The 56,922-nt window shown below is 73.7% G+C and carries 53 protein-coding genes and 1 pseudogene (2 of these 54 cut by a window edge); 20 read left to right on the forward strand and 34 right to left on the reverse strand.

Annotation, left to right across the window (positions count from 1 at the left end; all coding sequences use genetic code 11):
• The 4 genes in view from ABD901_RS23185 to ABD901_RS23200 are tightly spaced (each overlapping or abutting the next) and all read left to right on the forward strand, a layout consistent with a single transcriptional unit that may run on beyond the window.
• On the forward strand, positions 1–1,596 hold the 3' portion of the coding sequence (locus tag ABD901_RS23185; RefSeq protein WP_345129219.1) for an ABC transporter substrate-binding protein. 153 nt of this gene lie to the left of the window's left edge; only the last 1,596 of its 1,749 coding nucleotides appear in the window; the start codon falls outside the window, past its left edge; its stop codon occupies positions 1,594–1,596.
• Positions 1,593–2,372, forward strand: coding sequence for a serine hydrolase (locus ABD901_RS23190; RefSeq protein WP_345129220.1), 780 nt, complete (start codon positions 1,593–1,595; stop codon positions 2,370–2,372). The genes ABD901_RS23185 and ABD901_RS23190 overlap by 4 nt, the downstream gene beginning before the upstream one ends.
• A complete protein-coding gene (locus ABD901_RS23195; protein WP_345129221.1) occupies positions 2,369–3,424 on the forward strand; it encodes a mandelate racemase/muconate lactonizing enzyme family protein in 1,056 nt (351 codons plus the stop codon). The genes ABD901_RS23190 and ABD901_RS23195 overlap by 4 nt, the downstream gene beginning before the upstream one ends.
• Positions 3,421–4,221: a C40 family peptidase gene (locus ABD901_RS23200; protein ID WP_345129222.1), complete on the forward strand. Its 801-nt coding sequence runs from the start codon at positions 3,421–3,423 to the stop codon at positions 4,219–4,221. Before ABD901_RS23195 ends, ABD901_RS23200 begins: the two co-directional genes overlap by 4 nt.
• A 216-nt stretch (positions 4,222–4,437) precedes the next feature.
• Here ABD901_RS23200 and ABD901_RS23205 read toward each other — a convergent pair whose 3' ends face one another.
• The 6 genes from ABD901_RS23205 to ABD901_RS23230 form a co-directional block, all read right to left on the reverse strand.
• Positions 4,438–6,369: an N-acetylmuramoyl-L-alanine amidase gene (locus ABD901_RS23205; RefSeq protein WP_345129223.1), complete on the reverse strand. Its 1,932-nt coding sequence runs from the start codon at positions 6,367–6,369 to the stop codon at positions 4,438–4,440.
• Positions 6,370–6,380: 11 nt separating this feature from the next.
• Positions 6,381–7,709 carry a C39 family peptidase gene (locus tag ABD901_RS23210; protein WP_380135626.1) on the reverse strand — a complete coding sequence of 443 codons (1,329 nt, stop codon included), beginning with the start codon at positions 7,707–7,709 and terminating at the stop codon, positions 6,381–6,383.
• A 113-nt stretch (positions 7,710–7,822) separates the two neighbouring features.
• The gene (locus tag ABD901_RS23215) at positions 7,823–8,989 is read right to left on the reverse strand and encodes an endonuclease/exonuclease/phosphatase family protein (protein ID WP_345129224.1); all 1,167 of its coding nucleotides are present in this window, start codon (positions 8,987–8,989) and stop codon (positions 7,823–7,825) included.
• A gap of 61 nt (positions 8,990–9,050) precedes the next feature.
• A complete protein-coding gene (locus ABD901_RS23220) occupies positions 9,051–12,458 on the reverse strand; it encodes a phosphodiester glycosidase family protein (RefSeq protein ID WP_345129225.1) in 3,408 nt (1,135 codons plus the stop codon).
• Between the two features lie 44 nt (positions 12,459–12,502).
• Positions 12,503–13,396, reverse strand: coding sequence for an N-acetylmuramic acid 6-phosphate etherase (locus ABD901_RS23225; protein ID WP_345129226.1), 894 nt, complete (start codon positions 13,394–13,396; stop codon positions 12,503–12,505).
• Positions 13,393–14,304 carry a MurR/RpiR family transcriptional regulator gene (locus ABD901_RS23230; RefSeq protein WP_345129227.1) on the reverse strand — a complete coding sequence of 304 codons (912 nt, stop codon included), beginning with the start codon at positions 14,302–14,304 and terminating at the stop codon, positions 13,393–13,395. The genes ABD901_RS23225 and ABD901_RS23230 overlap by 4 nt, the downstream gene beginning before the upstream one ends.
• A gap of 54 nt (positions 14,305–14,358) precedes the next feature.
• On the opposite strand from ABD901_RS23230, the gene ABD901_RS23235 reads away from it, so the two are divergent.
• The 5 genes from ABD901_RS23235 (at position 14,359) to ABD901_RS23255 (ending at position 18,632) form a co-directional block, all read left to right on the forward strand.
• Positions 14,359–14,628: a BadF/BadG/BcrA/BcrD ATPase family protein gene (locus tag ABD901_RS23235; protein WP_345129228.1), complete on the forward strand. Its 270-nt coding sequence runs from the start codon at positions 14,359–14,361 to the stop codon at positions 14,626–14,628.
• Complete coding sequence (locus ABD901_RS23240; protein WP_345129229.1) at positions 14,625–15,311, forward strand: BadF/BadG/BcrA/BcrD ATPase family protein; 687 nt, start codon at positions 14,625–14,627, stop codon at positions 15,309–15,311. The genes ABD901_RS23235 and ABD901_RS23240 overlap by 4 nt, the downstream gene beginning before the upstream one ends.
• 117 nt (positions 15,312–15,428) lie before the next feature.
• Positions 15,429–16,847: an N-acetylglucosamine/diacetylchitobiose ABC transporter substrate-binding protein gene (ngcE, locus tag ABD901_RS23245; RefSeq protein WP_345129230.1), complete on the forward strand. Its 1,419-nt coding sequence runs from the start codon at positions 15,429–15,431 to the stop codon at positions 16,845–16,847.
• Between the two features lie 4 nt (positions 16,848–16,851).
• On the forward strand, positions 16,852–17,760 hold the full coding sequence (locus ABD901_RS23250) for a carbohydrate ABC transporter permease (protein WP_345129231.1): 909 nt from the start codon (positions 16,852–16,854) through the stop codon (positions 17,758–17,760).
• A 20-nt stretch (positions 17,761–17,780) separates the two neighbouring features.
• A complete protein-coding gene (locus tag ABD901_RS23255) occupies positions 17,781–18,632 on the forward strand; it encodes a carbohydrate ABC transporter permease (protein ID WP_345129232.1) in 852 nt (283 codons plus the stop codon).
• A gap of 7 nt (positions 18,633–18,639) precedes the next feature.
• Here ABD901_RS23255 and ABD901_RS23260 read toward each other — a convergent pair whose 3' ends face one another.
• From ABD901_RS23260 to ABD901_RS23270, 3 genes are read right to left on the reverse strand one after another with little or no spacing between them, the layout of a single operon-like run.
• Positions 18,640–19,842: an NAD(P)/FAD-dependent oxidoreductase gene (locus tag ABD901_RS23260; protein WP_345129233.1), complete on the reverse strand. Its 1,203-nt coding sequence runs from the start codon at positions 19,840–19,842 to the stop codon at positions 18,640–18,642.
• Between the two features lie 10 nt (positions 19,843–19,852).
• Positions 19,853–21,154, reverse strand: coding sequence for a glycoside hydrolase family 16 protein (locus ABD901_RS23265; protein ID WP_345129234.1), 1,302 nt, complete (start codon positions 21,152–21,154; stop codon positions 19,853–19,855).
• 11 nt (positions 21,155–21,165) lie between these two features.
• Positions 21,166–22,080, reverse strand: a complete 915-nt coding sequence (locus ABD901_RS23270; protein ID WP_345129235.1) for an EamA family transporter — start codon at positions 22,078–22,080, stop codon at positions 21,166–21,168.
• 56 nt (positions 22,081–22,136) lie between these two features.
• On the opposite strand from ABD901_RS23270, the gene ABD901_RS23275 reads away from it, so the two are divergent.
• Positions 22,137–22,619 carry a MarR family winged helix-turn-helix transcriptional regulator gene (locus ABD901_RS23275; RefSeq protein WP_345129236.1) on the forward strand — a complete coding sequence of 161 codons (483 nt, stop codon included), beginning with the start codon at positions 22,137–22,139 and terminating at the stop codon, positions 22,617–22,619.
• A 126-nt stretch (positions 22,620–22,745) separates the two neighbouring features.
• Here ABD901_RS23275 and ABD901_RS23280 read toward each other — a convergent pair whose 3' ends face one another.
• From ABD901_RS23280 to ABD901_RS23300, 5 genes are all read right to left on the reverse strand, one after another.
• Positions 22,746–23,456 carry a methyltransferase domain-containing protein gene (locus ABD901_RS23280; RefSeq protein ID WP_345129237.1) on the reverse strand — a complete coding sequence of 237 codons (711 nt, stop codon included), beginning with the start codon at positions 23,454–23,456 and terminating at the stop codon, positions 22,746–22,748.
• Positions 23,457–23,507: 51 nt separating this feature from the next.
• Positions 23,508–24,071 carry a phosphonate degradation HD-domain oxygenase gene (locus ABD901_RS23285; protein ID WP_345129238.1) on the reverse strand — a complete coding sequence of 188 codons (564 nt, stop codon included), beginning with the start codon at positions 24,069–24,071 and terminating at the stop codon, positions 23,508–23,510.
• A 92-nt stretch (positions 24,072–24,163) separates the two neighbouring features.
• A complete protein-coding gene (locus ABD901_RS23290; RefSeq protein WP_345129239.1) occupies positions 24,164–25,153 on the reverse strand; it encodes a hypothetical protein in 990 nt (329 codons plus the stop codon).
• A 68-nt stretch (positions 25,154–25,221) separates the two neighbouring features.
• Positions 25,222–26,040: a polysaccharide deacetylase family protein gene (locus ABD901_RS23295; protein ID WP_345129240.1), complete on the reverse strand. Its 819-nt coding sequence runs from the start codon at positions 26,038–26,040 to the stop codon at positions 25,222–25,224.
• Between the two features lie 386 nt (positions 26,041–26,426).
• Positions 26,427–26,975: a hypothetical protein gene (locus ABD901_RS23300; protein WP_345129241.1), complete on the reverse strand. Its 549-nt coding sequence runs from the start codon at positions 26,973–26,975 to the stop codon at positions 26,427–26,429.
• 4 nt (positions 26,976–26,979) lie between these two features.
• On the opposite strand from ABD901_RS23300, the gene ABD901_RS23305 reads away from it, so the two are divergent.
• Positions 26,980–28,569 carry a hypothetical protein gene (locus tag ABD901_RS23305; RefSeq protein WP_345129242.1) on the forward strand — a complete coding sequence of 530 codons (1,590 nt, stop codon included), beginning with the start codon at positions 26,980–26,982 and terminating at the stop codon, positions 28,567–28,569.
• Here the strand turns inward: ABD901_RS23305 and ABD901_RS23310 are convergent.
• Genes ABD901_RS23310 through ABD901_RS23320 form a run of 3 tightly spaced genes read right to left on the reverse strand, consistent with a single transcriptional unit; the run spans position 28,536 to position 31,912 of the window.
• Positions 28,536–30,305, reverse strand: a complete 1,770-nt coding sequence (locus tag ABD901_RS23310; RefSeq protein ID WP_345129243.1) for an ABC transporter ATP-binding protein — start codon at positions 30,303–30,305, stop codon at positions 28,536–28,538. The genes ABD901_RS23305 and ABD901_RS23310 overlap by 34 nt on opposite strands.
• The gene (locus tag ABD901_RS23315) at positions 30,302–31,237 is read right to left on the reverse strand and encodes an alpha/beta hydrolase (RefSeq protein WP_425556712.1); all 936 of its coding nucleotides are present in this window, start codon (positions 31,235–31,237) and stop codon (positions 30,302–30,304) included. The genes ABD901_RS23310 and ABD901_RS23315 overlap by 4 nt, the downstream gene beginning before the upstream one ends.
• Before the next feature lie 3 nt (positions 31,238–31,240).
• Positions 31,241–31,912: a GDSL-type esterase/lipase family protein gene (locus ABD901_RS23320; RefSeq protein ID WP_345129245.1), complete on the reverse strand. Its 672-nt coding sequence runs from the start codon at positions 31,910–31,912 to the stop codon at positions 31,241–31,243.
• Positions 31,913–31,961: 49 nt separating this feature from the next.
• Between ABD901_RS23320 and ABD901_RS23325 the strand changes: the two genes are divergently transcribed.
• The 3 genes from ABD901_RS23325 to ABD901_RS23335 are packed head-to-tail and all read left to right on the forward strand — an operon-like array spanning position 31,962 to position 34,968.
• A complete protein-coding gene (locus ABD901_RS23325) occupies positions 31,962–33,083 on the forward strand; it encodes an alpha-hydroxy acid oxidase (protein WP_345129246.1) in 1,122 nt (373 codons plus the stop codon).
• Positions 33,083–34,354 carry an aminotransferase-like domain-containing protein gene (locus ABD901_RS23330; RefSeq protein WP_345129247.1) on the forward strand — a complete coding sequence of 424 codons (1,272 nt, stop codon included), beginning with the start codon at positions 33,083–33,085 and terminating at the stop codon, positions 34,352–34,354. The genes ABD901_RS23325 and ABD901_RS23330 overlap by 1 nt, the downstream gene beginning before the upstream one ends.
• Positions 34,351–34,968, forward strand: a complete 618-nt coding sequence (locus tag ABD901_RS23335) for a 4'-phosphopantetheinyl transferase family protein (protein WP_345129248.1) — start codon at positions 34,351–34,353, stop codon at positions 34,966–34,968. Before ABD901_RS23330 ends, ABD901_RS23335 begins: the two co-directional genes overlap by 4 nt.
• Here ABD901_RS23335 and ABD901_RS23340 read toward each other — a convergent pair.
• From ABD901_RS23340 to ABD901_RS23415, 16 genes and pseudogenes are all read right to left on the reverse strand, one after another.
• Positions 34,952–35,704 carry a 2-hydroxy-acid oxidase gene (locus ABD901_RS23340; RefSeq protein WP_345129249.1) on the reverse strand — a complete coding sequence of 251 codons (753 nt, stop codon included), beginning with the start codon at positions 35,702–35,704 and terminating at the stop codon, positions 34,952–34,954. The genes ABD901_RS23335 and ABD901_RS23340 overlap by 17 nt on opposite strands.
• A gap of 2 nt (positions 35,705–35,706) precedes the next feature.
• Positions 35,707–35,991 carry an acyl carrier protein gene (locus tag ABD901_RS23345; RefSeq protein WP_345129250.1) on the reverse strand — a complete coding sequence of 95 codons (285 nt, stop codon included), beginning with the start codon at positions 35,989–35,991 and terminating at the stop codon, positions 35,707–35,709.
• Between the two features lie 24 nt (positions 35,992–36,015).
• Positions 36,016–36,939, reverse strand: a complete 924-nt coding sequence (locus ABD901_RS23350; protein ID WP_345129251.1) for a 3-oxoacyl-[acyl-carrier-protein] synthase III C-terminal domain-containing protein — start codon at positions 36,937–36,939, stop codon at positions 36,016–36,018.
• Positions 36,936–38,330, reverse strand: a complete 1,395-nt coding sequence (locus tag ABD901_RS23355; RefSeq protein ID WP_345129252.1) for a hypothetical protein — start codon at positions 38,328–38,330, stop codon at positions 36,936–36,938. The genes ABD901_RS23350 and ABD901_RS23355 overlap by 4 nt, the downstream gene beginning before the upstream one ends.
• Entirely contained in the window at positions 38,323–39,954 is a 1,632-nt protein-coding gene (locus ABD901_RS23360; protein ID WP_345129253.1) for a class I adenylate-forming enzyme family protein, read from the reverse strand. Before ABD901_RS23360 ends, ABD901_RS23355 begins: the two co-directional genes overlap by 8 nt.
• Before the next feature lie 161 nt (positions 39,955–40,115).
• A pseudogene (locus ABD901_RS23365) lies at positions 40,116–41,078 on the reverse strand (alpha-ketoacid dehydrogenase subunit beta); the annotation flags it as partial.
• 3 nt (positions 41,079–41,081) lie between these two features.
• Entirely contained in the window at positions 41,082–42,044 is a 963-nt protein-coding gene (locus ABD901_RS23370) for a thiamine pyrophosphate-dependent dehydrogenase E1 component subunit alpha (RefSeq protein WP_345129254.1), read from the reverse strand.
• A gap of 10 nt (positions 42,045–42,054) precedes the next feature.
• Positions 42,055–42,855, reverse strand: a complete 801-nt coding sequence (locus ABD901_RS23375; protein WP_345129255.1) for a DUF3050 domain-containing protein — start codon at positions 42,853–42,855, stop codon at positions 42,055–42,057.
• Between the two features lie 16 nt (positions 42,856–42,871).
• The gene (locus tag ABD901_RS23380; protein WP_345129353.1) at positions 42,872–43,783 is read right to left on the reverse strand and encodes a phytanoyl-CoA dioxygenase family protein; all 912 of its coding nucleotides are present in this window, start codon (positions 43,781–43,783) and stop codon (positions 42,872–42,874) included.
• 2 nt (positions 43,784–43,785) lie between these two features.
• Positions 43,786–44,892 carry a 4-hydroxyphenylpyruvate dioxygenase gene (hppD, locus tag ABD901_RS23385; RefSeq protein ID WP_345129256.1) on the reverse strand — a complete coding sequence of 369 codons (1,107 nt, stop codon included), beginning with the start codon at positions 44,890–44,892 and terminating at the stop codon, positions 43,786–43,788.
• Between the two features lie 48 nt (positions 44,893–44,940).
• Entirely contained in the window at positions 44,941–46,170 is a 1,230-nt protein-coding gene (locus ABD901_RS23390) for a beta-ketoacyl-[acyl-carrier-protein] synthase family protein (protein ID WP_345129257.1), read from the reverse strand.
• On the reverse strand, positions 46,167–46,664 hold the full coding sequence (locus ABD901_RS23395; RefSeq protein ID WP_345129258.1) for a hypothetical protein: 498 nt from the start codon (positions 46,662–46,664) through the stop codon (positions 46,167–46,169). The genes ABD901_RS23390 and ABD901_RS23395 overlap by 4 nt, the downstream gene beginning before the upstream one ends.
• Positions 46,665–46,749: 85 nt before the next feature.
• Positions 46,750–47,820: a beta-ketoacyl synthase N-terminal-like domain-containing protein gene (locus tag ABD901_RS23400; protein ID WP_345129354.1), complete on the reverse strand. Its 1,071-nt coding sequence runs from the start codon at positions 47,818–47,820 to the stop codon at positions 46,750–46,752.
• Positions 47,821–47,893: 73 nt separating this feature from the next.
• Positions 47,894–48,097, reverse strand: coding sequence for a hypothetical protein (locus tag ABD901_RS23405; RefSeq protein ID WP_345129355.1), 204 nt, complete (start codon positions 48,095–48,097; stop codon positions 47,894–47,896).
• 38 nt (positions 48,098–48,135) lie between these two features.
• Positions 48,136–48,414: an acyl carrier protein gene (locus ABD901_RS23410; protein ID WP_345129259.1), complete on the reverse strand. Its 279-nt coding sequence runs from the start codon at positions 48,412–48,414 to the stop codon at positions 48,136–48,138.
• On the reverse strand, positions 48,411–49,832 hold the full coding sequence (locus tag ABD901_RS23415) for a class I adenylate-forming enzyme family protein (protein ID WP_425556713.1): 1,422 nt from the start codon (positions 49,830–49,832) through the stop codon (positions 48,411–48,413). The genes ABD901_RS23410 and ABD901_RS23415 overlap by 4 nt, the downstream gene beginning before the upstream one ends.
• A 754-nt stretch (positions 49,833–50,586) precedes the next feature.
• On the opposite strand from ABD901_RS23415, the gene ABD901_RS23420 reads away from it, so the two are divergent.
• The 6 genes from ABD901_RS23420 to ABD901_RS23445 all read left to right on the forward strand — a co-directional run bounded on the left by ABD901_RS23420 (position 50,587) and on the right by ABD901_RS23445 (position 55,885).
• Positions 50,587–51,504: a methyltransferase domain-containing protein gene (locus ABD901_RS23420; protein WP_345129260.1), complete on the forward strand. Its 918-nt coding sequence runs from the start codon at positions 50,587–50,589 to the stop codon at positions 51,502–51,504.
• Position 51,505: 1 nt separating this feature from the next.
• Positions 51,506–51,775 (forward strand): phosphopantetheine-binding protein, encoded by a 270-nt coding sequence (locus ABD901_RS23425; RefSeq protein WP_345129261.1) that lies wholly within the window; start codon positions 51,506–51,508, stop codon positions 51,773–51,775.
• On the forward strand, positions 51,772–52,926 hold the full coding sequence (locus tag ABD901_RS23430) for a glycosyltransferase (protein WP_345129262.1): 1,155 nt from the start codon (positions 51,772–51,774) through the stop codon (positions 52,924–52,926). Before ABD901_RS23425 ends, ABD901_RS23430 begins: the two co-directional genes overlap by 4 nt.
• Positions 52,927–52,936: 10 nt before the next feature.
• Positions 52,937–53,701, forward strand: coding sequence for an ABC transporter permease (locus ABD901_RS23435; protein ID WP_345129263.1), 765 nt, complete (start codon positions 52,937–52,939; stop codon positions 53,699–53,701).
• Between the two features lie 15 nt (positions 53,702–53,716).
• Positions 53,717–54,670: an ATP-binding cassette domain-containing protein gene (locus tag ABD901_RS23440; RefSeq protein ID WP_345129264.1), complete on the forward strand. Its 954-nt coding sequence runs from the start codon at positions 53,717–53,719 to the stop codon at positions 54,668–54,670.
• Positions 54,671–54,745: 75 nt separating this feature from the next.
• Complete coding sequence (locus ABD901_RS23445) at positions 54,746–55,885, forward strand: serine hydrolase domain-containing protein (protein WP_345129265.1); 1,140 nt, start codon at positions 54,746–54,748, stop codon at positions 55,883–55,885.
• 438 nt (positions 55,886–56,323) lie between these two features.
• Here ABD901_RS23445 and ABD901_RS23450 read toward each other — a convergent pair whose 3' ends face one another.
• Positions 56,324–56,922, reverse strand: the final stretch of a protein-coding gene (locus tag ABD901_RS23450) for an FAD-binding oxidoreductase (protein WP_345129266.1). 802 nt of this gene lie beyond the right edge of the window; 599 of the gene's 1,401 nt are visible here — the last part of the coding sequence; the start codon falls outside the window, past its right edge; the stop codon is at positions 56,324–56,326.

Consider the following 56,922-nt stretch of genomic DNA (forward strand, 5'->3'; position numbering starts at 1 on the left):
GGCCCCGCGCCCGAGGTGCCCGGCGCCGCCAAGGGCGGCACGGTCACCATCCTGCGGCAGTCGAAGATCTCCCACCTCGACCCGCAGCGCACCTACAGCTTCGCCGGCCTCAACGCCTCCCAGCTGTTCGTGCGCCGCCTCACCACCTTCAAGGACGACGGCAAGGGCCACGTCACGCTCGTCGGCGACCTCGCCACCACGCCCGGCACCGACGTGAACAAGGACTGCAAGGTCTGGCAGTTCACCATCAAGGACGGCGTGAAGTTCGAGGACGGCTCGCCGATCACGGCCAAGGACGTCGCCTACGGCATTGCACGCTCCTTCGACCTGTCGCTGACCGGCGGGCCCACCTACATCCAGGAGTGGCTCGCCGACACGCCCCAGTTCGACACCAAGTTCGACTTCAAGAACAACAAGAGCTCGCTGCCGCCGGGGCTCAGCGTGCCCGACGACAAGACCCTGAAGCTCACCTTCAACAAGGCGCACTGCGACCTGCCCTTCGCCGCCTCCCTGCCGGCCACCGCGCCCGTGCCGGCCGCGAAGGACACCGGGACCCAGTACGACCAGAAGCCCGTCGCCTCGGGGCCGTACAAGATCACGAAGAACGAGGCGGGCACCCAGATCACCTTCGAGCGCAACACCGCCTGGGACCCGGCGACGGACGCCGTGCGCCACCAGTACCCGGACTCGTTCGTGTGGCAGTTCGGCGCCGACCCGGTCACCCAGACCAACCGCATCCTCGCCGACAGCGGTGCCGACCAGGGCGCGGCGTCGTGGGACGGCGTCGACCCGTCGCTGATCTCGAAGGTGATGGGCGACCCGGCGCTGAAGGACCGCATCATCCAGGAGCCGACCCCGCAGCACTACACGCTCACCATCAACAACCAGCGGGTCACCGACCTCAAGGTGCGCCAGGCCCTCAACTACGCCATCGACCGCGACGGCCTGATCAAGACCCTCGGCGGCTCGTCCCTGGCCGCCCCGGTCACCACGCTGATGCCGCCCTCGACGATCGGGTGGAAGAACTACGACGCGTACCCGGCGGGCAAGACCGGCGACCCGGCCAAGGCCAAGGAGCTGCTCGGCGGTACCACCAAGGACCTCGTGCTCGGCTTCCAGGACGACGCCACCAACCAGGCGCTGAGCACCCAGCTCAAGGGCAACCTGGAGAAGGCCGGCTTCAAGATCACCCTGAAGGCGATCCCGGCCGACTCGTTCCTGGACGAGACGAAGAAGAAGGACAACCCCTGGGACATGTACATCGGCTCCTGGGGTGCGGACTGGCCCAGCGGCGCGGCGATCCTGCCGGTCCTGTACGACGGCCGCGCCATCAAGGCCGACGGCAGCAACAACGGCGCCTCCTACCTCAACGCCTCCGCCCTCAATGCCGAGTTCGACCGGGTGCTCGCCATGCCGACCGACCAGCAGGGCGCCGAGTGGGCGAAGCTGGATGAGAAGATCATGCGGGAGTACGCTCCGGTGGTGCCGCTGTACGTCCAGGTGACCACCACGGTCCACGGTTCGAAGGCCGGCGGCCTGTTCATCGACAGCATCTTCGGCAACCTGGCATTCTCCAACGCCTACGTGAAGCAGTGAGACTTTCCTACTGGATCGGGCCGCCGGGCGGATCCGCGAACACCGCCCGGCAACCCGACCACGGCTATGGCGCGGCGAGCACGATGAAGGTCGCCGTGCTCGCGGCGCTGTACCGCGCGGATCTGGACCTGGACGCCCCGCTCCCGGTCGTGAACGACTTCCCCTCGGCCCTGGGCGACGGTTCGCGGTACGCCAACGACCGCGGCTACGACGACGAGGACCAGGTCTGGACCCGCCTCGGCGCATCGGTACCCGCGCGCTGGCTGGCCCGCCGGATGATCGTGCGCTCCAGCAACCTGGCCACCAACCTGCTCCTGGCCCGGGTCGGCCTCCCGGCGGTGGCCGAGGTGTGGCGCCTGGCGGGCGCGACGAACAGCGTGACGGCCCGCGGCATCGAGGACTACGCCGCCAGAGACGCCGGCCTGGACAACGTCGTCACGGCGGCCGACCTGGCGGCGCTCTTCGGCGCCCTGCACCTGGGCAGGCTGGCCGGCCCCGAGGCCACCGCCGAGATGCTGGACCTGCTGGCCGCCCAGGAGTGGCGCCAGGACCTGGCCGCCGGCCTCCCGGACGGCGTGCGAGTGGCACACAAGAACGGCTGGATGACGGGAATCCGCCACAGCGCCGGCGTGGTGTATCCGCCCGACGCCCCGGCGTACGTCATCGCCGTGTGCACCGGCGCCGGCGAGGACGCGGTGCCCGACGACTACGACGAGCGCGCCTGCCGGGCGATCGCCCGGATCTCGGCCGAGCAGTACAGCAGGAGACACCAGTGACCATCGCCGCCGTGCGCACCCACCCCGTCAGCGTCCCGCTGCACACCCCGTTCGTCACCGCCCTGCGCACCGCCACCACGGTCGAGAGCCTGCTCGTCGAGATCGTCGACGACGACGGCCGCTCGGGCTTCGGCGAGTCCCCGCAGGTCTGGAAGGTCACCGGCGACTCGGTGGCCGGCGCGCGGGCCTGTGTGGAGGAGGTGCTGGCCCCGCTGCTGATCGGCCGCGACGCCGCCGATCTGGCGGCCAACTGCCGGGCCGTGCACGGCGCGGTGGTGGGCAACGGCGGCGCCCGCGCCGCCGTGGACACCGCGCTGCACGACCTCGCCGCCCAGCGCCTCGGCATCCCCCTGGTCCGCCTGCTCGGCGGCACGCAGCTGCGCGTCCCGACCGACGTCACCCTCTCCGCCGGCGACAGCGCGGCCGCCGCGAGGGTCGCCGAGGGCTTCACGGTACTCAAGGTCAAGGTCGGCAAGTCGTCCCCCGCCGACGAGGTCCACCGCATCCGCCGCATCCGCGAGGCCGCCGGCCCCGGCGTGCGCATCCGCCTGGACGCCAACCAGGGCTGGACCCCGCGCGAGGCGGTCCGCGCGATCGGCGCCATGCAGGACGCGGCCCTGGACCTCGAGCTCGTCGAACAGCCCGTCCCCATGCACGACCTCGAGGGCCTCGCCTGGGTCACCGCGCGGGTCGACGTCCCGATCCTGGCCGACGAGTCGGTCTTCGGCCTGCGCGACCTGGTCGCCGTGATCCACCGCCGCGCCGCCGACATGGTCAACGTCAAGCTGGCCAAGTGCGGCGGCCTGTCCATCGCCCGCACCCTGCTGGAACTGGCCGCGTCGCACGACATCGGCACGATGGTCGGCTCGATGATGGAGACGCAGGTGGGCGTGGGCGCCGCGGCGAGCCTCGTGTCCGCGCTCGGCACCACGGTCGTCTCCGACCTCGACGCCGCCTGGTGGCTCGCGTCGTCCCCGGTGACGGGCGGCCTGCGTTACGACGGCGCCGAGGTGGTCCTGCCCGACGCGCCCGGCCTGGGGGTGCGCCTGTGAACGCCGTAGCCGTGCCGGTGGCCACGATGTGGTCCACCCCGGCCGCCGACGAGGTCGTCACCCAGGTCCTGCTGGGCGACCCGGTGATCGTCGACGCGGCCGGCCCCGACGGCTGGTCCAGGGTGATCGCCCCCAACCAGCCGGCCCCTTCGCTGGACCCACGCGGCTACCCGGGCTGGCTGCGCACGGCGGAGGTCGCGTCCACATCGGACGGTTGCGGCGAGTCCATTGTGGACGCCCTGGCGACGGACCTGCGCGACGCCCCGTCCGGCGCGGTGGTCCTCGCCGGCGTCCCGCTCGGCACGACGCTCGCGCCCGCCGGCTCGCCGGTCGCCGACTGGCTGCCGGTCCGGATCCCCGGCCGCGAGGGCCTCTTGTGGGCTCCCGCGGCGGACGTTCGGCCGGCTCCCACGGCGCCGCCCGCCTCCGCGACCGCGGCCCTCGACGTGGCCCGCCGGCTGGTCGGCGTCCCGTACGTCTGGGGCGGCCTGTCCCCGGCCGGCATCGACTGCTCCGGCCTGGTTCACCTGGCCTGGCGCCGCCTCGGGGTGCTGCTGCCGCGCGACGCCCACGAGCAGGCGGAGGCGGTCGATCCCGTGCCCCTCGGCTCGGAGCGCCCGGGCGACCTGTACTTCTTCGCCCGGCCCGGCCGCCGCATCCACCACGTCGGCTTCGTGGTGGCCCCGGGCCGGATGCTGCACGCCTGCGGCGAGGCCCGCCGCGTGGTCGAGGAGCCTCCGACGCCGTCCCGCGCGGAGACCCTGACCGCCGCGGGCCGCATCCGCTTGGACTCGTAGCCGCACGGTACGGATCGTTTCGCGTCCGCGCCACCCCGCGCCCGCGTTGCACGTCGCGGCCGAGAAGTCGTGCCGTGCGAACCTGCCGGGGCCGAAGCGTTCGAACGTCTGCGCATCACGACGGGCTGGCGGCGGGCGCTTCCGGTCATTCCTCCATGACGGTAGCACCCGCCGCCAAGCGCGATCTTGACGAACACTCGGAGTGTTACGGCACCGCTACGGGGCGCCGATCGGAGAGGGGAGGAGTTGCACGTCGGCGAGGTTGACGTACATCAGGCGGTGGCCGAACTGGATCTGGGCGTACCACGTGTTGCCGCGGATCACCGTCCAGTCACCAGGGGACGAACCGTCCAAGGTCACCGCGCGGTAGTACTCGCCCTGCACGATGTTGCCGACCGCGTACCGCTGGCCCGCCGCGAACGTGTACTGCAGCGGCGTGATCGCCTGGTACGGCACGCCCGCCGGGTAGGCGGACTGCTCCGGGTACGCGCGGCCGTACACCGGAGCCGTGTCCCGCTTCGGCACGGCGACCAGGCCCGTCGTCCACTTCGCCGTCGGTGCGGCAGGCGGGTTGTAGAACCAGCCCTTCTGCCCGAGGTACCAGATCGCCGTCCAGTCGCCCTCCCGGCCCGCGACCGCGTAGGTCTGGCCCGTCGCGACCCGCGAACCGTGGTCCGACAGCGCCATCGTCGACGCGGAGCCGTCCGGGTGCAGGCCGATGTCGACGAGCAGCGGGGAGGTGGCCGACGGGGCCGTGTGCAGGATCAGCTGCGACGAGCCGTGGTCGGGGCACGTGACGCCGGCCGCGGTGCAGCCCGTGTAGGCGGGGCGGTTGGCGTCGTACGCCGGGTCGATGGTCACCAGGCCCGTGTGCGCGCTGCCCGTGGAGCGGATCGGGGCGTGCATCAGGTCCAGGTAGTGGTCCCAGTCCCAGTACGGGCCCGGGTCCCAGTGCATGCCGCGCACGCCCGACGGCACGGTGCCGGGGACGTTGTCGTGGCCGATGATGTGGTTGCGGTCCAGCGGGATGCCGAGGCGGCCCGCCAGGTAGCGCACCAGCTTCGCCGACGAGCGGTACATCGCCTCGGTGTACCAGGCGCCCTCCGCCGCGAAGCCCTCGTGCTCGATGCCGACCGAGGTGGCGTTGACGTACCAGTTGCCGGCGTGCCAGGCGACGTCCTTGGTCTTGACGTGCTGGGCGACGTGGCCGTCGGCGGAGCGGATGGTGTAGTTCCAGCTGACGTACGCCGGGTCCTGCACCAGGCCGATCGTGGTGTCGTAGGTGGCCTCGGTGTCGTGGATGACGATGTACTGCACGCGCTGGCGGGCCGGGCGGTCGCTCAGGTCGTGGTTGCCGTAGTCGCCGCCGCCGAGGTCCTCGTACGGCGCCGGGATCCACTCGCAGGGCAGCTCGACGGGGCACTCCAGGCCGTCGGGCCGCGCAACGTGCCGCAGGCCGAGACGGGACAGCCAAGACGTCTGCGGGCGCACCGACGACCGGGCAGCGAGGGTGACCCGCTGCCCGTCGTCGGTCACGCGGTCCGCGCCCTCGCGCATGGTGGCGTACACCTCGTCGGCGAACTGCGCGGCCGCGTCGGCGGTGTCGGCGCCGCTGTAGCGGGCCACCGCCCCGTACCAGGCGGCGGGGTCGCTGTCCGCCCCGCCCGGCGCGCCGAGGTCGCGCTGGTAGGAGGCCAGCAGCGCGGCCCCGCCGCGGATGTTGACCCGCGCGTCGCCGCGCAGGACCGTCTTGTCGACGCCGGTCAGTGCCGCCGCCCGGTCGAGGGTCTGCAGGGCGGCGGTGGCGAGCGCGGGTGGCGCCGCCGCCGGGCCCTCGACCCGACCCGGGCGGGCGTCGTCGCCGCGGGCGTCCTCGGTCGCGGCGGGCCGGGCCGGTGCCACCGCCGCCGCGTCGGTCAGGTGCATCGGGCCGAAGCCCGCGCTGGTGCTGGGCAGGCCGCGGTTGGTGTCCCACCGCGACTCCAGGTAGGACACGGCCAGGACCACGTCCTGCGGTACACCCGCGGAAACCGACGCGTCCGCGAAGTCCTGTTGCCGTCCGGCGGGGGCCGCGGTGGCCGCCGTCCCGGGCACGGCCGCGGCGCCGAGGACGACCGCGGCGATCACCGTTGCTGCTCTGGTACGCAAGATGCCTCCATTCACCAGTTGTCGGACCCGGCCACGCGGGGCAGTGGCTTCCACACGGGCGCGATGATGTACGCGACGCCGCCGCTGCCGCCGGCGACCGAACCGTCGGCGCGGTGGCGCTTGGTGCGCAGCCACACCTGCTCGAACTCGGTGCGCTTGTAGACGTTGCGGACCGCGTCGTCGGAGGACGACGCCGGGTCGTTGACGATGACGTCGCCGGTCGCGGTGAAGCCGACGATGACGAACAGGTGGCCCGAGGTGGAGTAGTTGGCCCCGGTGAGCTCGCTGGCCAGGAACGACTGCGAGGTGACGACCGGGATGCCGGCGGCGATGAAGCGCTCGACCTCGTCGAGCGAGTGCAGGCGCGTCACGATGCCGGTGAGCCCGTAGGTGGCGGCGTAGGCGGTGTTGAACGGCCAGTTGCCGGCGCCCTCGTAGGTGTAGTCGTAGGTCTGCCGTGCGGCGTGGTCGACCTGCGGGTCGGCGTAGGACGGGTCGACCCAGGCGACGTCCGCCGGGCTCGGCTTGTGGCCCCAGTACTCGACGACCATCTCGGTGGACGTCGGTGAGCACCACGCCTCGCCGCCGCCGTCGTACTCGGGGTACTGCCCGACGTGGATGTTCTGGGAGTACCGCGGAACCTTGAGCTCCGTGCCCCAGGCGATGTGCCCGGCGCTCGGCGCGACGGTGAACCGGTCGGGGACGTTGGAGGCCATCGCGCCGGTCTGCAGGACGCGGGGCGCGGCGTGCGAGCCCGGGGCACGGTAGAGCGTCAGCCGCAGCCGGTAGTCCTGCAGCAGCACGCCGCGGGTGACGTCGTCGATGGAGAACGTGTCGGTCCAGATCGTGGAGTACGGGTCGCCCTGACCGTCCACCGAGGACCGTTTGACGTCCTGGTCGCCCTCGGCCCAGCGGCCCATCACGTACCAGGGTGTGTGCTCGCCGTTGGTGTAGGAGCCCTGCATCTCCACCTGGATCCAGGTGCCGGCCGGCGCGTCGGCGTTCCAGGACGCGACGAGCTCACTGGCGCCGAAGCCGATCGGTTGCGTGGGCGAGGTCCAGGTGGCGTACTCCCAGGTCCGCGTCGTGCCCGTGTGCGGATCGGTGAACTCGGTGGTGCCGGCGGGCCGCCCGATGGTCAGGAACGGCCGCAGCCCGGGCACGGCGAGGGTGCCGTGCGACTCGCCGGAGCGCCACTGCGGGAAGCTCTGCCACCGGTGGAAGGCGATCTGCTCGTCGTGCTGGACCGGCGCGGGACGGGCCGTCGCCGCCGAAGCGGGTGCGATGGCTAAGAGGCAGGCGAAGGCCGCCAGCGAGGCGACAACCGGAAGTCGTGCCACTGCTCCTCCAGGGGAAACCGATGGCGATGGATTGACGGCACGCTATCGCCATCGGCCCCCGGATGTCGATACCTTCCGACGGTTTCATCGATGCGGAAGGTTTTTTACAAACATCACCCGACGGAGAACACCGTCAGAACCGCCGCGTGGTCGGAGGGCCAGGCGTTGCCGGACGGGTTGGACTGCGACGGCGTGCCCTCCCACAGGGCGTCGGAGGAGATCACCGTGAGCGGCCCCTTGTAGTGGACGAAGTCGATGCGATCCTGCGGCTCGGGCTCGCCGGTGTGCGAGTCGTAGCCGTACCCGCCGGCGAAGGTCTTGTCCTCCGGGGACCAGGTGTTGCCGGGGTCCAGGGCCGGGTTCGGGTGCGCCTGCCGGTAGGAGTCGGTCAGCCCGGCGCCGGCCGGCGCGGTCGAGGTGGGCCAGGGCACGGCGCCGTGGCCGCAGCGGGAGTTGGACGCCGTCCAGTCCAGGTGCGACGGCGCGTTGAAGTCGCCGGTGAGGAGCACGGGGGTGGTCGCGGCGGCGGCGAGATCGCCCGACATCGCCGCGACGATGTCGTTGATCTGGCCGGTCCGGCCCGCCGACGACTCGCGGGCGAGCAGCTGCTGGACCGTCATGTGCCCGAAGCAGGCGTCGTACGGGCCGTAGGGGGTGTAGCCGAGGTGCGCGCTCCACAGCCGCAGCGTCCGGGAGCCGAGGTCGATCTTCGCGGCGACGGCCGAGCCGGCGACGGTCGGCGTGGTGGCGGTGATCGGGTAGCGGCTGAGCACCGTCACGTCGGCGTTCTGGTGGTACGACCAGCCCAGCGCCGCGGCGAGCCCCTGCGCGGCGCCGTTGTTCTCCTGGATGCCCACGACGTCGACGTCGCGCTCGAGCAGGAACTTCAGCTCCTTCTCGGCGCCGTTGGACACCACGGTGCCGCCGTGCCACAGGTTCCAGCTCAGCGCGCGCAGCTGCGGCACGAGCGCGCCCGACTGCACCCGGACGGTCACCGTCGCGTCGGCGGTGCCGGCGCTCGTGGTGGCGCGGATGCCGATGGTGGCGGTTCCGGCGGCGCTCGGCGTGCCGGTGATGGCGCCGCCGGACGAGACCGAGACCCACGCCGGGCCCGAGGTCTTGGCGAACGTCAGGCCGGCGGTGTCGCCCTGCACGAGGCCGCCGACCGTCGCCGAGTATGCCGCGCCCACCTTGGCGTTGCGCAGCGTGAACGCGGACGTCGGGAAGCGCGGCGCATCCGGGCTCCCGGGAATCGATGAACAGCGATCACTCGTGATCATCGACTCCCGGTGTGCCCGCGACGTGACTTCGCATCGACGCCGCGTCGAAGTGCAGCCCAACTCAGGCGGTGAGGGAGACGCTCGCCGATGCGGTGAGGCCGCCCGCGGCGACCGCGATGGTGACGGTGCCGGACCGCAGTGCGGTCAGGGTGCCGGCGTCGAGGTCGAGCACGGCCAGGGCGCGCGGGTCGCGCCGCGCCGAGGAGGGCCCCCGCGCGACGACGACGCCGGAACCGCCGGACCAGGTGACGCTCGCCGGGTACCGCAGCGGAAACCGCAGCCCGAACTCGCTCGTGACGCCGGTCGCGGCGACCGGGGCCGAGGCGCCCACCGCGAGCTGTTGCGGCGCCGAGAGCTCGATGCCGTCGATGATCGGGCGGCTCTCGGCCTGCAGCCAGTCGCGGGTCTCGGGGCTGGGCTCGCCGGCCCGCACCCGGGCCGGGCGGGGATCGACGCCGACGCTCATCCAGCCGAAGAACCCGCCCTGGTCGGGCGAGCTGTACGGGGTCTTGCCGACCGCGGGCGTGGTGACCTCGAGGACGCCGTCGGCGCGGTTGACCGCGGCGGTGTGCGCGTGGCCGGTGAACAGCGCGATCGGCTTGCCGGCGCGCTCGCGGAACTCGGCCAGCCAGCGGTGGAACAACTCGGCGGCGAGCTGGTCGGACAGCTGGGAGGCGCCGGCGCCGGACGGGTCGTGCAGCGGGTGGTGGAAGGAGACCACGACGCCGGTGACCGAGCGGTCCCGCTCCGCCTTCGCCAGCTCCGCCTGCAGCAGCGGCACCTGGTCCCAGTCGGACGTGCGCATGTCCCCGGTGTGCGAGTCGAGCAGGATGAAGCGGGTGCCCTTGTGGTCGAAGACCTGCCGGTTGGGCCGGCCGGTCGCGGCGCGGAAGGCGTCGAGGCCGCCGGTCGCCGACAGGCCGGCCTCGTGGTTGCCCGGCGTCCAGTGGACCGGCAGGGTGCTCGGGACGTGGTCGCGCAGCAGGGCGTTGGCCAGCTCGAAGTCGGCGGGCTGGTTGTCGTCGACGAAGTCGCCGTTGACGAGGATGAAGTCGGGCCGGGACGCGACCGCCTGGTCCAGCGCGATCGCGGCCTGCCGGGCGGAGAACGAGCTCGCGCCCGCCGCGGCGCTGACGTGCAGGTCGGACAGGACGGCGAACGTCCAGCGCCCGCCGGGGACACCGCCCTGCTCGAGCACATACGGGTCGGGCCGCGGCGGCTCGGCGGGCTCGGGGCGCTGGCCGACCTGGGCGGCGAGCCCGTCGAAGTCGAGCTGCCCGGCGTTCTTGTTGGTCTGGGAGGTCTCGGCGATGTACACGCGCAGCAACGTGATCGGCTCGGAGAACCCGGCCGGGATGTCGCCGACGACGCGGCGCCAGCCCGTCCAGTCCACGGTGTCGGCGAATGTGAACGGCACGTTGGTGGTGCCCTGCGAGCGCAGCATCGCGCGCAGCCAGTGCCGCTGCCCGTCGCCGTTGGCCCACAGGGCGATCTTCTTCGCCCCGGCCGGCAGGGTGATCGGCCCGGGCCCGGCGACGGCATAGGCGGCCGACGTGCTGGACTGGCCGGTGAAGTCGTACGTCAGACGCAACGCGTGATCGCCGGGCCGGTCGGGTGCGTCGATGATGGACACGGATGCGGTACCGCGGGCCGCGAGCGCGGTCCACGCCTCGCCCGGCTCGAACTCGGCGAGCGGCACGTCGATGAGCCCGACCGTGACCGGCAGCCGCGCGGTGACCGACTGCGCGGTCGCCATGATCGTGGTGGTCCGGCCGCCGGCGTCCGCGTTGCCGGCGACCGCGAGGCTCCCGTCCGCGGCGGCGGTGACGGTGACGACGGCGTGGTCGTAGTCGAGCGTGACGTCGCGCGGCGCCACTGGGGCGTCGAAGCCGTCGGCGTCGTAGCCGGTGAGCCGGACCCGCGCGGTCGCGCCCGGGTCGATGGTGACGGCGCGCTCGGTGAAGGCCAGCCGCTGCAGGTCGCCGACGACCCGCACTGGGTGCTCGCCGACAATAGGACCGGCGTGTGCCCGCACGGTGCCCGCGCCCGGGCGGCGGGCCCGGAAGACCCCGTCGCGGGCGTCGCCGAGCGAGCCGGGCTGCGCCGACCAGTGCACGGCGCGCCCGGCAACCGGCACCGCAGCGTAGGTCTCGTCGTAGCCGGCGACCGCGACGTCCATGGTGAGGCCGGGGACGACCCGGTCGGCGGCGGGCCGCACGTCCAGGCCGCGCAGTGCGCCCGAGCCGGGGCGGGCGAACAGGCCGACGCCGTTGGGCACCGGGCGCTCGCCGCCGTCGGACGGGGCGTTGACGACGTGCACCTCGGCGTCGCCGGGCCGGCGCGCGACCATGTCGGTCGAGCCGCCGCCGTCGAGCATGAAGCCCTCGAAGGCGCCGAGGCGGACCAGCAGGCGCGCCATCTCGTCGAAGCTCAGCCCGGCCGAGAAGTTCGCCGACCCGTCGACGGCGACCAGCAGCAGCCGGTGCCCGCCGGCCGGCCAGCCGATGGCGGTGCGCGGCTTGGGCTCGTCGTTGCCGGCGCTCGGCGGGAAGTCGATCGCCGCGCCGTCGCGCACCAGCACCGCGCCGCTGCCCAGCGCCGTGCGCAGCGGCGCGGGCGCGTCCGTCTGCGGCGCGAAGGACACGTCGGCCGGGTCGCCGGGCCGCGCGCCCGCCAGCTGCGCGGCGGCGACGCCGCGGCCGAGGACGACGACGCCGTTGTCCGGCACCGGCGTCGTGGTGATGTGGTCGTTCATGGCGGTCACGATGCCGCCGTCGACGACGAGCTCCGTGTAGGGGCCGGCGTCCTGGATGAGGGTGCGGTTGCCCGAGCCCCACAGCGGCGTGAACACGGCGATGCCGTCGGCGGGCACGCCGGGGGAGTTGAGCGCCGCGAGCGGCCGCTGGGTGCCGGCGACGGTGACGGTGCCGGTGATGAGGAGGTCGGCGAGGCGGGCGACCCGGTCGGCGCCGATCGCCGCGACGGTCCCGTGCCGGTTGGTGCCCTTGCGCAGCCGCCCGTCCTGGATCTCCGGGCCCTCGGCGGCGTAGGTCTCGGTGATGTCGAAGTAGTCGCCGTTGACGGCGCCGACGGCCTGGTGCGCGCCGGCCGCCTGGGTCAGCGACCGCGTCTCGCTCACCTTGTCGGCGAGCAGGTCCACGCGCACGGAGGCGTTGCCGAGGTCGGCGTTGAGCACGTGCACGCGCAGCCAGCCGGCGCGGCCGTAGGTCGAGTAGGTGGTCACCACGATGCCGGGCGCCACCGGGGTGTCGGCGCGGTCGACCTCGACGGACTCGCCGGGCACGGACGTGCGGTAGTCCGGGGCGGCGCCGGGGAGGTGTCCCTGCGCGAACGAGGGCGGTGAGGCGAAGACGGGACGGTCGGTCGCGGCGAGCCCGGCCGCCGCGACCGCGCCGACGATGAGACCGCGGCGCGTGACCCGCGCCGCCGGAAGGTCATGATCAGCCATGGAGGGAGACAATATTGATCTCCATCAAAATCTGCGTGAACGGACTACGAATGGCGCAGCTCGTCCAGGGCAGCGTGGACCACGCCGCCGGTGTGCTCCAGGACGCGGCGCGCCTGCGCGACGGGCGCCTGGGCGAGCAGCGACACCAGGGCCACCTTCGACTCGCCGCCGGCGTCCGCGAGGGCCGTCGTGCATGCCTGCATCGGCAGGCCGGTGGCCTGCGCGAGCATGCGGATCTGCCGGTCGCGCAGCTTGCTGTTGCTGGCGACCATGTCGGTCATCAGGTTGGAGTACGTGCGCCCGAGCCGGACCATCACCGCGGTCGACAGGGCGTTGAGCACGAGCTTCTGCGCGGTGCCGGCCTTCATGCGCGTGGAGCCGGTGATGGCCTCCGGGCCGGTGTCCACCGCGATGTGGACGTCGGCCAGCACCGCGAGGGGCGCCGCCGGGTTGGCCGAGACCAGCACCGTGGCGGCACCGTGGGAGCGGGCGGCGCGCAGGGCGCCGCCGACGAACGGGGTGCCGCCGCTGGCGGTGGTGCCCAGCGCGACGTCGCCGGCGCCGACCTCCGCGGCCGCCGCCGCGCCGAGCTCGACGTCGTCCTCGGCGCCCTCGGCGGCCAGGATCAGCGCCGAGGGCCCGCCGGCGATGTGCGCGATCACCTGGTCGTGCCCGACGCCGAACGTGGGGTGCAGCTCGGCGGCGTCCAGCACCGCCATACGGCCCGACGTGCCGGCGCCGAAGTAGTGCATGCGGTGGCCCGAGCGCAGCGCGGCGACCGCGAGGTCGACCGCCTCGGCCAGGCGCGGCAGCATCGCCGCGACCGCCGGGGCGACCTTGCGGTCCTCGGCGTTGATGAGCCTGAGCATGTCGATGGTGGGCAGCTGGTCGATGTAGACGGTGTGAGGATTGCGTTCCTCGGTGGGCGAGACGCTCACCAGCGGCCCCGATCGGATTTGGTACGGCGGCTTCGCACCGCGTCGCGGGTCGCCTCCAGCGCCGGCTTCGTGCGCTCGTAGGTGCGCTGTGCGACGCCGACGAAGACGCAGTCCACGACGGTGAGCTGCGCCAGGCGGCTGGCCATCGCCCCGGAGCGGAAGGTGGTCTCCCGCGCGGCGGTCGTCAGCACCAGGTCGGCGACCCGGGTGATCGGCGACTTCGGGAAGTTGGTCAGGGCCACCGTCGTGGCGCCGCGGCGGCCCGCCTCGGCGAAGGCCTCGATGGTGTCCATGGTCGTGCCGGTGTGCGAGATGCCGACCGCGACGTCGCCCTCGCGCAGCAGCGCGGCGCTGGTCAGCGCCAGGTGGATGTCCGACCAGGCGTAAGCGACCAGGCCGATGCGGTGCAGCTTCTGCTGGAAGTCCTGCGCGACGAACGCGCTCGCCCCGACGCCGTAGACGTCGATGCGGCGCGCCTCGGCGATCGCGGCGACGACCCGGCCGAGCGCGTCGAGGTCGAGCTGCGCGGCGGTGTCCTCCACGGCCCGGGCGTCGGCGTAGGCGATGGTCTTGACCACCTGGGCGAGGTCGTCGGAGAGGCTGATGTCGCTGCCGACCGCCTCCTGGCCGCCGTCGTCCTGGACCCGGCCGGCCTCGGCGGCCAGGCGCAGGCGCAGCTCGGGATAGCCGGAGACGCCGATCGCACGGCAGAATCGGATGACCGTCGTCTCGGAGGTGTTCGCGCGCTTGGCGAGCTCGGTGATCGTCATGGCCGCGGCGGTGGCGGCCTGATCGATGATGATCTTTCCGACCCGCTGCTCGGCACGCGACAGCGAGGGCAGGAGCCCGCGGATCTTCACCGCCGTCGAGATCGCGCGGCTGTCCTCGGGGGTCTCCTTGCCCTTCATGTGGAAAAGTTTCCGTTGCGATGTCGATTTCGTCAATGGAGTACGGTGAGCGGAATGCACGACCCCCTGGTCATCGGCGTCGATGCGGGCGCCACGACGAGCCGCTGCGTGATCAGTGACCTCAATGGAAACATTCTCGGGCGCGGCGCGGCGGGCGGGGCCAACCAGAACTCGAGCGGCGCGCCGCCCGGCGAGGCGCTGCGCCGCGCGCTGTCCGAGGCGCTCGCCGACGCCCGCGCCGACCCCGCGCGGGTCGGCCTCGGCGTGATCGGCGCGGCCGGCGCCGCCGCGGCGGGGCGGGAGGCGGCCGGGTCGCCGCCGTGACCGACCTCGAGGTCGGCTTCGCCGCCGGCACCCCGGCGCCGGACGGGCTGCTGCTGCTCGCCGGGACCGGCGCGGTTGGCGCCGCGTTCGCCGGCGGCGCGCTCACCCACCGCTGCGACGGCTACGGCTGGCTGCTCGGCGACGAGGGCTCGGCGGTCTGGCTCGGCCGGGAGGCGCTGCGCGCGGTCCTGCGCGCCCTCGACGGCCGCGGCCCGGCCACGGCGCTGACCGACGCTGCGACACAGGCGCTCGGCCTGACCGCCGGCGAGGATCCGGAGGCGCGTGCGCAGGCGGTGCTACGGGCCGGGTTCCGGTTGCGACCCGCGGAGCTGGGCACCCTCGCGCCGCTCGTGAGTGACCTCGCCACCGGCGGCGATCCGGTCGCCCTCGGTCTGGCCGAGGAGGCGGCCCGGCTCCTGTTGCACACCCTCGCCACGGTCGCCGCCCGGGCGGGCCGTGGAGACGCTCCGGGGACATCGGTCGTGCTCGCCGGGTCGGTCCTGCTGTCGCCGGGGCCGGTCGGCGACCTGGTCCGGGCGGGCGTAAGGCAACGTTTCGGTACCAACCCGGCGGAAGCCCGCGACGGCGCCGCCGGGGCCGCCTGGATGGCGATCTTGCAGCTCAGCGGCGGTTTCGCCGACCCGGCGGCGCACGCGCGGCTCACCGCCGCGAGCGTTGGGTGAACTCGGTAACAATCTTCCGGGTCTTGCAAGTTACGTTGGAAACCTTCATCCTCATCGACGAGCGTACCGCGCCATCTATCGACGAGCGTCCCTCGGCCGAAGGACGAAGGAGCAGCGATGAACACCTATACCCGCAGGAGCCTCCTGAAGTCGGCGGCCGGCTCCGGTGTGCTGGCCGCCGCCACTGCCGCTCTCGGCGCGTGCGCGCTGGGCGGGGGCGACGACGACAAGCCGAACGACTCCGCGCAGGGCGCGAAGAATTCCACCAACCCCCTGGGGGTCGCCGACGACGCCCCGCTGGAGATCGTCATCTTCAACGGCGGCTTCGGCGAGGACTACGCCAAGGCACACGAGGGGATGTACACCGAGAAGTACCCCAAGGCCCAGATCAAGCACTCGGCGACCCAGCAGATCGGCACGACCCTGCAGCCGCGCTTCGTCGACGGCAGCCCGCCCGACGTCATCGACAACTCCGGCGCCGGCCAGATCGACTTCAACGGCCTCGTCTCGCAGGGCGCCCTGGCCGACCTGGCGCCGATGCTGGACGCGCCGAGCATCGACGACCCGGGCAAGAAGGTGCGCGACACCCTGCTGCCGGGCTCGCTGCTGCCGGGCACCTACGACGGCAAGACCATGGCGCTCAACTACACCTACACCGTCTACGGCCTGTGGTACTCCGCCAAGCTCATGGCCGACAAGGGCTGGGCCTACCCGAAGACCTGGGACGAGATGATCGCCCTGTGCAAGACCATCAAGGCGTCCGGCATCTCGCCGTGGACCTACCAGGGCAAGCACCCGCGCTACATGAGCTGGCCCATCCTCTCGGCCGCGGCCAAGATGGCGGGCCAGGACGTGCTCATCGCCATCGACAACCTCGAGCCCAACGCCTGGAAGCACGAGGCGATCCTCGCCGCCGCCGAGGCCTACTCGCAGCTGGCCGTCGACGGCTACATCATGCCCGGCTCCGAGGGCCTGGACCACATCCAGTCCCAGACCGAGTGGTGCAAGGGCAAGGCCGTGTTCATCTCCTGCGGCTCCTGGCTGGAGAGCGAGCAGAAGGCGGTGACCCCGGCGGACTTCGCGATGACGGTCGCGCCGACGCCGAGCCTCACCACGGGGGACAAGCTGCCGTTCGAGGCGCTGCGCGGCACCTCCGGCGAGCCGTTCATCGTGCCGGCCAAGGCCAAGAACCTCAACGGCGGCCTGGAGTACCTGCGCATCATGCTGTCGAAGAAGGGCGCCGCCGACTTCACCGGCAAGACCGCGAGCCTCACCTGCGTGTCCGGCGTGGACGTGGGCAGCAACCTGCCGCCGGGCCTCACGTCGGTGACCAAGGCGCTCAAGGCCTCGGGCGACAAGGGCTTCAACTGGGTGTACAACTCCTACTACCGCAAGCTCGAGCGCGAGCTCGTCGACGCGGCCTGCGGGCAGCTGTTCACCAAGCAGATCAACGCCAAGCAGTTCGTCGAGCAGTGCCAGAAGGGCGCCGACTCGATCGCCAAGGACGACACCATCAAGAAGTACAAGCGGAGCTGATCGAATGCGGCACGGCCGGCGCCTGTTCGCCATCACGTTCCTGGTGCCTGCGGTGGCGGTCTATGCCGTATTCGTGATCTCACCGTACCTGCAGGCGTTCCAGATCTCCGCCACGAACTGGCGGGGGCTCAGCCCGAAGTGGGACTACGTCGGCACGGCCAACTTCCGCAACCTGCTGTCCGACGAGTACTTCTGGAACGCCCTGCAACACAACGCCATCCTGCTCGCCGTGCTGCCGGTCGCGACCATCACGCTCGGGCTGTTCTTCGCCTCGATGCTCAGCGTCGGCGGCCACGGCGGGCGGGCCGGCGTGCACGGCATCCCCGGCAGCGGCTTCTACCGCATCGTGTACTTCTTCCCGCAGGTGCTGTCGGTGGCCATCATCGGCATCCTGTGGCGGGAGATGTACGCGCCGAACGGCGGGCTCGTCAACGGCTTCCTGCGGGCCGTCGGCCTCGGGGCGCTGGCCCGGCCGTGGCTGGGCGACCCCGACGTCGCGTTCTGGGCCGTGCTCTTCGTGATGATCTGGAGCAACGTCGGCTTCTACGTGGTGCTCTTCGGCGCCGCGATGCAGTCGATCCCGCGCGAGATCTACGAGGCGGTCCTGCTGGACGGGGCGAGCCGCTTCACCACCCTGTGGCGGATCACGGTGCCGCTGCTGTGGGACACCATCCAGGTCGCGTGGGTGTACCTCGCGATCATCGCCCTCGACGGCTTCGCGCTCGTACAGATCATCACCAACGGCGGGCCCGCGTTCAGCACCGACGTCATCGGGCTGCGGCTGTACAACACCGCCTTCGCCGACGCGAAGTTCGGCTACGCCTCGGCGATCGGCGTCGCGATGTTCTTCGTCACCCTGTCCGTCGCGATCGCCTTCCTGCGGCTGTCCCGGCGCGAACGCCTCGAATACTGAGCCCCGGGGGACTGCGCCTCATGACCCGCCCGCGCCCGCGCCTGCGCATCGGCAACGCCTTCTCGCACACCTTCCTCGTCGGCTGGGCGCTGCTCACCACGTTCCCGCTGCTGTGGGCGGTCGTCAGCTCGTTCAAGAGCGACGACGAGATCCTCAGTGACGCCTGGGGGCTGCCGTCGAAGCTGCGCTTCTCCAACTGGGTGCGGGCCTGGAACGAGGCGCACATCGGCCGGTACTTCCTCAACAGCGGCATCGTGGTCGCCGGCGCCCTGGCCCTGACGATGCTCATCGGCGCGATGGCCGCCTACGTGCTGGCCCGCTATCAGATGAGCGGCCTGCGGGTGGTGTACTACGCCTTCGTCGGCGGCATGGTCTTCCCGGTGTTCCTGGCGCTCGTCCCGCTGTTCTTCGTCGTGAAGAACCTCGGGCTGCTGGGCACGCTGCCGGGGCTGATCCTGGTGTACACCGCCTATTCGCTGCCGTTCACGGTCTTCTTCCTCACCGCGTTCTTCCGCACCCTGCCGACGGCGGTGGCCGAGGCGGCGATGGTGGACGGCTGCTCGCACTGGAGCCTGTTCTTCCGCATCATGCTGCCGATGGCCCGCCCGGGCCTGATCAGCGTGGGCATCTTCAACTTCCTGACGCAGTGGAACCAGTACATCTTCCCGATCGTGCTGCTGCAGGGCGAGGGCAGCGAGAAGCGCTGGGTGCTCGCGCAGGGCCTGACCGCGCTCGCCGTCAACGAGGGCTACGCCGGCGACTTCGGCGGCCTCTTCGCCGGCATGACGATCGCGATGCTGCCGGTGCTGCTGCTGTACGTCGTCTTCCAGCGCCAGGTCCAGTCCGGCCTCACCGCCGGCCAGCTCAAGTAGCCGCGGGTCACGACGCGCCCGACATGATGCGCCCGATGTTGTCGGGGGAGAAGTACTCGGGGATCGGCGTGCTGCCCTGCAGCACGCCGAAGAAGCGGGTCGTCTCCGCCGGGCTTCTGGCGATCGTGGCGAACATGGCCGCGGTCTGCGGGTCCGGCGGCTCCATCGAGGCGAGCTGGCGGGTCAGGTGCAGGGCGGGCGTGAAGCGCTCGTCGCGCTCGGCGGCGTAGGCCGCGACCGCCTCGTCGAGGCCGCGCTCGCCGGACAGCCCGGCGTGGACGGCGTCGGCGAGCAGCTGGGCGCAGACGAAGGCGTCGGTGATGCCCGAGGCCTGGCACGGGTCCTTGTAGTAGCCGGAGTCGCCGACGAGGGCCCAGCCCGGGCCGGCCGAGCGGCGGAAGAAGTTGGGCACGTCGGCGGTGGCCAGGATGCGCTCGGCGCGCTCGGCCCGGGCGATCCGCTCGGCCAGCCCCGGCGCGCGCCCGATCGCCTCGAGGTAGTTGCCCTCGACGTCGGTGCGGAACTCGTGCATCTGCGCGATCGGGCACGCGACGAAGACGCAGGTGAGCCCGTCGTTGGTCGGGAACAGCACGATCGCGCGGTCGCCGCGCTGATAGATCTCGGCGCCGACCACCCCGTCGGGGCTTTCCAGGCCGCGATAGTACGCGTAGTAGCACGCCGTCAGCGCCGGCCCGTCGTCGTAGGTCTCGGCGCCGGTCTCGCGCGCCACGACGGAGCGCAGCCCGTCGGCGCCGATGACGATGCGGGCCCGCTCGGCGAACCCGGCGCCGCGCACGCCGACGACCCGGCCGTCGTCGTCGCGCAGCAGGCCCTCGACGGTCACGCCCTCGCGCACCTCGGCGCCGGCGTCGCGGGCCGCGCCGACGAGGATCGTGTCCAGCACCGTGCGGCGCACGCAGTAGGGGTGTGCGGCGCCGTCGACGGCCGGCGGCGGGCCGGAGATGGCGAACGGGCCGAAGTCCATCGTGAAGCGCTCGTGCGGCGGCGCGCCCGCGCCCTCGACCGTCTCGCACAGCCCCCAGCGCCCCAGCATGGCCATGCCGGGCACGTGGATCAGGTGCGTCGAGAGCACGTCGCTGGGGAACGTCGCGCGGTCCAGGACGAGCACCCGGTGTCCCCGGCGCGCGAGCAGCATGGCGGTGGGGGAGCCGGCGACGCGCGCACCGACCACGATCGCATCGAAGGTCATGGCCACGACCCTAACGCGACCAGCGCACCGACTCGACGTACATCGTCTGCGGGAACACCGTCGCGGGCGGCGGGTTGCCGGGCCAGCGCCCGCCGACGGCCACGTCCAGCAGCAGGAACGCGGGCCGGTCGAACACCCACTGCTGCCGCGCGCCGAGGTCCTCCTGGCGCAGGGTCGCCTGCACCACGCCGTCGACCGTCCACTGCAGCACGCCGGGCCACCACTCCAGGCCGTAGCGGTGCATGCCCTTGTCCGGTCCGCCGGCGGGACGGGCGGTGAAGGCCCGCTCCCAGCCCCGAGCGGAGCCGTCGGGGCCGTGCACGGTCCCGTGCACCAGGCCGGGCTCGGCGGCGCCGAGGGACTCCATCAGGTCGATCTCGCCGGCCTGCGGCCAGCCGGTGCGCTCGACATCGGCGCCGAGCATCCAGAACGCCGGCAGCAGGCCCCGGCCGGAGGGCACCTGCATCTCGCCCTCGATGCGGCCGTAGAGGCCCTCGTAGGCGGTGCGCAGCCGGGCCGAACTGTACTTCCCGCCGTCCGACCGCGCGGTGATGGCGAGCTTCCCGTCGCCGGTCAGCGCGCCGTTCTCGGGTCGCTGGGTGTACTCCTGCAGCTCACCGTTGCCCCACCCGCCGCCGCCCGTGTCGTGCCGCCAGCCCGGCAGCAGCGCCGTGCCGGCCGGCCCGTCGAAGCCCTCGTCGAGCTCGGTGCGCAGCGGCTCGGTCTCGCGGCGCGCCATGACGAGCGTGACGGCGCTGACGCCGGCGAGGTGCTCGGTGGCGGTGACGGTGAACCGGGCGGCGTCGCCGGTGACGGGCACGAGGACGATCGCGTGGCGCACCCGCCCCGAGCCGGTGGACGCCAGCCGCACCTTCTGCTCGGCCCCGCCGGCGACCGTCACCGTCACCGAGGCGTCGGGCGCCGGGCCGCGCTCGGGCGCGGCGAGGGACACGATGACCGCGAAGGTGCCGGGCTCGGGCACCGGCAGGACGAAGGCCGGCGTCCCGCCGCGGGCGTAGCGGTAGGGCGCAGCGTTGCCGGCCGCGGCCGCCTTCGGCGCGGCGCCGCCCTGCACCACGGCGGCGTCGGACTCCCACTCGTTGCCGGCGGTGTCGGTGACGGTGGCGGGCGCCGCGGTCCAGCGGCGCGTCCAGCCGACGCCGGCGAGCACCTGGGCCGAGGATGTGCGGGTGAGCGTGCGGCCCCGCCGTTGCGGATCGTCCGGCGCCGCCACGACCGCGAGGCCGCCAACCACCGCCACGACGAGCGCGGCGATCCCGGCCCGGCGGGTCCGGGGGCGAAGCGACGCCATGTGGACCAAGGCTACGGCGCGGTGGCCGCCTTCAGCAGTGTCGACTTGCCGACCTTGGGCGCGCCGCCGCGCTCCCGCCCGGCGCCGCGCGCGCCGGCCACGACGGCGGCCAGGACCAGGGCGGCGCCGGCGAGCTGGCCGCCCGACAGGGACTGGCCCAGCGCGGCCCAGCCGAGCACGGCGGCCACGACCGGGCTGAGCAGCCCGAGCAGCGTCACCTGGGCCGGCGGCAGCGTGGTGACGCCACGGAACCACAGCAGGTACGCCCCGGCGGTGCCGACCAGCGACAGGTACGCGAACCCGGCGACGTTGGCGACGTCCAGGGCCGGCGGCAGCCCCTCGACGAGCAGCGTGGCCGGCGCGAGCAGCAGCCCGCCGACGGTGAGCTGCCAGCCGGTGAGCGCGAGCAGGGCGGTGCGCCGCGAGGCGTTGCCTTCGGGCACGCCCCAGCGGCGACCGAGCACGGTGCCCAGCGACATCGACACCATGCCGCCGGCGGCCGCGGCCAGCCCGATCGGGTCCAGCGCGGTGGCGGAGCGCAGCACGAGCAGCGCGACGCCGGCGACCCCGGCGGTGCCGGCCAGCAGCACCCGGCTCGACGGGCGCTGGCCCAGCAGCCCGAACGCGAGCGCCGCGACGACGAACGGCCCGAGGGCGCCGAGCACGGCGGCCACGCCGCCGGGCAGGCGGTAGGCGGCGACGAACAGCAACGCGAAGAACAGCCCGATGTTGAGCGTGCCGAGCACGGCCGCGCGCCACCACCAGGCGCCCCGGGGCAGCGCCCGCGCGGCCGCGACGAGCAGCAGCCCGGCCGGCAGCGCGCGCATCGTCCCGGCCAGCAGCGGCCGGTCGGCCGGCAGAAGTTCGGTGGTGACCAGGTACGTGGTCCCCCACAGCATGGGGGCGATCGCCGTAAGGTTCCTCATGGTTAAGTAGCTTAGCACTAAGCTACTTATTGGCAAGTGAATGATAGGATCGGATCGTGGACGACGTCGACCGGATCGTGGAGCAGTGGGCCCGCGAGCGCCCGGAGCTGCAGACCGAGGCGATGGCCGTGTTCGGCCGGATCTACCGCCTGGCCCGGGTCCTCGGCGACCGGCAGGAGAAGGTGTACGGCGCGCTCGGCATCAACCGCGGCGAGTTCGACGTCCTCGCGACGCTGCGCCGCGCAGGCGCGCCGTTCCAGCTCTCGCCGAAGGCGCTCAGCGCGTCGCTCATGCTGACCACGGGCGGAATGACCGGGCGCCTCGACCGCCTCGAGCGGGCCGGCCTGGTGACCCGCTCGCCCGACCCCGACGACCGCCGCGGCCTGGTCATCACGCTGACCGAGCACGGCCGCGAGCTGGTCGACGAGGCCGTCGGCGCCGGGCTGGACGCGCAGCGCGAGGTCCTCGAGCGCCTGCCCGAGGCGTCCCGCCGCCGCCTCTCCACCCTGCTGCGCGAGCTGCTCGCGGCCACCGAATAGGCCGGCTCGCTGCGCTCGCCCCGGGGGAGCTTCGCTCCACCCAAACCCCCTCAAGACCCGCGGCGGTGTGCCCGTAAGCCGATCGGGTGCTCTGCCGGCCGATGTTGATGAACGCTTTAGGCCAGGTCAGACGGTCGCGGCGGCGACCCACATGGTGAGCGTGGCGAGGAAGTCGCCGCGCTCGCCGGCCTCGCGCAGCGCGGCGAACCACTGCTCGCGTAGGTCCGGCGGGATGAGGCCGGCCTCGCGCGGCACCGCGGCGTTCATCATTGGCAGCACCGTCGCGGCGGAGACGGGGTCGGCGAAGTACAGCGCCACCGGCACCGCGGTGACCTCGCGCAGGCCGGCGTGCACGAGCCGGCGGCGCAGCGTGCGGCCCATGTCGAGGTGCCGGCGCACGACGGTGGCGAGCAGGTGGCGGCGCTCGGCGGCGACGAGGTGCTCGGGCAGGCCGTCGACGGCGACCGACTCCCAGTCGGTGTCGACCAGGCACACCCGCCCGCCCGGGCGGGTCACGCGGGTCAACTCGGCGACGGCGGCGTCAGGCTCGCCGAGGTGCTGCAGGACGCGCTCGCAACGCACCGCGTCGAAGTACCCGTCGGGGAAACCCAGGGCCGTCACGTCGCCCTCGCGGTAGTCCAGCGCGATGACCTCGCCGGTGCCGCCGAGCCGGGCGGCCAGGAGCCGGGCCACCTCGCCGCCGCCCGCGCCGGCGTCGAGGATCCGCTGCCCGGGCTCGAGGTGCAGGGCGGCGAACGCGACCTCGCGGACCCGCTGGATCTCGGGGTTGGCCGTGATCAGATCGGCGTAGGGGTTGCCTGCGACATCGTCGGCCATCCCGCCAGTCTCATGCAGGTCGACCCGGCGTGTCGGCCCGGAAACGGATCGTCAATCCGACACTGCGCTCTGCACCAGACCCGAGAGCAGGCTGTGGTACCGCGGGAAGCCCGGCACGTCCGCCGAAGGATCCTTGGCCTGCTCGTCCCAGCGCCGCAGGGCCACGGCGTCGGCGGCATAGGGAAGTGCGGCGAACCGGCCGGCCTGCTCCGCCGACATCGGCCCGCCCTGCACGCCCAGCGTGTAGCGGGAGGCCTCGGAGAGCCGGTCGTGGTAGCCGGGCTCGACCGCGCACAGGTAGCGCTTGGCGGCGACGTGCAGCCGGACCGGCTCGCAGACCGCCGGGCCGAACCACCGCGCGAGCCAGTCGGCGCCGGTGTCGCTGTGGCGGTTGTCGGTGCCCCGCATGAGCTCCGCGCCGCTGACGACGCCGTGGAAGTGCCCGATGTCGTGCAGCAGCGCGGCGGCGACGAGCGCGTCGGGCGCGCCGGCCGCTGCGGCGAGGGCGGCCGCCTGCAGCATGTGCTGGGCCTGGGTGACGGGCTCGCCGAGGTAGTCGCGCGCTCCCTCGCCCTCGAAGAGCAGCCGCAGTTCGTCGATCGGGTCTTCAGTCATGTGCCCGATCCTTACCGTCGCGGGTGAACCAGGTTTGAACAGGTGGGGGCCCGGCAACCACGAAGGTCGGGGCTGCCGGCCCCCGTACCGCCCTATCGACTGCGGAGGTCGGCGAGTGCCTCGCCGGGATGCGCAGCCTCGGGCGCCTTGGTGCGCAGGCTGCGCATCTCGACGTACAGCAGCAGCAGCGCGAGCAACGCGAACACCACGTGGCTCACGGGCGTGATGACGGGGCCGTCGCCCGCGAACGGCGTCATGAAGAACGAGCGCCAGGCGTACGTCAGCGTCGCACCGGCGGCGAGCGCCAGGCGGTGCCCGGCGCCCCACTCCGCCCGCCGCGACCAGTGCAGCACCGCGACCGTCGTCGCGGCGAACGCCGCCACCATCAGCCCCACGTTGACCCAGGTCGGCACGGCGTCAGGCAGGCGCAGCAGGCCGCCGGCGACGAGGGTGAGCACCAGGACCAGCGCCGGCGCCGGCACGCGGCCGGGCAGCTGACCTGCCCGGCGCGGCCACCGGAACGCGAGCACGATGAGCGCGACGGCGATGACGGCGGCGCCGGCCAGCCGCGGCCACGGCGCGACGAAGTGGTCGTTGCTCAGCGTGCCGACGACGGTGAGCAGCGAGCCGAGCACGTACAGCACCGCGGCCACGACGAGCCCGGGCGTGCGCAGCCACGGCGCGGTCCTGGCCTCGGCCGGCGCCAGGTTCTCCATCAGCGCGATCGGCACGCCGATGCTCCAGACGGTGTGGATGGCCAGCACGGTGAGCGTCCACGGCACCGAGATGCCCAGCGCCGGCACGAACCAGTGCTGCAACAGGTGCAGCCCGGCGTAGTTGGGGTTGAACAGCGACTGCGTGACGAGGCCCTCCTCGAGCACGCCGTAGGCGAGCGCGAGGGTCAGCATCGCCGGCCAGCCGCGGCCGGCCCGGCGGGACAGCTCGCGCACCAGGATCGCCCCGCCGCCGTACATCGGGGCGAGGATCAGCAGCGCGTACAGCGCGTTGAGGCCGAAGTCGCCGAGCAGGAACTCCGCGATCAGCGGCGCGAGGAAGAACAGCGCAACGGCGTGTTTTCGCATACCCGCAGCGTGCTCTCACACGCTGACCGGCCGTAGCTTCGTGTGTACGCAATCGGCCGGTACAAATGTCACCCGGCCAGGACGACGAACTGCAGACCGCGCGCCTGCAGGGCCGGGAGCACGGTGCGCAGGGCCGTGCACGTCTGCGAACGGTCGCCGCCGCCGTCGTGGCACAACAGGATCTGCCCCGGGCGGGCGGCCAGCAGCCGGTTGGTGATGGCCTGCACGCCCGGGCGGGTCCAGTCCCGCGGGTCGTCGCTCCAGTTCATCGGGACCATCCGCGCCTTCGCGGCGGCCGCGAACACGGTCGGCGAGACCGCGCCGCCCGGCGACCGGAAGATGCTCGGCGTATGCCCCGTGGTGTCGTGGATCTTCTCCTGCGCGCGGTCGATCTCCTGCTGCACCCGGTCCGCCGGCATGCCGGCGATCGCCGCCGGGTGGCTCCACGTGTGGTTGGCGACCTGGTGCCCGGCCTCGACGATGCTGCGCGCGACGTTCTCGTGGCCGAGCACCTGGTTGCCGATGAGGCAGAACAGCGCCGGGACGTTGTAGCGCTCCAGCAGGCGCAGCACCTGCGGCGTCCAGGCCGGGTGCGGGCCGTCGTCGATGGTCAGCGCCACCGCGTTGTCGGGGAACGCCGGTCCGGGCACGATCTTGCGGTAGTCGGACAACGTGAACACCGGCCGCGCCAGCGGCTCCATCGGGCTCGGCGACGGGCTGAGGCTGGGCGCCGCGCTCGGCGACGGCGACCCCGGCGCCAGCCCGGGCGGCGCCAGGGCCGCCGACACCGGTGGCTGGGCGCGGTCCGCCGAGTCCCCGGCGATCAGGGCGGCGCCGGTCGCGGCGATCCCGGCCTGGATGAGGCGGCGGCGGGACAGGCTGTTCAACGTTCCTCCGCAGTTCCTCGGCAGTTGGCTCGTGCGCGGGCGCTCGCGCGCCATGTCGCACCTTTCCACGTATTGTCCAGGTTCGCGACTGGCCCGGGCGGGCGCTCACCATTGTGCAGACGCCGTGGCGCGCCGATGCGTTGCACACCGATGCGGCTGGCGTCGATACCCTGGCGCGCGTGCGACGCGGTCAGATCGGCATGCTGCTCGCGGTGACGTCCGGGCTGTTCTCGGTGCTGCTCGCGGTCGCTGTGAATGTCGCCACAGGAGGCACGCTGCCCGGCCGGCTCGGCTCCGTGTCGTGGCTGGCCTGGCCCGCGGTCGGCGTGCTCGGCCTGGTCGGCATCGGGCTCGCCGTGTGGCAGCAGCGCATCGCCGACGCACCGTCACCGCCCGTTCACGCCGTCACCGCGCCGCCGGCCCACGACCTGGCGCCGGAGCCGGCGGACGCGGCGCCCGGGGTGCCGCAGCGTGCGCTCACGGATCCGCAGCGTGCCGTGCCGGAGCCGCTGCGCGCGGTGCCGGCGGAGTTGCCGGCGGCGGCGGAGCTGTTCGGGCGGGACGAGGCGCGCGACGAGGTCGGGCGGCTCGCCGCGCGCCCCGGCGCCGTCGTCGTGCTCGCCGCCGCGCCCGGCGCCGGGAAGACGGCCCTCGCGTTGCGGGTCGCGCACGACGTGCGATCGCGGTACGCGGACGGCCAGCTGCACGCCGCCCTCCTCGGCGGGTCGGCCGAGCCGGCGCGGCCCGAGGCGGTGCTCGGCCGCTTCCTCGCCGCCCTGGGCGTGCCCGCCGAGCAGCGCCGCGGCGACGCCGACGAGCTCGCCGCCCGGTTCCGCTCCGCGGTCGCCGACCGGGCGGTCCTCGTGGTCCTCGACGACGCCCGCAACGCCGCGCAGGTCGCGCCGCTGCTGCCCGGGGGGCGCCCGCTGCGCCACGATCGTGACCAGCCGCTCGGCGCTGGCCGAGCTGCCCGGCGCCCGCCTGGTGGGCCTCGGCGCGCCCGACGACGACGACGCCGGGCTGGAGCTGCTCGCCGACGCCGCCGGCGCCGAGCGGGTCGCCGCCGACCCGGACGGCGCCCGCGCGCTGGTCGCGGCGTGCGGCGGGCTGCCCCTGGCGGTGCGGATCGTCGGCGGCCGGCTGCGCGCCCGGGCCGGCTGGACGCCGTCGCAGCTGGCCGCCCGCCTGGCCGGCGAGCGCGGCCGCCTCGACGAGCTGCGCCAGGGCGACCTGGCGGTGCGCGCGACGTTCCGGGCCGCCTACGACGGGCTGCCCGAGGCCGACCGGCTCGTTTTCCGCCGCGCCGGCTCCCACCCAGCCCAGTCGTTCGGCCCGGACGCCGCCGCGGCCCGGGCCGGGTTGCCGCCGGCCGAGGCGACGGCGGCGCTGGAGCGGCTCGCCGACGCGTACCTCGTCGACTCGCCGGAGCCGGACCGGTACCGGCTCCATGATCTGCTCCGGCTCTTCGCCGCGGAGACGCTGCGCGACGCCGGCGAGGGCGCGGACACGGCCGCCCGCCTGATGCGCCACCTCGCGGCACTGCCCGGACCGGCCGCGGCCGACCTCGCCGGGCTGCCGGCCGTGCTGCGCGAGGGGCTCGACGCGGGGCTGCGCGAGGACGTGATCGCGCTGGTCGACGCGGCCGGGCCGCGCCAGGAGGACCCGTTCGACCGGCTGGCGGCGTGGCGGGCACAGGCCGAGGCGACGGCGGGGGAGAGCGGGCGGCGCCGCGCCCGGGCGCTGCGCTGGGTGTCGCATTCGTACACGTACCTCGGCGAGGTCCAGCGCGCCCTCCCGCTCGCGGTCGAGGCCCTCGCCGTCGCGGAGGCGGCCGGCGACCGGTGGGAGATCGCCCAGACGGCCCGGCGCCACGGCGAGGCGCTGCGCGACCTGGACCGCTTCGCCGAGTCGGAGGCGGCGCTGCAGCGGGCCCTCGAGCTGTTCGCCGAGCTCGGCGAGGTCAACGAGGAGGTGGAGGTGCGCGCGGCGCTCGGCGTGCTGTACAACGTCGGCGACCGCCACCACCTCACCGTGCCCCTGCTGGAGCGGGCCCTGGACCTGCTGCCCGCCGACGCGGAGAACAGCCGCCGCGGCTGGGTGCTGGTCTGCCTGTCCGGCGCGCACCGGGCCGCCGGCGACGTCGAGGCGGCGCGGCGCCTCGCCGCCGAGGCCTCCGCCCTCGCGCGGCGCATCGGCGACCGCTACCTGCTCGGGTACTGCCACCAGGACGCCGGCTGGGTCGCCGCCGACGCCGGCCGCTACGACGACGCCGAGGCCGCGTTCGCCGCCATGCTGCGCATCTTCAGCGAGATCGGGGTCGCCTCGGGCGCGGCCTCGGCCCGGGCCGGGCTCGGCGTCGTCGCGGAGCGCCGCGGCGACCTCGACGCGGCGCAGGCGGCGTTCGGCGCGGCCGAGGACGAGTTCCGCCGCCTCGGCGACGAGATCCGGGCCGAGACGTGGCGCGGGCACCGGGCGACGGTCCTGGGGCGCCTGGCTCAGGAGGGGCCGAACGAGAACCCGTCGGAGTAGAGGGCCGCCTGCAGGGTGTACAGCTCGTGGTACACCCCGCCGGCCGCCATCAGCGCGCGGTGGTCGCCCTCCTCGATGACGCGCCCGCCGTCGAGGACGAAGATGCGGTCGGCCTCGGCGACGTTGGCCAGCCGGTGCGAGACCAGGATCGTGGTGCGGCCCGCCCGCCGCAGGTGCGCGAGCAGCCCGTGCTCGGCCCGCGCGTCCAGCGACGACGTGGGCTCGTCGAGGATCAGCAGGTCGGCCCCGCGGTACATCGCCCGCGCGATCGCCAGCCGCTGCTCCTGCCCGCCGGACAGCGCCGTGCCGCCCTCGTGCTCGGGCCCGATGAGCCGCCCGGGGTCCAGCTCGCCCTCGGCGAACCCGGCGCCGGCCAGCGCCTCGGCGACCCGCTCCGGGTCCGCGCCCGGCAGGAGGGCGACGTTGGCCTCGACCGTGTCCGCGTAGGTCTGGAAGTCCTGGAACACGATCCCGATCCGCGCCCGGACCTCGTCGCGGTCGAGCTCGCGCAGGTCCGTGCCGTTCCAGCGCACGGCGCCGTCGGTCGGCTCGAACAGCGCGCCGGCGAGCTTGGCCAGGGTGGTCTTGCCGGACCCGTTCGCGCCGACGAACGCGACGATCTGCCCGCCCTCGACGGTGAGGCTGACGCGTTCGACGGCCGCCTCGTCACGCGTCGGGTAGCGGAACGAGACCCGGTCAAAATCCAGGCGTTTCAGGGGTTCAACCGGTACATCGTGATGTGTCGGCGCAACCCTGCCGGATTCCAGGAAGGCCCGCTGGTCGCCGAGGAACAGGGCCGCCTCCGACAGCTCGCCGACCGGGTAGCCCAGGGCGCCGACCAGCGCGGCGATCTGCGCCACGCCGACGCCCGCGGCGATCAGCGCGGCGCCGTCGGCCCGGCCCGAGGCGAACAGCCAGGCCAGGACCGCCAGCACGCCGGCCACGGCGAGCGCGAAGGCGGCCTGGCCCAGCAGCATGCGGCGCCACTGGCGGCGCAGCAGCGCGCGCAGCTCGGTCTCGCGGGCGCGGGACAGCTCGTCGAAGCGCGCGGCCAGGTAGGCGCCGAGTCCGAAGGCGCGCACCTCGGCGGCGGGCTCCCGGGCGGTGAGCAGGCGGTTGAAGTACAGGCGGCGGCGCTCCAGGGGCGTGAGCCGGTTGGTCAGCCGGTGGCGGTCGCCGGCCAGGGCCCGCGCCACGAGCAGCACGGGCACGGCGGGGACCAGCAGGAGCGGCAGCAGCAGCGGCACCAGCGTCACCACGAACGCGGCGAGGACCGCGCCGCGCAGCAGCATCGCGGCCAGGGTGGTCAGGGCCCGCACGACCTGGGCGGGGCGGAAGTCGGTCGTCGAGGCGCGCAGGACGCGGTCGTGTGTCTCGGGGTAGTCGAAGTCGACGAGGTCGAGGGCGGCGATGGCGGCGTGCATGCGCCGGGCGGCGTCCTGGCGCACCCGCTCGGTGAGCAGCTCCCGCACGATCGTCTGCGCGTTGTCGAGCACGGCGAGGGCGACCAGGGTCGCGACGATGAGCAGGGCCGGCGCGGCCAGGGCCGCGAGCAGCGCGCCGCGGTCGGCGGGCGCGCTCAGCAGCGCCCCGGCGAAGTTGCGCAGGACCAGCAGCTGGGCCCCGAGCAGGGCCGACTGCAGCAGCGGTACCGCAACCGCCACCAACGTCAGCCGAGGCGCCGCGCGCCGGCACAGCCGCACGCCCTCGGACACGGCGGCGAGCGCCGGGCTCACCCGAAGAACCAGATCCGCAGCTGCTTGGCGGCCTGCGCGAGGGCGACCTTGCCGGCCTCGAGGGTGCCCGACATGGCGAAGAACCCGTGGATCATGCCCTCGTAGCGGGTCGCGGCGACCGGGACGCCGTCGTGCGCGAGGCGGGCGGCGTAGCGCTCGCCCTGGTCGCGCAGCGGGTCGTACTCGGCGGTGATGACCAGCGCGGGCGGCAGCCCGGCGAGGGACTCCGCCTGCAGCGGGGAGGCGAGGGGGTTGTAGGCGTCGTCGGGGTCGGTGAAGTAGTGCGAGCGGTACCAGGCGACCGAGTGGTGGTTGAACAGGTACGGGTCGTCGTTGGTGCGCATCGACTCGTCGTCGGCGGTCTGGTCGGTGTTGGGGTAGACCAGCAGCTGGCCGGCGAGCCGGGGGCCGCCCGCCTCGGCGGCCATGAGGGTCAGGGAGGCGGCGAGGTTGCCGCCGGCGCTGTCGCCGCCGACCGCGATCCGGGACGGGTCGGCGCCGAGCGCCTCCGCGTTCGCCACGACCCACTCGGTGGCGGCCCAGCAGTCCTCGATCGCGGCCGGGAACGGGTGCTCGGGCGCGAGCCGGTAGCCGGGCACCGCCACGATGCAGCCGGCGGCGTTGGCCAGGCTGCGGGCGATGCCGTCGGCGGTGTCGATCGTGCCGAGGACCCAGCCGCCGCCGAAGAAGTACATGAGCACCGGCAGGCCGGGATCGGCGTTGGGCCGGTAGACGCGCAGCGCCAGCCGGCCGCCGGGGCCCTCGAGCCAGTGGTCGGTGACCTCGTGCACCTTCTCGGGGCTGCCGCCGGCGGCCCGGATCGAGGCGAGGTCGGCGGCCCGCGCCGCGTCGAGGGTCATCGTGTAGAGCGGGGCGACCCCGTCGCGCTCCTTGCGATCGCGCATTTCCTGGACCTGCGGGTCGAGCGGCATCGATCACTTCCCCCCTGGCGGTGCGGCCCATCGCAGTGCGGCGAGCCGCTCGAGGACGGCCGCTGCAGCGATCCTATGGCTGTGCACGTTGCCGTGCAGCCCGTCCTCGCCGGTGAGGACGTCCCCGCGGGCGATCGCGGGGTGCTCGGACAGGTCGACGTGGACCGTGCCGAGGGCGGCGGCCAGAGCGTTGGTGCGCTCCGCCAAGCATGCCATGCGGCGGGCAAAACCGGCCCCCAACCAGGCCGGCATCCGGGGGTACTCCCGCATTACGAACACGGAAACCGTGATCACGCAGGCCCCGGCGGCCTGCAGCGGGCGCACGATCGCGGCCATCGCGGCGTCGACCTCGCCGGCCCGGGCCTCGTAGCCCGGCCGCATCGCGTCGTTTGCGCCGCAGACGACCAGCGCGAGGTCGGGGGCGAAGGCGAGCGCGGGTGAAAGTTGCACCGCGAGCACCTCCGCCGCGCGCAGGTTGCGCCGGCCCAGGTTGCGGTGCTCGAGGCCCCGCGCCGCGGCCGCGAGCTCGTCGCGCACGATGTCGGCGAACCCGCCCGGCTGTTCCACCACGCTGTCGCCGAGCACGGCGAAGCGGCGCCACGGATGGCCGTCCAGCACGGCGCCTCGGGGTCGCTGCGACGCATATTCCGGTGCCACGTCGGCCTTTCGGCTCATGCGGGAGCGGGCGGGGTACCGATAGGCTAACGCCTATGAGGGCCCGGCGGTGACACAACTGCAGACCGGGACTCCCCTCCTCACCGCATCGGACTACCGCCGCAGCGCGCAACGCCTCGTCGGGTCCGACGTGTGGGACTTCATCGAGGGCGGCGCCGAGGACGAGCGCACCCTCGCCGCCAACCTGCGCGCCTTCGACCGGGTCCGGCTGCGCCCGCGCGTGCTCGCCGGCGTCCCGGATGCCGACACCACCGTCTCACTGTTCGGCACGGCCTACGCCACCCCGATCGGGATCGCGCCGACCGCCTACCACCGGCTCGTCGACGCTGAGGGCGAGGTGGCCACGGCGCGGGGCGCGGGCCGGGCCGGCGCGCTGTTCGTCGTGGGCATGTTCGCCAGCCGCACGATCGAGGACATCGCCGCGGCGGCCTCCAGCGGGCTGTGGCTGCAGCTGTACTGGCTGCGGCGCCGCGACGTGATGCGCGACCTCGCCGAGCGGGCCGAGCGGTCCGGCTACGGCGCGATCATGCTCACCGTCGACGTGCCCCGGATGGGCCGGCGCTGGCGGGACATGCGCAACGGCTTCGCGATCGGCGGCGACGTCGCCGCGGTCAACATCGAGCCCGCCGTGATGGCCGAGGCCCACCGCCGCGACGAGGGCGGCTCCGCGCTCGCCCGGCACACCGCCGGCTCGTTCGACCCGTCGCTGAGCTGGGCCGACCTCGCCTGGCTGCGCGACTGCACCCGGCTGCCGCTGGTGCTCAAGGGCATCCTGACCGCCGAGGACGCGGCGCTGGCCGTCGCGCACGGCGCCGACGCGATCGTGGTGTCCAACCACGGCGGCCGGCAGCTCGACGGCGCCGTCGCGAGCCTCGACGCCCTCGCCGAGGTCGCCGACGCGGTCGGCGGCGCCTGCCCGGTGCTCTTCGACGGCGGCGTGCGCCGCGGCGCCGACGCCCTGGCCGCGCTCGCGCTCGGCGCGCGGATGGTGCTGCTGGGCCGCCCGCCGCTGTGGGGGCTGGCCGCCGGCGGCGCCGACGGCGTCGCGGGGGTGCTGCGCACCGCGACCGAGGAGCTGGCGCACGCCATGGTGCTGGCCGGGCGGGCGGCGCTGCCCGACCTGGACCGCACCGCGCTGCGCCCGACATCGCTGGCTGGAGGCGATGCCTGATGGTGACGCTGTCACGCGACGAGCTGCACGTGTCGGTGGTCGACCCGGTCTCGGCGTCGATGAACTTCCTCAACGAGATCGCCTCGCGGTTCCCGGCCGCGATCTCCCTGGCCGCCGGGCGCCCGTTCGACGAGTTCCACTCGGTCACCGACATCGACAAGCACATCCAGGTGTACCTCACCCACCTGCGCGAACGCGGCCTGAGCCCGGCGCACAGCCGGGCGCTACTCACGCAGTACGGCCGCACCAACGGCCACATCGGCGACCTCATCGCCCGCATGCTCGACGTCGACGAGAACATCCAGGTCCCGGCGGCCGCGGTCATGGTCACCACCGGGTGCCAGGAGGCGATGGTCATCGCGCTGCGCGGCCTGTGCGCCGGGCCCGACGACGTCGTGCTCGCCGCCGAGCCCTGCTACGTCGGGCTGACCGGCGCCGCGCGCATCCTCGGCGTCGAGGTCGTCGGCGTGCCCGAGTCCGACGACGGGCTGCGCCCCGAGACGGTCCGCGAGGTCGCGGCCGCCGCCCGGGCCCGCGGCAAGCGTCCGCGCGCGCTGTACCTCGTGCCGAACTTCGCCAACCCGTCCGGGGTGTCGCTGCCGGTTCCCGTGCGCCGCGCGCTGCTGGCCGCCGCGGCGCAGGAGGACCTGCTGATCCTCGAGGACGACCCCTACGGCCTGTTCGGCCTCGACGACGAGCCCCGCCCGACGCTCAAGTCCCTCGACGCCGACCAGCGGGTCATCTACCTCGGCTCGTTCGCCAAGTCGTACTTCCCCGGCGCCCGTGTCGGTTACCTCGTCGCCGACCAGCCCGTCGTCGACGCCGCCGGCCGGCACACCCTGCTCGCCGAGGAGCTGTCCACGGTCAAGAGCATGCTGACCGTCAACACCTCGGCGCTGTCGCAGGCCGTCGTCGGCGGCATGCTCATCGACTCCGGGTTCAGCCTGCGCACCGCCAACCAGGCGAAGATCGCGTTCTACCGGCACAATCTGGCGACGCTGCTGTCGTCGCTGCAGCGGTACTTCGCCGGCACCCCGGTGCGCTGGAACAGCCCCAGCGGCGGCTTCTTCGTCGTCGTCGACGTCCCGGCCGACGCGAGCGAGGAGCTGCTGGAGACCTCCGCCCGCGAGCACGGCGTGCTGTGGACCCCGATGCGCTTCTTCTACATCGGCGGCGGCGGCGAGCGCGCCATCCGCCTGTCGTGCAGCGCCATCGAGCCGGAGCGCATCGACGATGGCGTGCGCCGCCTGGCGGGCCTGCTGCTGCGGTGAGCGCGATCGTCGACGCCTGGCTGGTCGACGCCCGCGAGCCGTTCGACGAGCGGTGGCTGTCCGCCGGCGAGCGGGCCCGATGTGCGGCGCTGCGCGACCCCGGCGATCGCCGCCGCTTCGCCGCCGCGCACGCCGCGCTGCAGCGGATCGTGCGCGAGCGGCTGGGCGGCGCCGAGCCCCGCTGGACCCGCGGCCCCAACGGCAAGCCGGCCGTCGAGGGCGAGCCGCTGCGGTTCAACCTGTCGCACGCCGGCGACTATGCGCTCGTCGCCGTCGCGCACGCCCGCGACGTCGGCGCCGACCTGCAGGACCTGGTGCCCGGCCTGGACTTCGCCGCGATGGCCCGCCGCTGGTTCCCGCCCGCCGAGGCCGGCCTCGTCGAGGCGCTCGGGCCGGGGGAGTTCGCCCGGCTGTGGGCGCGCAAGGAGGCCGTGGTGAAGGCGGCCGGCGACCGGCTCACCCGCGGCCTCGCCCTGCCCGTGGCCGGCGACCCGCCGCCGCCGGTCGAGCACGCCGGCGTCGCCTATGCCGTCGCCGACCTGCCGGCCCCGGACGGGTTCCGGGCCGCGGTCGCGCTCGCGGGCCCGGAACCGTTCGTCATCCGAATGCACTGATGCACAGGTACCGCAGCGCCGGGTCGTAGTCGGCGAGCACCACCGGCCCGTCCACCGTTGCGAGTGCCTCCCAGACGCCCGTCATCGGCTGCGCCGGGTCGGCGAGCACCACGGCGTCCGCCTTCACGTCCACGCCGGCAAGGTGCCCGCCGAGCACCACGGTCGCCGGCCCGACGTCGCCGAGCAGCCCCGGCACGTCGGCGAGGCCGGCGCCGCGCACGATCCGCGGCACGGCGGCCTCCAACGTGGACGGTCCGAGGTGCACGGCGACGGCGCAGTGCGCGGCCGGCACCTCGACCGGCACGCCCGGGTCGTAGGGCAGCGAACCCTGCTCGGCCACGATCAGCAGCCCACGCTCGTGCGTGCCGCCGCGGGCGTAGTCCAGCAGCAGCCGCAGCGCCGTGTGCGCGCCCGCGCGGCCCTGGTCCGACACCGCGAACGCCATCGGCCCGCCCGGGCACAGGTGGCTCAGGTACGTCGCCGTCGCCCGCCCGGGCGCGATGTCCGGGATGTCGTAGGCGAGCACCAGGGCGTCCACCGGCTCGGCGGGCAGCAGCGCCGCGGCCATCTCGCCGTACGAGTGCCCGTCGCCCATGTCACCGGCGAGCGCGGCGCCGTAGGGCTCGAGCAGGTCGCTCAGGTAGGTCGCCAGCCGTGCGGCGTGCACAGCGTCGGCGGCCTGCTCGGCCGGGCCGGAGAAGCGCCGCGCCTCCGCGCGGCGCAGCCCCCACGGCACCGTCACTCCTCGTCCAGGAGGTTGCCGGCGACGTAGGCCGCGAGGGTGCCGACCGTCTCGAAGTCGTCGCGGCCGAGGTCCTCGACGCTGATCTCGCGCTCGAGGCGGTCCTCGAGCTCCAGCACCAGCTCCAGGCCGGTGGTGGAGCTCATCCCGAGGTCGTCCATGAGCGTGGTGCTCTCCGAGGCGTCGGGCACCTCACGCTTGAGCACGCGGGGTAGCAGGGCGCAGATCGTCTCCACGACGTGCTCGCGCAGCGCGGGATCGACGGTGGCGGTGTCGGACAAGGTGTTCCTCCGGCAGTAGCGGTGTCAGTGCTCGAAGACCATGGCGGAGAACGTGGCGCCGCGCCCCGCCCCCGCGGCGGCGATCACGTAGCGGTCGCCGGGGCGCAGCAGCCCGCGCTCGACCGCGGTTCGGTGGTTGATGAACGCGTCGGCGCAGAACACGTGGCCGTAGTCGGCGACGTGCTCGAGCAGCACCCGGTCGAGCGGATACCCGATGCGCTTGCAGGTGCGCTGCCACGCCATCTCGTTCACGTTGTGCGGCAGGATCACCGCGACGTCGTCGAGGCCCAGCCCGGCCTTGGCGACCGCGGCGGTGACCGCCTCGCCGAGCGCGTCGTGGTAGATGCGCTGGTACTCCGAGGCCACCTCGTCGTGGTCGCCGTCGAACTCGCCGCGCAGCCGCACCACGTAGGACAGCAGCCGGTCCCGGTCGCCGGACGCCGCGACGAGGCACGCCGCGGCGCCCTCGCCGAACATCGAGGTCTCCACCACGAACCGGGCCTCGCCGGTGAACGTCTTCTCGCCGGTGAGCACCACGGCGAGGGCGCCGTCGCCGTCGGCCCGCACCAGCCGCCCGGCGAGGTCGATCGCCAGCAGCCCGGACGCGCACGCCTGCTGCCCGACCGCGAACGCCTGCGCGTGGCCGAGCCCGGCGGCGGCGAGCGCGTCGTGCAGCGGGTTGTGCGGGTAGGGCACGACAACCGGGAAGGTGCGCGCGTAGAGCACGTACCGCACCCGCGCGGCCTGCTCGGCGGTGAGCGCGAGGTCGGCCAGGGCCAGGCCCAGCAGGCCGGCCAGCGACTCGGTGGAGCGCGCCGCCGTGCCGAGCTTGTGGTAGCGGCGGAACACCCGCACCTGCATCGGCGTCAGGTCGAACGCCTCGGCGTACGACTCGATGGTCACCCGGTCGGCGGGCACGAACGTGCCCACGGCGGCCAAAGCGGTCATGACTGCTCACTTTCCAAAAGCCGGATCGCCTCTTGTACACCCAGTGCCTCCACGCGCCGCACCAGCGCCTCGGCGCCGGCGGGGGCGAGCCGGCCCGCGTCGGTGAAGACGGTGAGCAGGAAGCCGCCGGCCGCGTCGTCCACGTCGACGCTGAGCGGGTCGAACGGGTCGTCCTGCGCGACCGTCCACCGGAAGTCCGAGGCCGGCGCGGCCCGCAGGTCGTCCGCCGTCGGTACCGCGCCGGCGAAGCCCTGCCGGGTGGCCACGCGCCGGTCGTTGAACCACACCCCGGCCTCGGGGTCGGCGCCGAGCCGCCCGGCGAGCGCTATGGCGTCGGCGGGGTCGACGTATGCGTACTTGTAGGCGGCCATCGCGGCGGCGCCGACCCGCCGCAGCGCCTCGGCGAAGGGCACCCCGGCGACGTCGGCGGCGCAGATGCCGCGCTGCGCGACCATCGCCACGACGCGCTCGAGGCCGCGACGGAAGCGGTTGCTCACCATCGGCCGCAGCACGGCCGGCGCGTCCTCGGTCGCGGACGCCAGGGCCAGCAGGGTCATGAGCACCTGCGAGGAGTCGGCGTCGGCCCGCTCCGACAGTACGTGCAGCGCGAGCGGCAGCGCCCGGGCGCGCAGCTCGCCGCGGTAGTGGCGCGGACCGTCCACCGTGGACGGCGCCGGCGGCGCGGGCTGCCGGCGCAGGGTCCGCTCCCAGTGCCGCAGCGCCGAGGCGTTCTGCCGCTGCCCGGCCGGCGAGCCCTGCCATCGTGCCTGCTCCAGCGGCGGGGTCCCCGTATCGGCCGGCGCGGCGGCCCGGTCGGCGACCTCGGCCAGGAAGATGCGGCCGCCGAGGCCGTCGGTGACCAGATGCGTCATCACCGTGGACAGGTGCGTGGGCGCGCCGCGGTGGCGGACCACGGCCATGCGCACCGGCCACTCCTCGACGAAGTCGTAGGGGCGGGCCCGGTCGCGGGCGTCCAGGGCGACGACGAACGCCTCCGGGTCGGCGTCGTCGGGGCAGTCGTAGACGTCCAGCGCGATCGTGCCGGTGGCGGCGACGCTCTGCAGCGCCTCGCCGGGCGGCAAGTCTGGTTCGGATAGCTTCGCGCGGTCCGACCCGGACCTGCCGTCAGCGGCGAAGCGCAGGCGGGTGCGCATCGTGGGGTACCGGCGCATGATCCAACGCAGCTCGCCGGCCACGTCGGCGACCGTGGTGCCCGGCGCCAGCCGCGACCAGCCGCCGATCGGCAGCCAGGAGCGCTGCCGCAGGATCGTCAGCCAGATCTCGCGCTGGCCCCAGGACAGCTCGCCGAGCCCCGCCCCGGTCCCGGCGAAGCGCACCGGGACGCGCAGGGCGGGGCCGGCGGGCGGCGCGGGCGCCTGCACGTCAGGCATTGGCCATCTCGGCGAGGTGGCGCTGGCGCATGAGGAACTTGCGCACCTTGCCAGTCGGGCCGACCACCAGGTCGTCGTCGGGGAAGACCACGACCCGCCGCAGCGTCGCGCCGGCCGCCGGGGTGAGCGCGCCGCGCACCTCCTCGGTGTGGTCGAACGACGGGTCGGCCCCGGCGTGCAGGGACAGCAGCACGTCGGTGACGACCCGGCCGTCGGCGGTGCGGGCCGACACCACGGTGCAGTCGCGCACGTCCGGCACGGCGCGCAGGATGCGCTCCTCCGACATGGCGGTGTAGAGCCACTCGCCGCCGCCGAGGTCGATCGAGTCCACGGCCCGGTCGACGTGGTAGTAGTAGCCCTCCTCGTCGCGGTACATCAGGTCGCCGGTGAGGTAGTAGCCGGCCAGCCGGTTGCGGTAGGTGTTGACGTGGTCGTTCCAGTAGCCCGGCGCCAGGGTCGGCGCCTTCAGCCCGAAGTGCCCGACCCGCCCGACCGGCACCTCGGTGCCCGTCTCGGTGTCCAGCAGCGCCACGTCGGCGAAGACGTGCGGCACGCCGACGCAGCGGCCGTAGCGCTCGGTATCGCTGCGGTGCGTGATGTGGAAGGCGGAGTGGCCCATCTCGGTGGAGCCGAGCCCGTCGACGAAGCTGCTGCCCTTGACCCGGGTGACGCCCTCGCGGGTCACCACGTTGCGGCTGCCGGCGTTGACCAGGTGCCGGATGTGCGGCTCGTGCGCGCAGTCGCCGGTGTTGAACCACAGCGACACCGACTCCAGCTCGTGTGCGTCGAGGTCGTAGCGGGCCAGCTCCGCCCAGGTGACCGCGAAGCCGAACACGCCGGTGGGCTTCCACCGCTCGATCGACGACAGCACCGCGGCGCCGTCGTCCTGCCGCGACAGGAACAGCAAATCCGAGCGGTTGCTCAGGGCGTGGTTGATGGTCATGATGCCGGCCGCGTGCGGCGCGGGCAGGGCGCTGAGGATGCGCTCGGTGCCCTGCGCGCGCGGGCCGCTGAGCCGGATCCGGCGGGTGGCGTGGAAGAGGCTCGCGTGCGAATGCACGACCGCGGTCGGCATCCGGGTGGTGCCGGAGGAGTGCGTGATGGCGATCGGGTCGTCCGGGTGGTGGCGGAACGCGACCGGCGCCGAGGCCGGGTCGCCGGTGCCGGTCTCGGCGACGTCGTGCACGGCGATGCCGCCGAGGTCCTGCCCGTCGAGGCGCTCGCGGTGCTCGGCGTCGGTGAGCAGGGCGACGCCGCGCAGCTTGCGGATGTACTCGGCGGCGATCTCGCCGGGGATGTTCGGGTTCATCAGCGCCGGGATCGCGCCGAGCCAGGTGAGCCCCATCCAGTTGAGGAAGCAGTCGGCCGCGGTGCTCACGTAGACGGCGACCGGGTCGCGGCGGCCGATGCCGGCGGCGCGCAGCCAGGCGGCCCGGGCGGCGGCGCGGGTGTACAGCTCGCCGAGCGTCAGCCCGTGCCACGCCGGGAAGCCGTCGACGGGCGTGTCGAAGGCCATGCCGGGCCCGTCCAGCGGCGCGCCGTGCTCGATGAGCTTGTGCAGCACGTTGCCCGCGCCGACGCTCGGGTCCGCGGCCAGCGCCGCGCGGATGTTCGTGGACGCCATGGGTGTCTCCTCGGTCTCGGTCCTGGTCAGGTCTCGGTGAGCTTCGCGACGTCGTCGATCGCGGCCCGGTTCTGGGCCTCGGGCCGCAGCGCGAGGTCGAGCTTCGCGACGTCGTCGATCGCGGCCCGGTTCTGGGCCTCGGGCCGCAGCGCGAGGTCGAGCTTCGCGACGTCCTCGATCGCGGCCCGGATCTGGGCCCGGCTCGGTTGCAGCGCCAGGTCGAGCTCGCGGGCGAACGGCAGCACGGCCCCGTCGGGCCGGGTGACCCGCCGCGGCGGCGCGACCAGGCGCATGCCCTCGGCGGCCGAGGCGAGGATCTCCCCGGCCATGCCGCAGCTGCGGTTCGAGTCGTCGACAACGACCAGGCGGCCGGTGCGCTCCAATGACGCGGCCAGGCCCGCCCAGTCGAAGGGGTGCAGCGTCCGCGGGTCGAAGACCTCGACGGACACGGTGCCGTCGAGCTCCTCGGCGACGGCGAGCGCGTCGTGGACGAGGTGGCCGATCGCGACCACGGTGACGTCCTCGCCGCGGCGGTGCACCCGGCCGACGCCGAGCGGTATGGGCTCGAGCGCGGCGAGGTCGACGTCGGCGCGCACCCCGACGGCGCCGGCCGGCGCGAACACCACGACCGGGTCGTCGTCGCGGATCGCCGAGACCAGCAGGCCGTAGGCATCGGCGGGGGTCGACGGCACGACGGTCTTCACCCCGACGTGTGCGAAGAGGCTGTACGGGTGGTCGGAGTGCTGCCCGGCCCACCCGCCGCGCGAGCCGGAGCTGGGCAGCAGGTAGGTGACCGGCACCGTCGCCTGCCCGCCAGTCATGAGCGAGAACTTGTGCGCCTGGTTGGCGATCTGCTCGAAGGCCAGGAACAGCAGCGCCGGGATCTGGAACTCGATCAGCGGCCGCTGCCCGGACAGCGCCGCGCCGGTGGCGAAGCTCGTGAACGCCTGCTCGGAGATCGGCATGTCCACGACCCGTTCGGGCCCGAACTTCTTCACCAGGCCGGTGGTCACGTTGCTCACGGCGACGCGCACGTCCTCGCCGAACACGCACACGGCGGGGTCGCGCTCCATCTCCGCGGCGATGGCCCGGTTGAGCGCCTTGAGGTAGGACAGGATCGGCATCGCTCACACCCCGGCCCGGGCCCGCAGGCCGTCGGCGTAGAGGTGCTCGAGCGCGCCGGCCGGGTCGGGGTGCGGGCTCTGCCGCGCGAAGCGCACGGCGAGCTCCAGCAGCGACTCGAGCTCGGCGTCGATGCGCTCGCGCTCGTCCGGCGCGAGCCGCGCGCCCTGGATCTCCACAGGGTCCCGGGCCATGCCCGCGGCCACCTCCTCGTCGGTGCGGTAGCGCGGCCGGGCCGCGTGCTCCCAGGTGTGGTGGGCGTCGAACCGGTAGGCCAGGCATTCCACGAGGGACGGCCCGCCCCCGGACCGGGCGCGTTCGACGGCCGTGCGCGCCTCGTGGAGTACTACTTGCGGATCCGAACCGTCCACCGTGGACGCCGGGATGCCGAAGGCCGCCGCACGGCCCGCGACGGTGCCGGCCTGCGCGTCGGCGAACCGGGTGGTCGTGGCGAAGCCGTTGTTCTCGCACACGAACACGACCGGGAGCCGCCACAGCGCGGCCAGGTTGAACGCCTCCAGCACCACGCCCTGGCTGATCGCGCCGTCGCCGAAGTAGGTGACGGCGACGCGGTCCAGCCCGGCGCGGCGGGCCGCCCACGCGGCGCCGGTCGCGATCGGCACGGCCGCGCCGACGATCGCGTTGGCGCCGAGGATGCCCAGGGAGAAGTCGGCGGCGTGCATGGAGCCGCCGCGGCCCCGGTTGAGGCCCGTGTCCCGGCCGGCGAGCTCGGCCATCATGCGGGCCGGGTCGGCGCCCTTGGCCAGCACGTGGCCGTGGCCGCGGTGCGTGCTGGTGATGACGTCGCCGGGCCGCAGCGCGGCGCAGGTCCCCGCGGCGATGGCCTCCTGCCCGAGGTACGGGTGGATGCCGCCCACGATCGTGCCGTCGCGGACGAGCTCGATGGCCCGCTCCTCGAAGCGGCGGATGAGGCGGACCGTCCGATACAGTCCGGCGGCGTCAGTCACGTACCAGCTCCTAAGCCGTCAGGACGGATGCTTCGATCTTGGCGAGGATGCCGCTCCACAGCCGCGCCCGGGCCGCGAGCGCGAGGTTGATGGTCTCGGCGCAGTCGTCCCACTTCGTCTCGTCGTCGCCGCACAGGTCGGTGACCATCTGCATGGCCATCGGCGTGTGCTCCTCGCCGTCGACCTCGATGTGCCGGGCCAGGTAGTCCACGAACGTGTCCAGCTGCCCGACCTGCTCGTTGACCTTGACGACCTGCTGGAACATGTCCGGGATGAGGTCCTCGCGGCCGAAGGCGAACGCGGCGGCCTGGCAGTGGATCGGCGCGGTGTCGATGAGGTGCCAGGTGAGCTCGACGAACTCGGCCGCCGCCGCCGGCACGCCGGCCCGCTCCATCGCGGCCGGGACCGGCGTGCCGGCCCGCAGCAGCTCGATGAAGCCGTCGATGACGCTGCGGTCGGCGCCGGCCTCGGTCATGCCCTCGAGGTAGAGCTCGAAGTGGCTGATGAAGCCGCCGCGCAGCTCGTCGCTCTCCTCGACCAGCACGATGTCGTTGATGAGCCGGCGGCTGCCGGTCGGGCCGGTCGGGACCCAGGGCACCTCGACGCACGTGAGGTTGCGCTGCAACGACTTGAGCAGCGACATGAAGTCCCACACGGCGAAGACGTGGTGCTCGAGGAACGTGCGCACGGCCGGCAGGCTGTCCAGCCGCGCATAGATGGGATGGGTGACGACCTCGGTGCGCGCGCTCGCGATGAGCTCCTCGAGCCGGTCGATGCCGGGGTGGCGCCGGCCCCAGTCGTAGCGGGACATGTGTGCTCCTTGACTGCTAAGCGTTCCGCCACAGGACCGGGCAGAACTCTGGGTCCGCATAGTCCGGTCGGCCGTCATCGGTACGGCGGACCAGCACGTCGTGGTTGTAGGTCACGACGTCGCCGTTGGTGAGGTGGAAGGCGCGGTACTCGTTTGCACCCGGCTGCAGGTGGAACGAGATCGCCCGGCGGGGGCGGCCGCTGACATTGGCGCCGCTGCCGTGGTACGTGCGGCAGTGGTGGAAGCTCATGTGCCCCTTGGGAATGAGCATGGGCACCTTGCGGACCTCGGCGTGGTTGTAGGCCGCGTTGCGCTCGAGCATCCGCTCCAGGTCGTTGTTGTCGCGCTCGGCGAAGTGCCGCGTCGTGGAGTCGTCGGCGCCGATCTCCTCCCAGCGGTGGCTGCCGTCGACCATCGTGATCGTGCCCATCTCCACGCCGCAGTCGTGGAACGGGATGAACGCGGTGAGCATGTCCTCGGAGCTGCAGGACTGCCAGTAGTGGCGGTCGAAGTGCCACGGCACCAGGTTGGACGGCTCGCCGGCGATCGGCGGCTTGTAGATGAGCGTGGACTGGAAGATGCGGATCTCCGCCGCCCGCGCGAGGCGGGCCGCGACCGCGCCGAGGATCGGCTTGCGCAGGATGCGCGCGATGCCGTCGCTCTCGTAGTGGATGTAGTCGTTGTGCCGCTGCACCGGGCCGTCGGCCGGCTCCCAGTAGGCCAGCCGCGGCGGGCGCACGGGTAAGGCCCTCGAACGCTCGCCGGCGTAGAACCGCTCGCTGGCCGCGGTCAGCTCGTCGACCTCCTCGTCGGTGAAGAGCTTCCGGGTGAGGTACCACCCGTCGCGCGCGTACCGCTCCACCTCCTCGTCGGTGGGCAGCAGCGCGCGCTCCTCCTCCGACAGGGCGAACTCCTCGGTCACCGAGATGGTCACAGTGCTGTTCCTTCCGAGAGCGTGATGTCGCGCACCGCCGCCAGCTCGCGCTCCTTCGCCGCGTACAGCGCGGGGATGTTGCTCGTGCCGAACGTCCGCGCGCCGTGGCGGTCGATGAGCTCGTTGAAGTACGTGCGCCGGATGTGCGTCGACTTCGCGAAGATCTGGTACATCTGACCCCAGTGGTCGCGGTCGACGAGGATGCCCAGCGGCCGCAGGTCGGCAACGGGCACGTCCACCTCGCCGAGGCGCGCCGCGAGCATGTCGTAGTAGCTGCCCGGGGTCTGCGCGAATTCGACGCCCCGCGCGCCGAGGGCCCGCACGGCGGCGACGATGTCGTGGGTGCGCAACGCGATGTGCTGCACACCGGCGCCCTCGTGCCAGGCGAGGAAGTCGTCGATCTGCCCGGCGCGGCGGCTGATGTCGGGCTGGATGAGCGTGAAGGTCACCCCGCCGGACGGGCTCTGCACCACCTTGGACTGCATGCCCTGCTCGCCGACCTCGATGTACTCCTGGAAGATCATCTCGAAGCCGAACGCCCGCTCGTAGTAGGCGACGGTCGTGTCGAGCTCGCCCGCCGGCAGGCACACGGCGGCGTGGTCGATCGCGTGCAGCAGGTCCGCCTCGACCGGCGCGTCCGGCGCCATCGACTCGTCCAGCAGCCCCGGCAGGAACGCCGTGCCCGTGCCGCCGGCCTCGCGCTGCACCAGCCGGTGCGTCACGTCGCCGAAGCCGGACACCTCCGCGACCACGACGGCCGAGCCGCCGTGCTCGATGCGCCGGGGCGCCTGGATCGGTTCCGCGCCGCCGGCGACGGCCGCGGCGAAGGCGGCCTCGGCGTCGGTGCAGCCGAACGCGACGATCGCGACGCCGTCGCCGTGCTGCGCGGCGTAGCGGCTGGCCCGGTGCCCGCTGCTGAGGCCGGAGGTGAGCAGCACCCGGATGTCGCGCTGGCCCAGCAGCACGCTGCGCTGGCCGGCGAGGCCGGTCTCCGGGCCGCCGTGCCCGTAGACGTGGAAGCCGTAGGAGGCGCACAGCTGCTCGGCGGCGGCGCGCGCGTCGCCGACGTACAGCTCGATGTGGTCCGTGTCGAGGATTTGCATGTTGTGCCTGCTTCCCTTTCGGGTTTGTGATTCCTAGGCCTTGCTGTTCTAGGCCGGAGGCCCGAAGACGAGGCTCACGTTGTGCCCGCCGAAGCCGAAGGAGTTCGACAGGGCGTAGGACACCGGCGCCGGTCGGGGCGTGCGCAGGTGATCCAGGTCGCAGGCCGGGTCGGGCTCGTCGAGGTTGTGCGTCGGCGGCAGCACCCCGCGGCGCAGCGCCTCCACCGTCACCGCGGCCTCGGCCACCCCGGAGGCGCCGAGCATGTGCCCGGTGACGCCCTTGGTGGAGCTGACCGGGGGACCGGCAGGGCCGAACACGGCGCGGATGGCGAGCGACTCGGCGACGTCGCCGAGCTTCGTCGAGGTGCCGTGCGCGTTGACGTAGCCGATGTCGGACGGGGTCAGGCCGGCGTCGGCGACGGCCCGGCGCATGCACTCGGCCGCGGCCGAGCCGTCCGGCCGGGGCGTCGTCGGGTGGTGCGCGTCGTTGGTCGCGCCCCAGCCGAGCAGGTCGGCGTGGCGGGTCGCGCCGCGGGCGGCGGCGTGCTCGGGCCGCTCCAGGACGAACACCCCGGCGCCCTCGCCGAGCACCAGGCCGTTGCGGCGCCGGTCGAACGGGCGGCTCGCCTGGCTCGGGTCGGCCCAGCCGCGGGCCAGGGCGCGGGCGTTGCCGAACGTGTCGGCCAGGGTCGGGAACAGCGGCGCCTCGCTGCACCCGCACACCACGACGTCGGCCTCGCCGGAGCGCAGCAGGCGCAGGCCCTCGCCGATGGACTGGGCGCCGGCCGCGCAGGCGGTGCCGATGGAGGAGCTGTAGCCCTGCAGGCCGTGGCGCATCGCGACGCGAGCCGCGCCCATGTTCGGCAGCATCCCCGGCAGCAGGTACGGGCTGACGCCGGCGCGGCCCCGCTTGTCGCGCTGCACGGCCTGCGCGTCGAGGGTGGCCAGGCCGCCGGTGCCGGACACGATGACCGCGACGCGGTACGGGTCGACGTCGCGGCCGGCCTCGATGCCGGCGTCGGCGAGGGCGTCCTCGGCGGCGCGCAGGGCCATCACGATGTACCGGTCGACGAGGCGGGCGTCGGGGCCCGGCAGCACCGACAGCGGGTCGATCGGCGGCCCGAACGCGGCGACGTCCACCGATCCCGCCAGGGGGTGGTCGGCGGGCGGGCTGGACAGCCCCGAGCGGCCCTCGCACATCGCGTCGAAGACCTCGGCCCCGGTCGCGCCGACCGGCGTGACGAGCCCGATGCCGGTGACGGCCGCGTGAGCGTTCATGATGCGCCTCCGTGCCCGACGAGCACCGCTGCCGCCGTGGCGGCGGACCCGTCGTGGTCGAGTTCGATGAGCAGGACCCGCGTCGCGTCGCCGTCGGCGAGCAGCCCGCGCGCGGCGTCCACCGCGGCGGCGGCGTCGCACACGCAGCTGACCGGGCCGTGCAGCCCGTGGCGGGCGGCGACGTGGCCGAGGACGGCGTTGGGTACCGACTGGAAGAAGAACAGCGGCCCGACGCGGCCGCCGGTGTCGACGGCCCGCGCGACGTGCGCGGCGCTGTCGACGTCGCCGAGGTCGCTGACCAGCACGATCCCGGTCCCGGGCTCGTCCGCCTGGTCGGCGAGGCAGCGCCCGGCGACGGCCGCGATGATGGGGTTGAAGTCAGAGTGCACGAACCCGGCCAGGCGCGGCGCCGCTTCGTCCCCGTGCGCGGGCCAGGTGGCCCCGGCCAGGACCTCGAGCCCGGCGGCGGTGGCGCGTGACCCTAAGCCGCTCATGCGGGATTCTCCGCTTCGCTCCGTACGCCGCATGAGCTGAACCGGTGTTTACGATGAGCGGCCACTCCGCTTCGCTGCGTACCGCTCATGACGGTGCGCCCAGCAGCAGCGCGGTGTTGGCGCCGCCGAACGCGGCGTTCAGGGTGAGCGCATAGGCGGGTGAGGCCGCCCGGGCGCCGCCGAGCACGAGGTCGAGCGGGCAGCGCTCGTCGGGCGCGACGAAGCCGGCGTTGACCGGCAGGCGCCCGCCGCGCAGCGCGTGCAGCGTCACCGCCAGCTCCAGCACGCCGGAGGCCTCCAGGGCCTGGCCGTGCAGGGCCTTGGTGGACGACACCGGCACGGCGGCGGCGTGCTCGCCCAGCGCCGCGTGCAGCGCCTCGGCCTCGGCGGCGTCGCTCTGCTCGGTGCCGGAGCCGTGCGCGTTGACGTAGCCGACCTCGCCCGGCCCGACGCCGGCCCGGCGCAGCGCGGCCGCGATCGCCCGGGCCAGGCCGCGGCCGTGCGGGTGCGGCTGGCACGGGTGGTGCGCGTCGCCGGCCCGTCCCCAGCCGGCCAGCGCGGCGAGGGGCTCGACGCCGCGCTCGCGGGCCGCCGCGGCGGACTCCACGACCACGGCACCGGCGCCGTCGCCGAGCAGCAGGCCGCGGCGCCCGGCGCTGAACGGGCGAACGGCGCCGTCGGCGGCGAGCGCGCGGCCGGCGTCGAAGAGGGCGAACTGGTCCGCCTCGACGAGATAGCCGCCGGCGACGACGACCCGGTCGGCCTCGCCGCGGGCGACGATCCCGGCCGCGTCGGCGATCGCGGTGCTCGCCGCCACGCAGGCGGCGGTGTAGGCGCGGGCGGCGCCGAGCCCGGCGCCGCCGGCCAGCGCTGCGGCGAACGCGGTGCCGCCGAAGCGGCGCCGGTCCGCCGGGTCCGACCGGGCCAGCCGCGGGTCGCCGTGCACCGCGAGGAACAGCGCGGCGCCGGCCCGCTCGGGCGTGCTGAGCTTCGCCTCGTCGCAGGCCTCCTCGACCAGCGCCGCGAGCTCCGCGGCGAGGTCCGGATCGCCCGGCATGGCGGCGGCGACGCCGACCCGCCGGCCGGTCACGTCGAAGCGTTGCACGGGCGCGAACGCGGGCCGGCCGGCATCGAGGCCGGCGGCGAGCGCACCCATGCCCCGGCCGAACGCGCTGAGCACGGCCGCGCCGGTGATCAGCACGCCCGGGGCGGACCTGGTCGTCACGGCGTCACCGGGAGCCCGTCTCGACCTTCAGCCCGGCCAGGACCGCGACGGCGCCGTCCACGGTGGACATCCGCGCCAGCTCCTCGTCGGTCAGGTCCAGGACCGTGCCGTAGTGCTGCTCGAGCTGGTGTACGAGCCACGCCAGCTCCAGCGAGTCGATCCCATCGCCGACCTCGTCGGGCCGGCGGTCCCCGTAGGTGGCCAGCATCGCGACGATCTCGTCCCGGCCGGGTGCAGCGGTCACGCTCAGCTGCCCGCGGTCGCCGCGGCGGCCCGGCGCTCGGCGACGGCGGCGATGAACTCCCCGACCGTCATGCCGGCGAGCTTCTCGGCCTCGTCGTCGTCGAAGCGCACCCCGAAGCGGTCCTCGACGCGCACCGCGAGCTCGGCCAGCGACAGCGACTCGAGGTCGGCGCCGGCCGGGCCGAGCGCGGTGTCGTCGTCGATGTCGTCGGTGCTGTAGTTCATCTCGGTCAGCGAGTCCAGTAAGAACTGCCGGATCTCGTTGGTGGTCTCGTCGCTCATTGCTGGGCGTTCCCTTCCTTTGCGGACGCCGCGACCAGCAGGGCGCGGTCGCGGACGAGCTTGCCGGTGGCCGTTCGGGGCAGCTGCTCGACGACGCGCAGCACCCGGGGGCGCTTGAACGCGGCCAGCCGCTCGGCCAGCAGCGCCTGCACCTGCTCCGCGGTGGTGTCCTCGCGCAGCATCACGTAGGCCTCGATCGCCTTGTCGTGTGTGACGACCGCGGCCGCCACGCCGGGCAGGGCGGCCAGGGTGTGCTCGACCTCGGTGAGGTCCACCTTGAGCCCGCCGACGGAGACCTGCGAGTCGTTGCGGCCCTGCACGCGGAACCGGCCGGTCGCCTCGTCGACGCTGCCGGCGTCGCGGGTGTGCAGCCAGCCGTCGGCCCAGCGGGTGGGGTCGACCAGGCCGAGGTACGGCGACTCAGCCAGCGACACCAGCAGCTCGCCGTTGTCGGCGCGCACCCGCAGGCCGGGCGCCGGGGTCAGGGCGGGGCGGTGCTCGCCGAAGAGGTCGGTCGCGATGACCCCGACCTCGGTCATGCCGTACATGTTGCCCAGGCGCACGCCGAAGCGGTCCGTGAAAGTTTCGTACACCTCGGCGCGCACGAGCTCGCCGCCGGTGGTCATCCCGGTCAGCTGGGGCAGGCGCGGCGGGCGGGGCCCGGAGGACAGCAGCTCGATGTGGAAGGGGACGCCGAGCAGCGTGGTCGGCTCGGGGCCGGCGGCGACCGCGGCGAGGATCCCGTCGGCGGTCATCCGCTGCGGCAGCACCAGCTGCGCGCCGGCGTGCAGGCCGTAGAGCAGCCCTCCGACCAGCCCGAGCACGTGGACCATCGAGGCGAGGCACACGATGCGCTCGCCCGGCTGCGGCACGCCCGCGCCGATGGCGACGTAGCGCTCGAGCTCCTCGACCAGGTTCGCGGCGGTGCGCGCGATGACCTTCGACGGCCCGGTCGAGCCGGAGCTGAGCTGCACCAGAGCGTGCGCGGTGTCGGCCGGGCGGCCAGGGTACGTGGCGACGCGCTCCTGCACGTCGGAGAACCCGCGCAGCGGCCCGCCGGTGGCGTGCTTGGCGGACACGACCGCCTGCGGTGCCAGGCGCTGCAGCGCGGCGTCGATCTCGAAGGGGGTCAGGCGGTGGTCCAGCAGCGCGGCCCGCGCGCCGAGGCGCCAGCAGGCCAGCAGGTTGGCGACGAACGCGAGCGAGGGCGCCAGGCACAGCGCGACCGAGTCGCCGGGCCCGTTGTGCCCGATCCCGGCCGCGGCCAGCACGGCCTGCTTCTGCTCGACCAGGCGGCGCAGCTCCGCGCGGGTCACCGGGGCGTCGAGGACGAGCGCCGGGGCGTCGCCGGCGCGGCCGGCGGCGTCCGCCAGCAGCACCTCGTCGACCCAGGCCGGGTCGAGGGCCGGTGCGGTCACCGAAAACCCCTTCCTTGCAACGGCGCGACGCATCGGCGGGCCGGGGGCGCCGCGACCGCCCGTTTCAGGGCGGTGCCGGCGCGCCAGGGCCCGCTGGGGCGAACGCGCGCAGGGTCGTACGCACCGACCGGGCCGGCCGACAATGGCCGCCGATCAGCGTGTACAACCCCCGAATGGACACACTGCGAAGAGGTCGAGAGCACGCGGCGCCTGGGTCGGTCAACGTTGTCCGAACTCAAGTACCCAGCTGCTGAACGCAGGAAATAGGCACCTCGACTAGGCATAGACCTTACGCAATCGAAGACGTTTTACAAGAGTGGGCAACCAGAGCATGTGACAGGATGTCCGTTCTGTCACACCACCTCCCGGGAAAAATCGTTTGGATCGATACGGTCGGCATTTCGATGAACGGCGAGGTCAGTGCGGGAGTCGGCCACATGCGGCGACCGCACAATCGGACAATCGCCGCAGGCGCGGACGGGCCGGGTCGATGTAACCGGTTCCGGCAGCAACCAGAATATGAACGTCCGTTAGGTTCCGGAACCGTGGATATACCGGCTGACCAGGTATCCGGGTGGTCGAGGTACTCGTGTGTGCCGATCCCTGAGAGCGCGTTCCGGAACTTTCACAGGTCATTGACAACCTTCGGCGCGGCGTTCATACAATGGCCGGGCCGCGGCCGGTGCGTATCGACCTGCGTATCCACGCGTGCGCCTCGATTTTCCGGTACTGCCCATTCGAAAGATTCGCGCCTGTGAAAGCCGATACCGGTTCTGCATACCCGTCCGCGCCCGCCGGCCCGGGGCTCAACGCCGCGGTCGAGCGCTATTACGACACGACGCTGGACCTCTACGAGGATCTCTGGGGCGAGCACGTCCACCACGGGTTCTGGGACGCCGGGGAGCGGCCGGGCACCGACGAGGAGCGCCACGCCGCCACCGACCGGCTGGTGCGCGAGCTCGTCGCGTTCGCCGGCATCCCGCACGGCGCAAGGGTTCTCGACGTCGGCTGTGGCATCGGCGGCCCGGCGCTGTACCTGGCCGGCGCGCTCGGCTGCACCGTCGAGGGCGTCACGCTCAGCGCCGCGCAGGCCGCTCGGGCCAACGAGAAGGCGACCGCGGCCGGCCTCGGCGCCCGGGCCCGCTTCCACCAGCGCGACGCGCTCGACAACGGCTACCCGGACGCGTCCTTCGACGCGCTGTGGGCCGTGGAGAGCCTCATGCACATCGCCGACCGCGTCGCGTTCTTCGCCGAGGCGGCGCGGCTGCTGCGGCCCGGCGGCGTGCTGGCCATCGCCACCTGGTCGGTGCGCGACGGCGAGCTCAGCGCCGAGGAGCACCGCGTCGTGGACCAGATCCTGCGCCACCAGGTGATGCCGAGCTTCTCCTCGCTGGAGGAGCACGAGCGGCTGGCCCGCGCGGCCGGCTTCGGTGAGGTGTCCATTGTGGACTGGAGCGTGAACGTCGCCAACTCGTGGGAGCCGACCTTCGCGCAGGTGCGGGAGCTGGAGAACGGCCGCGCCATGATGCGCGACCTGGCCCGCGACCGCGGCGTGGACGTGCTCGGCTTCTTCTACGCCGGCCCGCTGATGCTCAAGGGCTTCAGCACCGGCGCGATGACCTACGGCGCGGTGCGGGCGGTCAAGCCCGGGTCGTTACCGGCCGGGGGCTGACGTGCCGACGCCGACGCAGTCGGTCGTCGCCGAGCTGCTGCGCGAGGTCACCGGCGAGAACGCCGAGTGGCTGGCCGGCCTCGGCCCGGCGACCCGGCTGGACGGCGACCTGTTCCTGGACAGCCTCGAGGTGGCCGCGCTCGGCGAGCGGCTGGCCGCCCACTTCGGCCCGGCGGTCGACCTCGCCGGGTTCGTCGCCGGCCTCGAGCTCGAGGCCCTGCTGCGGCTGAGCATCGCGGACGTCGCGTCCTATGTGGACGGTGCGGCGTGACGAGGTTCCTGTTCGTCTGCCTGCCGCTGACGGGCCACGTCAACCCGATGGCGGCGCTCGCCGCGGCCCTGCTGCGCCGCGGCCACGAGGTGCTGTGGGCCGGCTCGGAGTCGTTCCTGCGCCCGATCGTCGGGCCGCAGGCGCGCATCCACCCGATCCCGCTGCGGGCGCACCGCGGGCAGGCCGAGCGCGGCCTCGACGCGACCCGCTCGCGCTGGGAGGGCTACATCGTCCCCCACGCGCGCACCACCCGGAAGGGCATCGAGGCGGCGATCGCCGAGTTCGCGCCGGACGTCATGGTGGTGGACCAGCACGCGATCGCCGGCGCCATCGCCGCGCACGCGCACGGGCTGCACTGGGTCTCCGTCGCGCCGACCACCATGGAGCTCACCCGCCCGTTCCGCCGCGGGCTGCCCCGCGTCGAGGCCTGGATCGCCGGGCAGATGGCCGCCGCGTGGAGCGCCGCCGGCCGCCCCGGCGAGCCGCCGCACGACCTGCGCTTCTCACCGCACGGCGTCATCGCGTTCACCGCCGGTGCGCTGGCCGGGGACCCGGAACACCTGCCGTCCAATGTGGACCTCGTCGGCCCGTCGCTGGCCGGCCGCACGCCCGACCCGGACTTCCCGTTCGACTGGCTCGACCCCGGCCGCCGCCACGTGCTCGTCACCATGGGCACCCTGTCGATGGACATCGCCAAGGACTTCTACCAGCGCGTCGACGAGGCCCTCGCGCCGCTCGGCGACCGGCTGCAGGCCGTCGTCATCGCGCCGGACCGGACCCTCGCCGAGCCCGCCGGGCACGTGCTCGTGCGCCGCCGCGCGCCGGTGCTGGACCTCATGCCGCACTTGGACGCCGTCGTCTCGCACGGCGGGCTCAACACCGTCTCCGAGGCGCTGGTGCACGGCGTCCCGCTCATCGTCGCGCCGATCAAGGGCGATCAGGCGCTCAACGCCGAGGCGGTCCGCCGCTCCGGAGCCGGGCTGCGGGTCTCCTTCGACCACGTCCGGCCGGACGGGCTGCGGGCCGGCCTGCTGCGCCTGCTCGACGACCCGGCCTACGCCGCGGCCGCCCGCGCCGAGGGCGACCGGCTGCTGGCCGGCGGGGGAGCCGAGGCCGCGGCGCTCATCCTCGAGGCACACCACAACGATTGAGGCGATTTCCGTGAAAGTTCTGCGCGACACGTGGCTCATCTTCCAGCGCCACATCCTGCTCATGGTCCGCTCGCCGCTGTGGATCTTCCTCGGCATCGCGCAGCCGGTGGTGTACCTCATCCTGTTCGCCCCGCTGCTCAAGCCGGCCCTGCAGACGATGGGCACCACGTCGATGATCGACGCCTACCGCGTCTACGTGCCGGGCATGCTGGTGGCGCTGGCGATCGGCGGCGGGCTGTACGTCGGCTTCGGCCTGCTCGGCGACCTCGCCAACGGCGTCATCGAGCGCTCCCGGGTCACCACCGTCAGCCGGGTCGCCCTGCTGCTGGGCCGGGCGCTGCGCGACGTGGTGACGGTCATCGTCCAGTCGATCCTCATCACCGTGCTGTCGCTGCCGTTCGGGCTCATCACGAACATCGGCAACATCCTGCTCGGCTACGCGATCCTGGCCCTGATCAGCCTCGCCTCGGCGGCGATCTCCTACGGCATCGCCATCAAGGTGAACAACCCCAACGTGCTCGGCCAGGTCATCAACAACCTCGCGCAGCCGCTGATGCTGCTGTCGGGCACGCTGCTGCCGCTGGCGCTCGCGCCGCTGTGGCTGCGCACCATCGCCGACTACAACCCGTTCAACTGGGCCGTCACGGGCATGCGGGCCCTTTATGCCGGCCACCCCGGCGACACGCACGTCTGGGGCAGCCTCGTGATCTGCGGCGCGCTCGTCGTCGCCGCGGTCGCGTGGTCGGCCAGCCTCTTCGCGCGCTCGGTCAAGTAGGTTAGGGGACTCTCGATGATTAAGACCAAGGGGCTCAAGAAGTCCTACAAGACCCGGCAGAAGCGGCAGACCACCAGCGTCGACGCGGTCAAGGGCATCGACCTGGACGTCGCCGAGGGCGAGATCTTCGGCTTCCTCGGCCCGAACGGCGCCGGCAAGACCACGACGCTGCGCATGCTCGCCACGCTCATCCCGCCCGACGACGGCGAGGCCACCATCGCCGGCGCGAACCTGCGCACCGAGCAGGCCCAGGTGCGGCGCAGCATCGGCTTCGTGGCGCAGGGCGGCGGCACGACCGACGACGTCAGCGCCCGCGAGGAGCTGGTGCTGCAGGCCCGCATGTACGGCATGGGCCGCACCGAGGCCGCGCAGCGGGCCGAGGAGGTCATCGTCGCGTTCGAGCTGAGCGACTTCGCCGACCGCAAGTGCAAGACGTACTCCGGCGGCCAGCGCCGCCGCCTCGACATCGCCCTGGGCGTCATCCACCGCCCGCAGGTGCTGTTCCTCGACGAGCCCACGACGGGACTGGACCCGCAGAGCCGCGCACACATGTGGGACGAGGTCCGCCGGCTGCGCGCCGACGGCATGACGGTCTTCATCACCACGCACTACCTCGACGAGGCCGACGCGCTGTGCGACCGCATCGCCATCATCGACCACGGCGAGATCGTCGCCGAGGGCACCCCGGAGGCGCTCAAGCGCGAGATCTCCGGCGACGTGGTGACCGTCGGCGTCGGCGAGCTGTCGGAGAAGGCGGCCGAGGTGCTCAAGGACCAGCCGTTCGCCCGCGGCGTCGAGGCGCGCGACGACGGCGAGCTGCGCCTCACCGTCGAGTCCGGCGACACGGCGATCCCGCAGATCATGCGGACGCTCGAGGGCGCCGGGATCGCGCTGTCCACGATCGAGCTGCACCGCCCGACGCTGGACGACGTGTTCCTCACGAAGACGGGCCGCTCCCTGCGCGACTGAGGGTCGTTGCTGAGGGTTTTCTCAGGGGATCATCCCCGATGTATGTGCTGCGGGTGCGCTGCGAGGCTCGGCCGTATGACGACCTTGCCTCGCCGCACCCTGCTGTCCCTCGCCGCACTCGGCGGCGCCGCCCTCGCCACGGGGGCGGCGTCCCCCGCGTCGGCGGCCGTCCCCGACTGGTACGCGCCGATGCGCGACGCGATCGCCGGCCTGCCCGAGCCGACGGCGACCGCCGCCCAGGTCCGCCTGGCCCGGGAGGGCCTTGCGTGGGAGGGCCGCTCCGGCGTCGCGGACGTGCGCACCGGCGCGCCGGTCCCGGCGGGCGCCCGCTTCCGCATCGGCAGCGTCACGAAGGCGTTCACGGCCACGGTGGTGCTGCAGCTGGCCGCCGAGGGCCGCCTGCACCTCGACGCCCCGCTGGCCCGCTACCTGCCGGGCCTGCTGACGTCGCCGTACGCCGGCGTGACGGTCCGCCACCTGCTCGACCACCGCACCGGGCTGCCCAGCCCCGACTGGCCCGACGGCATCGAGTGGCAGATCGCGCACCGCTTCGAGCGTTACACCCCCGAACAGCTGGTGCGCCTGGCGCTGGCCGGCGACCGGGAGTTCGAGCCGGGCAGGTTCCAGCACTACACGAACATGGGGTACATCGTTGCCGCGGTGCTGATCCGCCGGGTCACCGGCTCGTCGTACGCCGAGCAGATCCACCGCCGCATCGTGCGCCCACTCGGCCTGCGCGACACGCTGGTCCCCGGCGACGATCCGGCGATCCACGGCCCGCACGCCCGCGGCTACCAGCGGCTGCCCGACGGCACCCTGGCCGACGTCACGCTGTGGAACCAGTCCTCGACCCCGGCCGCCGGGGACATGATCTCGTCGCTGGCCGACCTGGACGCGTTCATGCGGGCGCTCTTCCAGGGCCGCCTGCTGCCCCCGGCACAGCAGCGCGAGCTGTTCGCGGTGCCGTCGGTGCCGGACTTCGCGACCGGCGACCCGGCGACCTACAGCGCGGGCCTGACCCGCCTCATCGAGCTGCCGGGCGGCCGGGTGATCTGGGGTAAGTCGGGCGCGCGCTACGGCTACAGCGCCGCGATCGCCGGCACCGCCGACGCCTCGTCGCGGGTCATCTACTCGGTGAACGCGACCGACGCGAAGGCGGAGGGCCAGGCGCCGGTCATCGGGCGCATCACCGCGACGGCGCTCGGGCTGCTGTAACGGGGGGCTCGGCGGGCGGCCCGCGGGCCCGAACTCACTTGGGCCGCCCGTCGTCCGTGCCCTACACGGAGTGGTCCGCCGCTCGAGGGAGCGCGGCGTTCCGCGCCTGCGCGGTGCGTGTGCGTCTCCGGGGCCCGGCGGCCGGTCCGAACCGCGCCCGGACAAGTCCGTGCACGCCCGACTGCCGGGCTCCGGAAGACGTTTGCCGGCCGCGCATTTGAATGCACGGCAACGGCGTCGGCCGCCCATTCATCGCACCGAATCGGGTTGCCGCCTGAAGCATCGCTCCTGGCCCGCGCGGAAGTCAACGCCCACTATTTCAATTAACTTGACAGGTGCTCGAACCCTTGCGGCGCCAGGCTTCCCGGCCCTGTCCGTGACCCTACGCGCACGCCGAATGGGCCGAAAACATTCAATCGCGGCAATGCATTGGGGCCGTTATGGCAGCCTGATCGACTGCGGCGTGTGGAAGACGTCGGACGGGTCGTACTCCTGCTTGATCCGCTGCAGGCGCGGATAGTTCGCGCCGTAGTACGCGGCCGGCCAGTCGGCGAGGTCCCGGTCGGCGTAGTTCTGGTAGACCTCGCCGGTCAGGTGCGGGCGCAGCGCCGCGGCGAAGTCGTCGACCCACGCCACGTTGGCGGCCGACTCCTCGTCGCCCGGCCACTGCGCGATGATCGACACGTAGTGCAGGGCCGAGCGGTGCGCGAACGCCGTCGCGTCGGCCGGCACGCGGGCGATCGCGCCGCCGGCGAGCAGGTCGAAGCGCACCATTGAGTAGCCGGACGGGGACCGCTCGAAGCGCTCGGCCATGACGTCGAAGGCGTCCTCGTCGAAGCCGGTCTGCGTGAAGTACCCGCCGAGCCACTTCGACTGCAGGCCGTACACGATCTCCTCGCCCATGACCGTCATCATGTCGAGGTAGCTGGTCTCGCCGATCGAGCTGAACAGCGGCTCGCCGAGCGCGTGGATGGGCGCGAACGCCTCGTGCGCCTCGGCGGGCGGGCCGACGTACATGCCGTACATGGCGATGACCG

Source organism: Dactylosporangium darangshiense (genome assembly GCF_039537565.1).
Taxonomy (GTDB): Bacteria; Actinomycetota; Actinomycetes; order Mycobacteriales; family Micromonosporaceae; genus Dactylosporangium; species Dactylosporangium darangshiense.

Coding starts and splice junctions, on each gene's coding strand:
- ABD901_RS23320 (WP_345129245.1), bottom strand. CDS start 31,912: ATGAGCCGAAAGGCCGACGTGGCACCGGAATATGCGTCGCAGCGACCC.
- ABD901_RS23230 (WP_345129227.1), bottom strand. CDS start 14,304: ATGAAGGGCAAGGAGACCCCCGAGGACAGCCGCGCGATCTCGACGGCG.
- ABD901_RS23405 (WP_345129355.1), bottom strand. CDS start 48,097: ATGCTGGCCACCTACGGGGACCGCCGGCCCGACGAGGTCGGCGATGGG.
- ABD901_RS23350 (WP_345129251.1), bottom strand. CDS start 36,939: ATGACCGCTTTGGCCGCCGTGGGCACGTTCGTGCCCGCCGACCGGGTG.
- hppD (WP_345129256.1), bottom strand. CDS start 44,892: ATGCAAATCCTCGACACGGACCACATCGAGCTGTACGTCGGCGACGCG.
- ABD901_RS23255 (WP_345129232.1), top strand. CDS start 17,781: ATGACCCGCCCGCGCCCGCGCCTGCGCATCGGCAACGCCTTCTCGCAC.
- ABD901_RS23290 (WP_345129239.1), bottom strand. CDS start 25,153: ATGCGAAAACACGCCGTTGCGCTGTTCTTCCTCGCGCCGCTGATCGCG.
- ABD901_RS23355 (WP_345129252.1), bottom strand. CDS start 38,330: ATGCCTGACGTGCAGGCGCCCGCGCCGCCCGCCGGCCCCGCCCTGCGC.
- ABD901_RS23250 (WP_345129231.1), top strand. CDS start 16,852: ATGCGGCACGGCCGGCGCCTGTTCGCCATCACGTTCCTGGTGCCTGCG.
- ABD901_RS23280 (WP_345129237.1), bottom strand. CDS start 23,456: ATGGCCGACGATGTCGCAGGCAACCCCTACGCCGATCTGATCACGGCC.
- ABD901_RS23220 (WP_345129225.1), bottom strand. CDS start 12,458: ATGGCTGATCATGACCTTCCGGCGGCGCGGGTCACGCGCCGCGGTCTC.
- ABD901_RS23285 (WP_345129238.1), bottom strand. CDS start 24,071: ATGACTGAAGACCCGATCGACGAACTGCGGCTGCTCTTCGAGGGCGAG.
- ABD901_RS23215 (WP_345129224.1), bottom strand. CDS start 8,989: ATGATCACGAGTGATCGCTGTTCATCGATTCCCGGGAGCCCGGATGCG.
- ABD901_RS23395 (WP_345129258.1), bottom strand. CDS start 46,664: ATGAGCGGCTTAGGGTCACGCGCCACCGCCGCCGGGCTCGAGGTCCTG.
- ABD901_RS23440 (WP_345129264.1), top strand. CDS start 53,717: ATGATTAAGACCAAGGGGCTCAAGAAGTCCTACAAGACCCGGCAGAAG.
- ABD901_RS23315 (WP_425556712.1), bottom strand. CDS start 31,237: ATGCCGCTCGACCCGCAGGTCCAGGAAATGCGCGATCGCAAGGAGCGC.
- ABD901_RS23235 (WP_345129228.1), top strand. CDS start 14,359: ATGCACGACCCCCTGGTCATCGGCGTCGATGCGGGCGCCACGACGAGC.
- ABD901_RS23410 (WP_345129259.1), bottom strand. CDS start 48,414: ATGAGCGACGAGACCACCAACGAGATCCGGCAGTTCTTACTGGACTCG.
- ngcE (WP_345129230.1), top strand. CDS start 15,429: ATGAACACCTATACCCGCAGGAGCCTCCTGAAGTCGGCGGCCGGCTCC.
- ABD901_RS23260 (WP_345129233.1), bottom strand. CDS start 19,842: ATGACCTTCGATGCGATCGTGGTCGGTGCGCGCGTCGCCGGCTCCCCC.
- ABD901_RS23400 (WP_345129354.1), bottom strand. CDS start 47,820: ATGGGTGCGCTCGCCGCCGGCCTCGATGCCGGCCGGCCCGCGTTCGCG.
- ABD901_RS23445 (WP_345129265.1), top strand. CDS start 54,746: ATGACGACCTTGCCTCGCCGCACCCTGCTGTCCCTCGCCGCACTCGGC.
- ABD901_RS23265 (WP_345129234.1), bottom strand. CDS start 21,154: ATGGCGTCGCTTCGCCCCCGGACCCGCCGGGCCGGGATCGCCGCGCTC.
- ABD901_RS23330 (WP_345129247.1), top strand. CDS start 33,083: ATGGTGACGCTGTCACGCGACGAGCTGCACGTGTCGGTGGTCGACCCG.
- ABD901_RS23360 (WP_345129253.1), bottom strand. CDS start 39,954: ATGGCGTCCACGAACATCCGCGCGGCGCTGGCCGCGGACCCGAGCGTC.
- ABD901_RS23375 (WP_345129255.1), bottom strand. CDS start 42,855: ATGTCCCGCTACGACTGGGGCCGGCGCCACCCCGGCATCGACCGGCTC.
- ABD901_RS23390 (WP_345129257.1), bottom strand. CDS start 46,170: ATGAACGCTCACGCGGCCGTCACCGGCATCGGGCTCGTCACGCCGGTC.
- ABD901_RS23270 (WP_345129235.1), bottom strand. CDS start 22,080: ATGAGGAACCTTACGGCGATCGCCCCCATGCTGTGGGGGACCACGTAC.